This is a genomic window from Roseovarius sp. ZX-A-9 (assembly GCF_028369135.1).
GTDB lineage: Bacteria > Pseudomonadota > Alphaproteobacteria > Rhodobacterales > Rhodobacteraceae > Roseovarius.
In genome coordinates this window covers 171,931-228,426 of record NZ_JAPWHW010000002.1, presented here as the reverse complement: position 1 = coordinate 228,426, position 56,496 = coordinate 171,931, and the positions used below count along the sequence as shown (strand labels likewise).

The window sequence follows — 56,496 nt, the reverse complement described above, 5'->3', positions numbered from 1 at the left end:
AAACGCTGATCGAGCGTACAGGGGCAGACGCGGCAGAGGCGCTCTATCTGCAGTACCGGATCATCGCGTCAGAGCTGTATGCGCTGGGGATCGACAGCAACTGCGCGCCGCTGGTCGATGTGGCGGGGCCCGAGACACATGCGTTCTTGCGCGACCGCTGCTATGGGACCGACGCAGGCATCGTGTCCCTCCTGGGGCGTGCCGTGGCCGACGGGTTGCTGGATGGCGGCGTGCTGCCGGTGCTGAAACACATTCCCGGCCATGGTCGTGCGCAGGCCGACAGCCATCTGGCATTACCCGTCGTCTCGGCGTCCCGTGCGGAGCTGGACGCTTCGGATTTCGCGCCATTCAAGGCATTGCGTGACTTGCCGATGGGTATGACGGCGCATCTTGTATATGACGCCATCGACCCGCAGCCCGCGACGACGTCGCCGGTGATAATGCGCCTCATCCGCGATCAAATCGGTTATGACGGGCTGATCATGACCGACGATATCACCATGAAAGCATTGTCCGGCACCTTGCCCGAGATCACACGCGCATCGCTGGATGCAGGCTGTGACGTGGTGCTGTGCTGCAATGCATCGCTGCATGATCGCCGCACTGTGGCCGATGCCGCCGGTCGCCTGACAGAGAGCGGCCAACGCCGTGCAGAGGCTGCGCTGGCGGCGCGCAAAGCGCCCGATGAGGTTGACATTCCTGCTCTGGAGGCAACACTCGCCTCCATGATTGCAGGGCAGGCGCATGTCTGAGGACGATTTCGACGACCCAAACAAGCCGGAACGCATCGCAGATCGGGTGGCCGCCGAGGCGCTGATCATTGATGTGGACGGGTATGAGGGGCCGCTCGACCTGTTGCTGACGCTCAGCCGGACCCAGAAGGTTGATCTGCGAAAGATCAGTATCCTGCATCTGGCACGGCAATATCTGGCCTTCGTCGAAAAGGCGCGGCAGTTGCGGATCGAGCTTGCCGCCGACTACCTGGTGATGGCGGCCTGGCTGGCCTTTCTCAAATCGCGGTTGCTGTTGCCACCCGACCCCTCCGAAGAAGGCCCGTCGGGCGAGGAACTGGCGGCGCACCTGGCGTTTCAGCTGGAGCGATTGCAGGCGATGCGTGACGCCGCCGCGCGGCTGATGGCACGCGACCGGCTGGGGCGCGATTTCTTTGCCCGAGGCATCCCGGAAGGGATCGAGAAGACCCGCCGCATCACATACACCGCGTCGCTGCTGGACCTGATGCAAGCCTATGCGCGCCTGCGCACCAAGGACGAGTTTCGCCCCTATGCGATGGACCGGGATTCGATTTATTCACTGGAACAGGCGCTGGAACGGATGCGCGGGCTGATTGGATTTGCCGGTACCTGGACCGATATTTCGACCTATCTGCCGGATAACTTTGGCACCGATCCGGTGCGTCTGCGGTCAGCCACCGCATCGACATTTGCCGCCTCCCTGGAACTGGCCAAGGAAGGCCGGATAGAACTGCGGCAGGCCGAAGTGTTCGCGCCGATCCAAGTGCGCCGCAAGGATTAAAGACATGAGCGAAGACGCTGACGACACACCACAAAGCCTGTTCGAAGCCCCGCCTATCGGTGAACAGGAACGCATGATCGAGGCGATCCTGTTTGCCAGTGCAGAGCCCGTGACGATCCGCGATCTGAACGCGCGGTTGCCCCACGGCAGCGATGCCGCCGAAGCGCTGGTTCATTTGCGCAAGCGATACGAGGGGCGCGGTGTCACGCTGATGCGCGTGGGCGATGCCTGGGTGATGCGCACGGCGCCCGATCTGGGCTTCCTGATGCAGCGCGAGACGGTTGAGACACGCAAACTCAGCCGCGCCGCGATCGAGACACTGGCGATCATCGCCTATCACCAGCCTGTCACCCGCGCCGAGATCGAGGAAATCCGCGGCGTGTCGGTCAGCCGCGGCACTGTTGATCAGTTGCTGGACATGGAATGGATACGCTTTGGCCGCCGCAAGATGACGCCGGGGCGCCCGGTGACTTTCGTCGTCACACAGACATTCCTGAGCCATTTTGGCCTCGAGAGCGCCCGCGATCTGCCGGGCCTGAAGGAATTGCGCGCGGCTGGATTGCTGGACAACCGGTTGCCGCCGCCGTCGATGCCGGGGCGCGATACGGATGATGACGAGGGCGATGCGGGTATGGAGCCGGACGAAGATCAGCCTGAGCTATTCGAGGAATGACCGCAGGTGCCCTTAAAATACCTTGATTGTGTGCTACAGCTATCCTGAGGAAAACCGAGGAGGGCGCAATGAACGCCAATCAGATAATTTCCATGGTCATGCGCATGGTCATGCGCCGCCTAATGCGATCCGGCGTGAATGCCGGGATGGACGCCGTGGGCAAGCGGATGAACAAGGGCAAGGACGGCGCAGAACCGAGCGCGCAATCCCCTGGTCCGGCAACCGGTGAGGCGCAAAAGCGCATGAAACAGACCATGCGCATGACGCGCAAGATGGGCCGGATGTAGCGGCGCGTCAGCCGGTTTTGAAATGCTTTGACAGTTTGAGCCCCTGGCCCTGGTAGTTCGAGGCCAGCGCCGCACCATAGAGGCGTGCGGGCATTTGTGACATCTTCTCGTACACGAGACGCCCCACGATCTGGCCGTGCTCCAGTACGAACGGGGCCTCGTGGCAGCGCACCTCCAGAACCCCGCGCGATCCTATCCCGTCGCTGGAATGGCCAAAGCCGGGATCAAAGAACCCTGCATAATGCACCCGGAATTCACCGACCATTGCGAGATATGGTGCCATTTCGGCGGCGCAATTGGGCGGGATGGTGATGGCCTCGCGACTCACTAGGATGTAGAACGCGCCGGGATCAAGGATGATCCGCCCCTCGGACGTGTGGAGTTTCTCCCAGAAATCGTCCGGATCGTAGTGACCGAGTTTGTCGAGGTCGATCACGCCCGTATGGGGCTTGGCGCGATAACCGACCAGATCGCCGGCGCCGGGTTTCAGGTCGACCGAAAAGCCCAGCCCATCCGAGATCACCGGATCGCCCGAGACGATCGGCACGGTGTGGTGCAATGCGCGCAGTTCGTCATCGGTCAGGATGGTCCTGCCCACACGAAAGATGATCTGGTTCAGCATCTGCCCGGTGCGCACCACGACGGAGAATGAGCGCGGGCAAATCTCGACATAGAGCTGGCCTTGGTAACCGTCCGGCACGCGGTCGAATTCGACCCCGTGATCGGTGATCACCCGGGTCAACAAATCGAGCCGCCCGATTGAGGATTTGGCCGAGGCCGCGCCCGAGATACCCTTGGGCAGAGCCAGGCTCTCCATCAGCGGCACCACGTAAACGCAGCCCTTTTCCAGCACCGCGCCGCCGGTCAGGTCCATCTCGTGCATGCCGAAATCGGCCAGCCGCTCGGTCACGGTGGCGGATTTGCCGGTCAGGAAGGACGCGCGCACCCGGTAGGCCGTCGTGCCCAGCCGCAGGTCCAGCGAGGCGGGCTGAATCTGGCCGTCCGTGATGGGGGAGGTGGCTGTGATGGCGCCCGTATCCATGAGCACCTGCATTTGGCTGTCGCAGAGCACGCCAGCGGGAAAATCAGTCTTGGCAAGTTCGGTCATCGGACTCCCCTGAAACGACAAAACGCCCGCAGGTCAAACCCGCTGGGCGTCTTGATCTTGGTCGGGCTAGCAGGACTCGAACCTGCGACCTTCCGTCCCCCAGACGGACGCGCTACCAGACTGCGCCATAGCCCGACTTCGCGCGATACATACCGGTTTTCAGCGTGGGGACAAGAGGTAATTCCCAACTTTCGTGCTTATGAGTTCGCGCTGGACGACCGCGCCTCTTGCACCTTGCGCAGCCTGTCGGCCAGAGCGCTCAGTTCGGCGGTCGGGGCAGGGGTGGCACCACGCAGTGCAGCAAGCGCGCTGAGCGCGGAGGGCGGCCCGGGAAGCTCATCATCTGCCGGGTCCGGCGGGGTGACAATAGGTGTGGCACGCGGCGACTCGGGCACTTCAGCAGCTTCGGGCGCTGCTTCTGCAGGCGCGGCGGTCTCGGGCTCTGCCTCGGGTTCCGGTTCTTGGTCTGCGGTGTCCTCTGCCGGGCTGTCAGCGGGCTCGGACGCTGATTCGGACTGGGTGGTCTCCGGTACCGGCTCGCGGGCGAGGTCCGATGTCTGTTCTGGCTCTGGTTGCGCTTCCTCTATCGACGCCTCGGGTTCCGGCTCTGATTTGGGCTCGGAAATTGATTCGTCTGCCTTCTGCAGGGGAGGTGGCGGGGTTGAATCCTCGTCTGCGTCAGGCGCGTCTGCAAGGACCGCCTCGGTGCCTGACGTGTCTTCGGTTGCAGGTTTGTCCGCGCGCGCGCCGCGTTCTTCGAGGCTCTGCTTGAGAAAGCTCGGCATGTCGCTGGTGCCGCGCGTCGGGCTGGGCTGTTGCGGGGCGGGTTCTTCGATCTGGGGCGTGGGATCGTCCGCTTCGTCATGGTGATCGTGATCGTCCTCGGGCGCCGCCGATTGCGGTTCTACCGAATCCGTTTCATCGGCTTCATCGCTGTCCGCATCACTCGCCTCTTGCGGCTGGTCGTCCTCGCGCGGTGACGAGGCGATTTCGTCTGGTGCGGGCTCTTCCGCTTTATCCTCGCTACCCGCATCCTGGGTGTTCTCGGCAGGGGTGTCAGCAGCCGCAGCTTTCTGCGGCTTGCCCCTCTCAAAGTTGAGCACCTTGCCTTTGGGCTCTTCTTCGGGGGCAGTAACGTCAAGCGCGATTCCGCTGACCTCAAGCGTGTCGCTGGCGTCTGAATCAAGCGGTGGCGACAGGGCGGAAACTTCCTTAACCCCCTGTTCCCTAAGAACCTTCTGCACGCCTTTGATGGTCATGCCATCTTCGTGCAGCAGTTTGCGGATACCACCCAGAAGTTGCATGTCGGCCGGGCGGTAATAGCGTCGCCCACCGGCGCGCTTGACTGGCTTTACCTGGGTGAACTTGCTTTCCCAGAACCGCAAGACATGAGCAGGAATGCCCAGCCAGTCGGCAACTTCACTGATGGTACGAAAGGCATCGGCGGATTTCGCCATGTTCCTGCCTTAAGCCTTGTTTCCGGCGGCAACACGATCTTTCATCAGGTGTGAAGGCCGGAAAGTCAGAACGCGGCGCGGATTGATCGGGACTTCTTCGCCCGTCTTGGGATTGCGTCCGACACGCGCCGATTTTTCGCGCACCGAGAACGTCCCGAATGAGGAGATCTTGACCTGTTCGCCGCGCACGAGCGCGTCGGACATATGGTCAAGCACGCTCTCGACAAGTTGGGCAGAGTCATTGCGCGACAGACCCACTTCGCGAAAGATGGCTTCGCTCAGGTCCATGCGCGTCAGTGTTTTGTCACTCATACGGTCCCCCAGATTTGTTTTCATCACAATAGGGGCGAAGAATTTTGAAAGTCAATATAACAGCTTGCAGGCGGCAGCTTATGCTTGCCGTATGCCGCGATTGCAGCACTACCACCGTAGGGCGACTGCGCCCCAGGCCAGCCCTCCGCCGATGGCTTCGCTCAGGATCAGATCACCGCGTTTGATGCGGCCATCACCGACCCCCACGGACAGCGCCAGAGGGATCGAGGCCGCAGAGGTATTGCCGTGATCCTGCACCGTCAGGATGACACGATCCATCGGCACATTCATCTTCTTTGCGGTGCCCGCGATGATGCGGCTATTGGCCTGATGTGGCACGATCCAGTCCACGTCAGCTCCCGTCAGGCCGATCTTGGCGAGGGCCGCGTCGGCGGTCTGGGTCAGCTTTTCGACCGCCTGGCGAAACAGAAGATTGCCTTGCATCCGCAGCTTGCCCGATGTGCCGGTCGTGCTGACGCCGCCGTCCACATAAAGCATCTCGCGGTAGCGCCCGTCAGAATGCAGGTCGGTTGCCAGAATGCCGCGGTCGGCATTGGTACCGTCGCCGGTTGCGGCCTCCAGCACCAGCGCGCCCGCGCCATCGCCAAAGAGCACACAGGTGCTGCGGTCCTGCCAATCCATGATGCGGCTGAAGGTTTCGGCCCCGATCACCAGCAACCGCTCGGCCTGACCGGCAACGATCAGCGCATTGGCGGTCCCAAGGGCGTAGATGAACCCGGCACAGACCGCCTGCACGTCAAAGGCAAAGCCGTGCGTCATTCCGAGCTTACTCTGGACCATCGTGCCGACGGAAGGAAAGGTCAGGTCCGGGGTCGAGGTGGCGACGATGATTCCGTCGATATCACCCACATCCAGCTCGGCATGTTCGAGCGCTGCACGCGCGGCCTCGGTGGCGAGGTCCGAGGTGCTTTGGCCTTCGGCTGCAAAATGGCGCCGCTCTATCCCTGACCGGGTTCTGATCCATTCATCGGACGTGTCCAGAAAGGATTCGAATTCGGAGTTCGGCACAATCCGTTCGGGCAGATAATGCCCTATGCCCCGTGCCACGGCGCGTCTTGTCATGATTTCCCACCGTCCTCTTCGCTGTCGGTATCCTGCGTGGGCAGGGAGGCGGATGCAACCCGCGCGGCAAGTTTTTCGGAAAATCCGGTTTCGGCCAGCTGAAAGGCCAGCTTCAACGCCGCCGAAACGCCGGTGGCGTCCGCCGCACCGTGAGATTTCACGACTGTTCCGTTGAGCCCGAGGAACACGCCGCCATTGACGCGCCGCGGGTCAATCCGCTTTTTCAGGCGCTGAAGCGACGTATAGGCCAGCAGCGATGCCAGCCTTGAGAGCATCGAATACTGGAACGCCTCGCGCAGCAATTCGGCGATCAGGGTGGCGGTGCCTTCGCCGGTTTTCAGGGCGACATTGCCGGTAAAGCCGTCGGTGATGATCACATCGCAAGTGTCGCCGGGCAGGTCGCGCCCCTCGACGAAGCCGACGAAATCGAAATCTGCATAGGGGGCATTGGCCGAAATCAGGTCATGCGCCTCTTTCAGCTCGGAACGGCCCTTGTGCTCTTCGGTGCCGACATTCAGCAGGCCGATACGCGGCCGTGCCACGCCAAAGCCGTTGCGGGCGTAGGAGGTGCCCATCAACGCGTATTGCATGAGATCCTTGGCATCAGCGCGGATATCCGCGCCACCATCAAGCAGCACGTTAAACCCCTGGGGGTTGCGCGAGGGCCACATCACGGCGATGGCCGGGCGATAGATGCCGGGCAGGCGGCGCAGGCGCAGGACCGACATCATCATCAATGCGCCGGTATTGCCGCAAGACACGCAAACCGTTGCCTCGCCGGCGCGCACCGATTCGAGTGCGGACCACATCGAGGTGGTTTTGCCGTTGCGCATCACCTGACTCGGCTTGTCGTGCATCGACACCACGTCAGGCGCGTTGCGTATCTCGACGCAGTCGGCCAGATGTCTGCGCTTGGCGACAAGGCGTTCGAGCTCATCCTTGCGGCCATGCAGGATGAAACCGATATTGGGGTTCTTGCGCGCGGATTTGGCGATGCCGGCCACAACTGTGGCCGGGCCCATGTCGCCACCCATCGCATCAACCGATATGATGGTGCGTCCGGCCCCCGTCTTGTTTTGATCGGGATGCGCGGTCATCAAGGCGGTCCGTTCTCTGCAGGTCCCCGGCGGGGTCAGGCTGCGTCTTCGTCCAGATCGACCTCATCCGCCATTGCCACGATTTCGCGCTCGGCATAGTGGCCGCAAGCCGGGCACACATGGTGTGGGCGCTTCAGTTCGCCGCAGTTCGGGCATTCGTTCGGGTTCGCTGCGCTGAGCGAGTCGTGTGCGCGGCGATTGTTGCGGCGCGATTTCGATACTTTGTTCTGCTGGACAGCCATTGTGCGATCCTACTATCCTTTGGGCACTTACGTCCCGGTTTCTCGTGGTCACGCGGCTCTTAGTCTGTCCAGAGCCAGCGGTTCAACCCCAAATTCCGATGGAAGGGCGAAAATACAACTAAATCGTACAAGGGCAAGCGATATTTAGCATCTTTTGCCCAATCGGTCAGTCGTCTTTTTCCAGTTTCGATTTCAGAGCCGCCAAACCGGCGAAGGGTTTCAGGTCCGCGTCCCGCAGTGGCGTGGTGTCTGGCGCGGCGAATATGGCTTCGCCCATCTCGGCACCGTCGGCACGCGGGTAATCGGGCAGGGCCAGTGCCAGTGCCTCGGTCATGACCTGGTTCAGATCAACGGTTCCGGTCAGTGGCTCGATCGATTCGTCCTCGGTTATTTCGACCTCTTCGGCATCTCCGCTGTCCGGCATGTCGGCAATAAAGCGCCGCACCACCTTGCGGTCGATACGCGTCGTGATCGGCTCAAGCGTGACAACGCAGGACTGCACGACGGTTGCGCCCAGACTGGCATCAAGCCGCCAGTCGCGCTTGCCTTCGGGCGAGAGCTTGCCTGCAAAGCTGAGCTTGCGAATCGCCTGAACGTCCAGCGTTTCGGCCAGCGCGCTGCGTGTCGCGGCATCTGGCGCGAGGTCAAAGGATGCGGTCGCGCCTTGTGACAGGTCCGCGATGCGCAGGATATCTGGGGTTTCGGGGCGTTGTGCCATCTACTGCACCTCTATCCTTTCTTGAACCTCGCGGTCACCTTGTTGTAAGCCGGATAAAAGCCTGACCGGGCTGAAATCAAGAGGGCAATCATGACCGGGCTCAAATTAACGCTGCGCACCATCGTTGCCCTTCTGGGGTTGGCCTCTGTTGTGGCCTGTACCTCGATCTACCGCAACCATGGTTATGTGCCGCCCGAAGAAGACCTCAATCAGCTGGTCGTCGGGGTCGATTCGCGCTCCACGGTGGATGACGTGATCGGCGCGCCCTCTGCGGCGGGGGTTCTGGGCGAGGGTGATTATTACTACGTGCGCAGCCGGATGAAACATTTCGGCATGCTGCGCCCCGAGGTGGTCGAGCGGCAGGTGCTGGCGATCAGTTTTGACGAGAACGATACGATCGCGAATATCGAGACGTTCTCGCTGCGCGACGGCAATATCGTGCCGCTCACCCGGCGCGTGACCGATTCGTCGGTCACCGGCAAGGGTGTGCTGCGCCAGATCCTCGACAATTTCGGCAATATCGACCCGAGCCAGTTCTTCTAGGTTTTTCGCAAGGCGCCACGGCAGCGACACGGCTTTGTCACGGATTGTGCGTATGATCGTGCTTGGGTATTCTTTGCCCAGGCTTGGATAGGGAACGCCCATGCCGACATTGACCGATCGGCGCTACCGTGCGCGCATCAGCGCGTCGCATGACGATTTGAAAGCGGCCCAGAGGCTGCGCGCGCTGACCTTTGGCACCGGTGGTGCGGACGGTCTGGACCGCGATGCCTTCGATGAGATCTGCACCCATATCCTGATTGAAGAGTGCCGCAGCGGGCAGCTTGTCTGCTGTTTTCGGATGCTGCCGCTGAAAGGCGGGGCGGATATCGGCCAGAGCTATTCGGCACAGTTCTACGAGTTGTCTGCGCTGGCGCGGTTCGAGGGGCCGATGGTCGAGATCGGCCGATTCTGCGTTCATCCCGATTGGCGCGATCCCGACATCCTGCGCGCAGCCTGGGGAGCGATGACGCGGTACGTGGACGATCACGGGGTCGAGATGCTGTTCGGCTGTTCGTCTTTTCACGGCACCGACGCAGACAGCTATCTGGATGCCTTTGCGATGTTGAAAGAGCGACATCTCGCGCCGCGCCGCTGGTTGCCAAGGGTCAAGGCGCCAATGGTGTTCCGCTTTGCTCAGACCCTGCGCCTGCGCAAGCCCGATGCAAGGCTGGCGATGCTGCGGATGCCGCCGCTGTTGCGAACCTATCTGATGATGGGCGGGTGGGTGAGCGATCATGCGGTGGTGGATCCCGAGATGGGCACGCTGCATGTCTTTACCGGGGTCGAGATCCGCGCCATTCCGGCCACGCGCAAGCGCCTGTTGCGCGCGGTGGCGCAATAGGCATAAGGGCGCACCTTGACGGGCGGGCGGGCGCAGGATAGCCCGCGCTTATGGCAGCCAAGATACCCCTTTTGCAATTGAATGATATCGCCCTGACTTTTGGCGGTGGGCCGCTCTTTGCCGACCTGTCGCTGGTGGTGCAACCGGGCGACCGCGTGGCGCTGGTGGGGCGCAACGGCTCGGGCAAATCGACCTTGATGAAGGTGATGGCTGGGCTGGTGGAGGCCGATAGCGGCACCCGTGTCGTGCCGCCCGGTATCAGCGTGGGTTACATGGAGCAGGAGCCCGAGATGCTGGGCTTTGCCACCTTGGGGGATTATGCCGCCAGCACGCTGCAGCCCGAAGAGATGTACCGCGTCGATATGGCGGGTGAGGGGCTGAAATTCGATCCGGCGCGTGCGGTCGAGACCGCCTCTGGCGGCGAGCGGCGCCGCGCGGCATTGGCCAAGCTGATGGCCGAAGCGCCCGACCTGATGCTCTTGGACGAGCCGACCAACCATCTGGATATCGAGGCGATCGCCTGGCTGGAAACCACGTTGAAAGAGACGCGCGCAGGCTATGTTCTGATCAGCCACGACCGAGCGTTTCTGCGTGAACTTACGCGCGCAACACTCTGGATTGACAGGGGAATGGTGCGGCGCAACGAGCAGGGATTCAGCCAGTTCGAAGCCTGGCGCGACAAGCTGTGGGACGAAGAGGATCAGAGCCGCCACAAGCTGGATCGCAAGATCAAGTCAGAAGGTCGCTGGGCGGTCGAAGGCATCAGTGCGCGGCGCAAACGCAACCAGGGCCGCGTGCGCGCGCTACAGGAGCTGCGGGCCGAGCGTGCCGGGCAGATCCGCAGGCAGGGGGCCGCCGCGATGGCGCTGGAGGGCGGTCCTAAATCCGGCAAGCTGGTGATCGAGGCGCGCGGAATTTCCAAAGCCTATGGTGACACGCAAATCCTAACAAAGTTCGACCTGCGCGTGCAGCGCGGCGATCGGGTGGCCTTTGTCGGGCCCAACGGCGTTGGCAAGACGACGTTGCTGAAGATGCTGCTGGGGGAAGAGACGCCAGATAGCGGAGAAGTCCGGCTGGGCACCAATCTGGTCCCGGCGGTCTTCGACCAGAGCCGTGCCGCGCTCGATCCGGACATGACACTGTGGGACAGTCTGACAGGCGACCCGGACATGCGCGTTTCGGGCAAGGCAGATCAGATTTTGGTGCGCGGTAGCCCGCGGCATGTGATTGGATACCTTAAGGAATTCCTGTTCGACGAACAGCAGGCGCGGGCGCCTGTGCGGGCCTTGTCGGGCGGTGAAAAGGCGAGGCTTCTGCTGGCCAAACTGATGGCAAAGGAAAGCAACCTGCTGGTGCTGGACGAGCCGACCAACGATCTGGATATCGAGACGCTCGACCTTTTGCAGGAATTGCTGGACGATTATGACGGCACGCTGCTGCTGGTCAGTCACGACCGGGATTTTCTGGACCGGGTGGCAACCACCACGATCGCCATGGAAGGCGACGGGCAGGCGATTGTCTATGCCGGTGGGTGGAGCGATTATCGGGCGCAACGCGCCGCCGACAAGGGCGATGAGGTGGGGAAAACCCCTGCGAAATCAAGGCAGAAGCCTGCGCCGGAGAAACCGCGCGCCGCGCCGAAGCTCAGCTTTACCGAAAGCCACCGGCTCAAGACGCTGCCCGAAGAGATGGCCCGGCTGGAAGCAGAGATCGGCAAGCTGGAAGGGTTGCTGGCGGATGCGAAGCTGTTTACCCGCGAGCCGGTGAAATTCCGCAAGGCGACAGAGGCTCTGGTGGCCCGCCAGCAAGCGCTGGCTGCCGCCGAGGAAGAGTGGCTGGAACTGGCGGAAAAGGCCGAAAGCGAAGGATAAGTTTCGCGTCGGTATCACGTCGGTATCGTGTCGGTGCGCGATTGGCCTATGGGCGCGGCACTCCGGTGCTGCCACCGCCGGGTCACTGCATGCGCAGCGCACCATCGAGTCGGATCACTTCTCCGTTGAGATAGCCGCATTCGACGATGAAGGCCGCGAGCCGCGCGTATTCGGCCGGATCGCCGAGCCGCTTGGGGCAGGTCACGGCCTGCGCCAGACTGTCCTGCACATCCTGCGGCAGACCCTGCAGCATCGGGGTGAGGAAAATCCCCGGTGCAATGGCCATGACGCGGATGCCCTCGCGGGCCAGATCACGGGCCATCGGCAGGCTGAGGCCACTGATGCCAGCCTTGGACGCGGCATAGGCCGCCTGACCCTTTTGTCCGTCAAAGGCCGCGACAGAGGCGGTGTTGATGATCACGCCGCGCGCGCCGTCGGGCTCGGGCGGGTTTTGCGCGATCTCGGCGGCGGCAAGGCGCGCGACGTTGAAGCTGCCCACCAGATTGATGTCGATGACCCGCCGGAACCCGTCGAGCGAATGCGGGCCATCGCGGCCCAGCGTCTTTTCGGCGGGGGCGATGCCGGCGCAGTTGACGGCAGCGGTGATCCGCCCCATCGCGGCCTTGGCCGCTGCAATGGCGGCGGCGACAGACGCTTCGTCCGTCACGTCGGTTTCAGCGAAATGCGCGCCGATCTCGTCCGCCACGGCGGTGCCGCGCGCAATGTCACGGTCGAGGATCGTCACGGCGGCGCCGGCAGCGCGGAAATGCCGGGCTGTGGCCTCGCCAAGGCCCGAGGCCCCGCCGGTGATGATCGCGGCTGTATCCTGGATGCGCATGGCGGGCTCCTTTGTGACGGAATGAACTTCTGTTGAGGTAGCCCGCGCGCGCCGCGCTGTCAAAGGGCGCGGCGGATCAGGGGCGCGGTGGCGATCATGCCGATCACGGTGATCAGGATGCGCAGGATGTGGTGCAATGTCACGAAGGCCGGGTTGGCCTGAAGGCTGAGCGCCACCAGTGCCATTTCCGTGACCCCGCCGGGGGCGAAACTGATGAGCAGCACATCGAAACCTTCGCCAAGGATGGGTTTCATCGCCAGCGCCATCCCGGCGGCCAGCGCCAGCATTCCCGCCACCGAGGCGCATGCCAGGATCATTCCGCGCAGGATCAGTGCGCGGCTGAGGCCGGTAAAGCGCAACCCGAGCGCCACGCCGATCACGATCTGGGCGAGGTTGACCAGCCATTGCGGCACGTCGAGATGGCCCAGACCGCTGAGCGACAGGGCGGCGGCGACGGCCAGCGGCCCGATGATCTGGCCTGCGGGCAGGCGCAGCCTTTCCCCGAGCCAGAGCCCGAAGGCGCCCGCTGCCGCCAGCCACGGCAGCGCCTGCCACGGCACCGGCCCCTGCGCCAGACTGACACCTGCGGAACTGCCCACCGGCGCGCCCAGATAGAGCGACAGGCCGACCGGCAAGAGCGTGACCACGAGAATCACGCGCAGGAACTGCTGAAGCATGAGGCGCGGCATGTCGGCGCCTGCGGCCTCGCCCAAGGCGATGCTCTCATACAGGCCGCCGGGCGTGCCCGCGTAGAAGGCGGTGGCGCGGTCATATCCGCCAAAGCGGCGAAATATCAGGTAGTTGTATGCCAAGGCTGAGGCGACAAAACCGATCAGCGCCAGAAAGCTGATCCCGAGCCTGCCGGGATTGTCAAAGAGCGCAGGCGTGACCTGTGCGCCGATCATCAGCCCGATCACCGCGATGAAGGTGCGGCGCAACCGTGGTGGAAACCGGTAGCCTTGCGGCAGGCGGTGCGGCAGCAGCGTGGCGACCAGCGCCGTGGCCAGCAACGGGCCGAGCAGGAACGGCAAGGGCATCGCGATCAGGCGCGATGCGAAACCGGCCAGCGCGGCACCGAGGATTAGTAACGACGTGGTCAGCAGGTGCGGCATGTGCGAGTTGAACCATCCGCCCGCTGGTTTGGCAATGGGGGGCGGCCTTTCGGCATCTGCAACCCGATTGCAACTTTGCGCAGGACAAAGGGGAGGGGCGCCAGCCAAGGCAGGCGGGTTTCGTATGGCGATTTGGGGATTTTACGGTTGGAGCGGGTAACGGGAATTGAACCCGTAACTAAAGCTTGGGAAGCTGCCGTGATACCTTTTCACCATACCCGCACTCCGGCAGTTTGGATAGGCCGTCGGGGCCTTCAGGTCAACCCGAAATCGCCAATTGAGGCCGGATTGATCATCGCTTGGGGGGAGGGAGGGGATGTGAGAATAGGTGGTTCTCGGTCGCTGTTTTGAAAGGTCCAAAAGTTGAACTCGGGCAAAAGCAGAAACGGCCCCGGCGCGTATTGCGCGGGGCCGTTTGAAAGGGTGCTGACGGTGGGGCGTCAGATATCCAGCGTGTTGGTGCGTTCCCACTCGCTGAAGTGGCTGGTGTAGTCGTCCCACTCGCGGTTTTTCACCTTCAGGAAGGCTTCGGTAAACTCGGTGCCCATTGAGGTCGCCAGAGTCTCGTCGGCTTCGTAGAGGCGCAGGCCGTCCAGCATGTTCTTGGGCAGTCGGGGCGCGTCCTTCACCGTATGGCCTTCGACATACATATCGATTTCCAGCGCCTCGCCGGGATCGGCCTTGCTGCGGATGCCGTCGAGACCCGCGGCCATGATGACAGATGGCATCAGGTAGGGGTTGGCCGCGCCATCGGGCAGGCGCAGTTCCATGCGGCCGCCGCCGGGAACCCGAACCAGGTGGGTGCGGTTGTCGCCGGCCCAGGTGACTCGGCTGGGGGCCCAGGACGAACCGGAGGCGGTGCTGGGCGCGCCGATACGCTTGTAGCTGTTGACCGACGGGCAGCAGATCACGGTCATGCCGCTGCCATGCTTGAGGATACCGCCGAGGAAATGCTTGCCGACCTCGGACAGACCGTAGCGGCCCGTGGGCGTGTCATCGGAGCCTGCAAAGAGGTTGGTCTTGGCGTCCTTGCCGGTGCTGTCCCAAGCCGAGATATGGGCGTGCAGACCGTTGCCGGTGAGCGTTGGCAGGGGTTTGGGCATGAAACTGGCGCGCATGCCGTGCTTTTCCGCGACGTATTTCGTCATGAATTTGAAAAAGCTGAGCTGGTCGGCCATCGTCAGGACATCGTCGAAGTCCCAGTTCATTTCCCACTGGCCATTGGCGTCTTCGTGGTCGTTCTGGTACGAGCCCCAGCCCAGGTCGTGCATGTAGTCGCTGATTTCGCGGATGATATGGTAGTTCCGCATCATCGACTGCTGGTCGTAGCAAGGCTTCGTCCGGGTATCGAGATCGTCCGCCACGCCTTTGCCATCGGGGGTGAGCAGCGAAAATTCGGGCTCTACGCCGATCTTGAAATGCAGACCCATTTCGGCCGCTTCGGCGATCTGCTTGCGCAGAACGTTGCGCGGGGCCTGTGCGGAATAGGCATTCTTCATCACCGGGTTGCCGGGAACCCATGCGATTTCGGGCTGCCACGGAATCTGAACCGCGGCATCGGCATCGGGCATCACCAGCATGTCGGGGTGGGCCGGGGTGTAATCCATGCCGCCGGCGAATCCGGCAAAACCGGCGCCGCCTTCCTGCATGCGCCCGATCGCCCGGATCGGCACGAGTTTTGTGCGTTGGGTGCCCAGCAGGTCCGTGAAGTTGAGCATGAAGTATTTGATACCTCGCTCTTTCCCCCAGGACTGAAGGTCAATTGCCGATTCTTGAACGAGCTGATCTTTTGCCATGATCGAAGGTCTCTCCCTATCTCTAAACTGTACTTGGCAGATGGTGTCCGTGGTTCCCCCACCATCTATATGAAAAACGCGGCGCCTTGAAAGGCACCGCGTGGGTTGTCGTCAGAAGCTGCCTTTTCCGGGGTACCAGTTGGTTCCGGCCAGCGGTACCTGGGCCATTGCCGCCGCTTCCATGGTGAGGGCAACCATATCCTCGGGTTCGAGGTTGTGGACATGGTTCTTGCCGCAGGCACGCGCGATGGTCTGCGCCTCGAGCGTCATCACCTTGAGGTAGTTTTTCAGACGGCGGCCACCTTCGATGGGGTCGAAACGCGCCATCAATTCGGGATCCTGAGTGGTAATGCCAGCCGGATCGCGACCTTCGTGCCAGTCGTCATAGGCGCCTGCGGTGGTGCCGAGCTTGTTGTATTCGGCCTCCCACTTGGGATCGTTGTCCCCCAGCGCGATCATCGCCGCGGTCCCGATCGAGACCGCATCGGCCCCCAGCGCCAGCGCCTTGGCCACGTCGGCGCCCGAGCGGATGCCACCGGAAACGATCAGTTGCACTTCGCGGTGCATGCCCATGTCCTGCAGCGCCTGCACGGCGGGCCGGATGCAAGCCAGCGTGGGCTGGCCGACATGTTCGATGAACACGTCCTGCGTTGCGGCGGTGCCGCCCTGCATGCCGTCGAGGACGACGACATCGGCCCCGGCCTTGACCGCCAGCGTGGTGTCGAAATAGGGACGGGCGCCGGCGATCTTGACATAGATCGGCACTTTCCAGTCGGTGATTTCGCGCAGTTCGAGGATCTTGATTTCCAGATCATCGGGGCCGGTCCAGTCGGGGTGCCGGCAAGCGGAACGCTGGTCGATGCCCTTGGGCAGATTGCGCATTTCTGCGACCCGGTCCGAGATCTTCTGACCCAGCAACATGCCGCCGCCGCCGGGCTTGGCGCCCTGGCCGACGACAACCTCGATTGCGTCCGCCTTGCGCAGATCATCGGGGTTCATGCCGTAGCGCGATGGCAGGTATTGATAGACCAGCTTGGAGGAGTGGCCGCGCTCTTCGGGGGTCATGCCGCCGTCACCGGTGGTGGTCGATGTACCGGCTGCGTTCGCGCCGCGCCCCAGTGCCTCTTTGGCGGGGCCGGAGAGGGCGCCGAAGCTCATCCCTGCGATGGTGATCGGGATGTCCAGTTCGATGGGATTCTTGGCAAAGCGTGTGCCAAGCGTGACCTTGGTTTCGCATTTCTCGCGATACCCTTCGAGCGGGTAGCGCGAGATAGATGCGCCCATGAACAGCAGGTCGTCGAAATTCGGCACGCGGCGTTTGGCGCCGCCGCCACGGATGTCGTAGATGCCGGTTGCCGCTGCGCGACGGATGTCGCTGTTGATGTCCTGCGAAAAGGTCGCGGACTGGCGCGGGGTGGTGTGCGGGATGCCTTGGCGCGTCTGATCATTCATGGCCATATCCTTAATATGCTGACGCGTTATCGACGTCGAAATTGTAAAGGTTGCGGGCAGAGCCGTAGCGGGTGAATTCCTCGGGCTTGGCGTCGGCGCCTGCGCGTTCGAGCAGGTCCTTGAGGATTTCGATATGCTCGGGGCGCATTTCCTTCTTCTCGCAGTCGGCGCCGAGGCTCTTGACCTCGCCACGCACGAACAGGCGGGCTTCGTAGCAGCTGTCGCCCAGGGCATCGCCTGCGTCGCCCAGCACCACCAGGTTGCCCGATTGTGCCATGAAGGCCGACATGTGGCCGATATTGCCATGCACGACGATATCAATGCCCTTCATCGAGATGCCGCAGCGCGACGAGGCGTTGCCCTTGATCACCAGCAAGCCGCCATGGCCGGTGGCACCGGCATATTGGCTGGCGTCGCCTTCGACGATGATGGTGCCGGACATCATGTTTTCACCGACGCCGGGGCCGGCGGAGCCATGCACATTGATGGTCGCCTGCTTGTTCATGCCGCCGCAGTAATAGCCGGTCGAGCCTTTGACGGTGACTTCGATCGGGGCGTCGAGACCCACGGCGATGGCATGGCTGCCCTTGGCGTTGATCACTTCCCAGGAGGTCTGGTTGGTGTCAGTGGCCTGCGCGTGCAAGGTTTCGTTCAGCGCGCGCAATCCCTGCGCTTCTAGGTCAAATGTCTGCATCTTAATGGCTCCAGAAATAGACGGTTGCGGGCTCAGGTTCCCAGACACGGGCGTCTTCGATGCCCGGCAGGTTGACGAGGGCGCGGTATTCGCTGCCGAAGGCGACATACTGATCGGTTTCGGCCATCACGGCAGGTTTGCAGGCGATCGGGTCGCGGACGACTCCGAAGCCGTCCTTGGTGCCGACGACGAAAGTGAAGAAGCCGTCGAGATCCTCCAGCGAGCTTTCGAGGGCTTCGCCCAGCGTGCTGCCGTTCTGCATTTTCCAGCTCAGATAGGCGGCGCCGACTTCGGTGTCGTTCTCGGTTTCGATGTTCATGCCCATGCGGCGAAGCTTGCGGCGCAGGCTGTTGTGGTTGGACAGCGATCCGTTGTGCACGAGGCACTGGTCGGCCCCGGTGGAGAACGGGTGCGCGCCCATCGTCGTGACGGCTGATTCTGTCGCCATACGGGTGTGGCCGATGCCGTGTGTGCCGCTCATCTTTTCGATGCCGAAGCGATGTGCCACATCTTTGGGCAGGCCGACTTCCTTGTAGATCTCGATGCTCTCACCGGCGCTCATCACGCGGACGTCGGGGCGCAGTTCGCGCAGGGCCTGGCGGGCCTGCGTCAGCTTGTCTGCGGGCAGTTCGATCACGGCGTGCGTGTCGAGGCGGCGCAGTTTTACAGGGGCGTCGATGGCCGAGCCAAGATCGGTCTCAAGGGCGGCGAAATCGGTATCGGCATCGGCCGACTGCACGGTCAGCTTTGCCGTTTTATCCGAGCCTTCGCCGTAAATCGCGATGCCCGCGCTGTCGGGGCCGCGGTCGGTCATGGTGATCAGCATGTCTGTCAGCATGTCGCCCAAGCGGGGTTCGAGTGATTTGTCCTTCAGAAAGAGCCCAACAATTCCACACATGGCGGTGATCCTTTTTGAGAGTGGTTGGTGCGACATTATCACTCAATTCGGCATCCATCAACCAAGAAGAATAAAATATTCCCAAGAGTAACTATTGGCGTTCCGGAGGCTGGTCGCCAAGGTCACCACGGGCGCGCGCCGCGAAAGCGATTCGGGACAAGTCTGACCCGTGCGCCTCTCTTGAGGCGTTCTCGACATCGAGTTCATGCATGGGTTTTGCACCCCGAGCTGCCTCGGGGGTGAGCCGCAATGCTCCATTGCCGCCCCGACGCGATGCGGGGTGGCTGCGCGGTGCCCCGAAAGGGGGGTTACGCCGTTTGCGGGTAGGCGATGATCGACAGGTATCGGGCGGGCAATTTGACCAGCGTTTCCGGCCCGTGCGGCGCATCCGCGTCGAAGAACAGCGTATCGCCGGGCTTCAGCGCATAGACATCGTTGCCGTGACGGTAGTCCACTTCTCCTTCCAGCATGTAGATCGTTTCGATCCCGTCATGCTGAAAGGTGGGGAAGACATCCGAAGTTTCGGAAAGGGTGATCAGGTAGGGCTCCACGACCACGCCGCTGGCGTTCGAGCCGATATGACCGAGAAGGTTGTACTGATGGCCGGCCCGTGTGCCCCTGCGTTCGATCTCGACACCCTTGCCGGCTTTGGTCAGCGTCGCGCCGCGATGCTCTTCGAAGCCGCGAAAGAACGATGTCAGTGGCACGCTGAGCGCATGTGACAGCGCCTGCAACGTGGTGAGTGATGGTGAGGTATTGCCGTTCTCGATCTTGGACAGCATGCCGATCGACAGGCCGGTTGCGTCGGCCAGTTCGTTGACGGTCATGTTCTGTTGTTTGCGAAAACTCCGGACTTCCTTGCCGATGGCAACTTCGAGCACCTTTTCACGCGCGTCGCGCAGGCGGTGCGGATCCTGAGCAAGGGGTTTGCGGTCTGCTACCATTTTCTCGCCTTCAAGTTTCATGGTCTCACCCGCTCGCAGTTTCATCCGATCAGCAACGCGCACACCATGAGTGTACTTCACTACTATGAATAGACATTAATATTAAGAAAAGGACAACGTGATGCTCTGTCGCGGGCTTTTGAAAGGCTGTTCTGCGTGATCAGGGGCGATCAGACCGGTCGCCAGCAGCACGTTTTGCCGCGCATGAACATGAGAGCTGCTTTCGCAGCGCTTCGTTGATGTGCTGGGTCATCGCCTTGAGCGCGAGTTCAGGCGTCGCGCGCGCAATACAGCCTGTGCAGGGTTTCCAGCACGGCGGCGACCTCCGGTGCCTTGACGCTGTAATAGATCGTCTGACCGTCGCGGCGCCCTTCGACCAGCCCGGCCTCTTTCAGCTTTTTGAGCTGCTGGGACATGGTTGGCTGCGACAGGCCGCAGGCCTGCGCCAGATCACCCACTGCGCGTTCGCCGTCGAGCAGGCGGCACAGGATCTGCAACCGCGCCTCTGACGCCAGCATCGTCATCAGCGCTGCCGCCCCGGCGATGTCGCCGTCCAGAAAGTCGTCCGAATGTTTCATATTCCGCCTATTGAATATTACGTAATTCGAATATATCGTTCTGTACAGATTGATCAAGGCCAGCCCGTCGGGAATGGCGGGCGCATAGTGGAGATGGAACATGGAAACTGAATTCACCCCCTGGGCCTCATTGGGAGGCGGCATGTTGATTGGCGCTTCGGCGGTGCTGCTGATGGCAACCAACGGGCGCATTGCGGGCATCAGCGGGCTGACGTCTCGGATCTTTGCCCGCGCGACCGGAAGCGAGGCGCGCGGCGTCTCGGCGCTTTTCGTGCTGGGATTGCTGCTCGCCGCGCCGCTCTGGCTGCTGGTGTCAGGCTCCTGGCCGACCCAATGGGTTCCATCGAGTCCCGTCTTGATGGCGCTGGCCGGGCTTCTGGTCGGCTTCGGCGCGACCTATGGCAATGGCTGCACTTCGGGGCACGGGGTATGCGGCATCAGCCGTGGTTCAGGCCGGTCGATCGTCGCCACAGCGACCTTCATGGCGACTGGCTTTGTTACTGTCCTTGTAATCCGTCACCTGATCGGAGCCTGACATGAAACAGTTTTTCGCGCTTCTTTCCGGTCTGATTTTCGGCCTTGGCCTGATCGTTTCGGGCATGGCCGATCCGGCCAAGGTGCTTAACTTTCTCGACCTCTTCGGCACCTGGGACCCAAGCCTGGCCTTCGTCATGGGGGGCGCCATCGCGGTGACCGCGCCGGGCTTCGCGTGGCTCACCCGCACACGACAGCAAACGTTCTTCGAGGGCGAGTTCCACATGCCGACGAAAACCGACCTCGACCCCAAGCTGCTGACCGGCTCGGCCATCTTCGGTATTGGCTGGGGCTTGGGCGGCTTCTGCCCCGGCCCGGCATTGACCGCGCTGCCGATGGCGGCGACCGGCACGCTGATCTTTGTGCCTTTCATGCTGGTTGGCATGTGGGTCGCGCGCCACACACCTGACCTGAGACCAACACCAAAAGAAGGAGCTGCCTCATGAGCGATCCCCTGAATACACCAGTCGTGCGTCACTCCCCTTCGACCGGCAAAGGAAGCCCCGATGTCTGGGGCATCTATGAGCCCGACACCGGATCGATCCAGTATATCTGCGCCGATCCAGCAACGAAGAAAGCCGCATTGATCGACGTGGTGTGGAACTTCAACCCGAAGAACTACCGCTTCTCGACCGACAGCATGGATCAGGTGCTGGACATCGTGAAGGAAGAAGGCTTGAGCGTGGAATGGGTGCTCGACACGCACCCCCATGCGGATCACGTCATGGCCTCGGCGCATCTGAAGGAGCGCACGGGAGCCCCCAACGCCATCGGCGCGCTGGTGCCAAAGATCGCGGGGATCTGGGCCGATCTCTACAACCTGCCCGACGCCTTTGACCCCCACCGCGATTTCGACCATCTTTTCGAGGAGGGCGAGACCTTCAAGATCGGCGATCTGGATGCGCGCGTAATGCTCTCGCCCGGTCACACGCTGGGATCGATCACTTACGTCTGCGGCGATGCGGCCTTTGTGCATGATACGCTGATGCAGCCCGATGCCGGCACCTCGCGCTCGGATTTTCCGGGCGGCAAAACGTCAGAGCTTTGGGACTCGATCCAGGAGATCCTCGCACTGCCCGGCAACACAAGGCTTTACATCGGGCATGATTACGGCACGAAAGAGCGCAAGGAGCCGAAATGGGAAGCGACTGTGGACGAGCACAAAGCCAACAACATCCACGTCAAGGACGGCACCACGTGCGAGGACTATATCGAACGCCGCCGAAAACGCGACGCGACGCTGGCGCTGCCCGATCGCATCCTCGCCGCCTTGCAGATCAACCTGCGGGGCGGGCGCCTGCCCAAGGCAGAGAATGACGGCAACCACTACCTGAAGCTGCCGGTGAACCGCTTCGACTGAGCCAGACCAGGTGACCCTTCGGGGGCACCTTTCCCCATGACGGATAGCTGACATGAGTTTGCCTTCGCTTGCGCGATACCTGCCGATTCTGGACTGGGGACGCCGCTATGACCGGGGCCAGTTTTACGGTGACATGATCGCGGCTGTGATCGTCACGGTCATGCTGATCCCGCAGTCGCTGGCCTATGCGCTGCTCGCGGGCATGCCGCCCGAGGCGGGGATCTACGCCTCGATTGCGCCCATCGTGCTTTACGCGATCTTCGGCACAAGCCGCGCATTGGCAGTGGGGCCGGTCGCGGTGGTTTCGCTGATGACTGCGGCGGCGGTGGGCAACATCGCCGAGAGCGGCACCGCGGGCTACATGACGGCGGCGCTGACGCTGGCGTTCCTGTCTGGCGCGATGCTGGTGGCGCTGGGGCTGTTCCGGCTGGGATTTCTGGCGAATTTCCTGTCACACCCGGTGATTGCCGGGTTTATCACCGCTTCCGGCATCCTGATCGCGGCCAGCCAGCTTCGGCACATCCTGGGTATCGAGGGCAAGGGCCACACGCTGATCGAGATCCTTCAGGCGCTATGGAACAATGTGGGCGAGACCAATGTCATTACCCTGATCCTTGGCGTCATCGCGACGGCCTTCCTCTTCTGGGTGCGCGGCGGCCTGAAACCGCTGCTTCGGCGTGCCGGTCTTGGTCCGCGCATGGCCGACATCGCGGCAAAGACCGGTCCGGTTCTGGCGATCGCCGGCACCACGCTGGCGGTCTGGGCCTTTGATCTGGAGAGCCGGGGCGTGGCCATCGTGGGCGAGGTGCCACAGGGCCTGCCGCCGCTTACCTTGCCGTCCTTTGCGCCCGAGCTGCTGTCGGATCTCTTCATCCCGGCGCTCTTGATCGCGATCATCGGCTTTGTCGAAAGCATCTCTGTTGCCCAGACACTGGCAGCCAAGAAACGCCAGCGCATCGACCCGGATCAGGAGCTGATCGGGCTGGGCAGCGCCAATCTCGGGGCGGCCTTTACCGGGGGCTTTCCGGTCACCGGTGGCTTTTCGCGCTCGGTTGTGAACTTCGACGCGGGTGCCGAGACGCCGGCGGCGGGCGCCTTTACCGCTGTGGGGCTCGCGCTGGCCGCGATGTTTCTGACGCCGCTGATCTATTTCGTGCCCAAGGCGACGCTTGCCGCGACGATCATCGTCGCGGTGCTGAGCCTCGTGGATTTCTCGATCCTCAAACGCGCATGGACTTTCAGCCGTGCCGATTTTGTCGCCGTCAGCGTGACGATCCTGCTGACGCTGTTTTTCGGGGTCGAGGCGGGGGTGAGCGCGGGCGTCATCACTTCGATCCTTGTGCATCTCTACAAGACCTCGCGGCCCCATATGGCCGTGGTGGGCCGGGTGCCGGGCACGGAGCATTTCCGCAACGTGCTGCGCCACGAGGTCGAGACCCAGCCGCATGTGCTGTCGCTGCGCGTAGATGAAAGCCTCTATTTCGCCAATGCGCGCTATCTGGAGGATCAGCTTTTGCGCCATGCCGCCGAGAAGCCTGAATTGACGGATGTCGTGCTGATGTTCTCGGCGGTGAACGAGATTGACCTCTCGGCACTGGAATCCCTTGAGGCCATCAACACGCGGCTGCGGGACGCTGAAATCCGCCTGCATCTGAGCGAGGTGAAAGGCCCGGTGATGGACCGTCTCAAGCGAAGCCATTTCCTAGATGAATTGACCGGAGAAGTGTTCCTCAGCCAACACGAGGCAATCCGTCGGCTTGAACGAACGAGTAAGCTGTGAATGGGCGTTCGGTTTTGACCCCGGAGAGGGATGATCGCTGTCCAGAATTTGGTTTTGGACTGGCGAAGAATGAGCTCCAAGCCTGCGGGGCAGGTCGCTCCGGCAGGCGCTGCTTCGCAAGACGTTGCGTCGAGATCTGTTCGTTGAGTCTGTCGGACGACTATCACTGCCATTCGCCGCGCGTTGGTTTGATATGTGTCAAGGCAAACGAGCGAAATGGATGGAAAGAAGACTTTATGTGCGACGCAGTACCTGCTGACGCGCCTCCATCACATGCCATCTGCGGACCAGTTGGAAACAGGTGTCTGAAAACCTGTCGATGCCCGATCCCGGACGCGAAAACGAGAAGGAAATACCGTGCGCAACATCAAGTTGGCCTTCTGGGGCGGTCTGGCTTTGCTGACCTTGATATGGATCGCTGTCGACCCGGGCGTTTTTCGCGCGGTGGGCCTTTGGGAATGGCGCGGATTCATGCAGCAGTATACCGGCATCATCGCCATGGGGTGCATGAGCGTTGCAATGATGCTGGCGTTGCGGCCCCGTTGGCCCGAGCGGTGGCTGCGCGGGCTGGACAAATCCTATCGGCTGCACAAATGGCTGGGGATCGGCGCGTTGGTGGTGTCCGTTACGCACTGGCTCTGGATAAAGGCGCCGAAATGGGCGGTGGGATGGGGGATGATCGCCCGTCCTGAACGCGGTGCCAAAGCGCCCGCCGAAAACCCGATTGAAGCTATTTTCCTTGATTATAGGCACGCCGCCGAGGCCGTTGGTGAATGGGCATTCTACGCGGCTGTCGCGTTGATCGTGATCGCGCTGTTGTCGCTCATTCCTTACCATTGGTTTCGCAAGTCACACCGTCTGTTTCCATTGGCCTATCTGGCGCTGGTGTTCCACACGATCATCCTGACCAAATTCGACTATTGGTTGACGCCACTCGGCGGAGTGCTGGCGTTTCTTTTGGCCGGAGGGACGTGGGCAGCCTTGGTGTCGCTTGCGGGGCGCATCGGTGCGTCAAGACGTGTGCAAGGCACCATCGCCAAGCTACACCAGTATCCCGGCGTGCGCGCCTTGGAGGCTGAAATCGATATGGCACCCGGCTGGCCCGGCCACAAACCCGGCCAGTTCGCCTTTGCCAAGTCGGACAAGTCCGAGGGCGCGCATCCCTATACCATAGCCTCTGCCTGGACGCCCGAGGAGCCGCGCATCACCTTCATCACCAAGGCCCTTGGCGATCACACCTCGCGCCTGGCCGATCGGTTGCGCGAAGGCCAAAGCGTACAGATCGAAGGCCCCTATGGCTGTTTCACCTTCGAGGACGACTGCCCAAGGCAGATCTGGATCGGCGGCGGCATCGGCATCACGCCCTTCATTGCCAAGATGCAGCACCTTGCCCAGACAGAAGAGGCGCGCAACGCAAAGACCATTGATCTGTTTCACTCGACAGCGGAGGTGGATGAGGACGCCCTCGCAAGGCTGACCCAGACGGCGGACGACGCCAATGTGCGGCTCCATCTCGTGATTGATTCAAGAGATGGACACTTGACCGGAGAACGCGTCCGCGAAGTGGTGCCGGATTGGCAGGAGGCAAGCATCTGGTTCTGCGGCCCGGCAGGTTTCGGCACGGCGCTCAGAGAGGATTTCGCAGCACAGGGCTGGCCCGTCAAAGAGCGATTCCATCAAGAGCTGTTCCAGATGCGTTGACAATTCGACGGTTCAATCTGCTCGGTACGTTTGCATAACGAGCAGCGCGCCACAGGTGCATCCGCCTTCGCAGAAGCCGGGGTCATGTGTCATTGGCTATCTCTCTTAGTGTTGAGCTCTCTGCCCGCCCTTGTGGACGGACAGGCAGGTTGAAACCTGCTGCGGATCCCGAAGGGCGAGATACCAGATGTCCCATGCCAGCGCCTGATCGACGATGCTCCGGACCGTGCTGTCAGCGGCATCGGTCGTGACATTGATGTCAATGCGGGTATCCAGCGGCGCGGCATTCCCCGAACCGAGGCCGAACAGCGCGGCATCGTCGAAATCCATTTCGACCGAGACATCGACGGCTTCGAAATGGACAGAATCCCGGGCGGCGAGCATCTTGACGGCCATCGCGACGCAGGCAGCAATGGCGGCACGGCCATGGAAACCCGGCGAAAGACCGGCGCATTCGCCACCCATCGCCTTGCCCATGTCGAGCATCATTTCGAAACGGCCCTGCGTGACATGGCAGGCCAGGCCCTCTCCGATGTGACCGATGGTTTTTACCGTGCTGCGTGCCTTGCTCGGGTCCGATTTCATGCGCGCGATCACCGCATTCTGTGCGTCACGGATATGCGCGTCGCGATCCGTGATCTGTAGGGGAGCGGTCAAATGTTGGGTCATGTTGTTCTTCTTTCGGTTCAGGCCGCTTGGCAGCCGGTGGACTGGATGAGGTGATCGGCAAGGGCGGCGGCATCGGCGCCGACACCGTCAATCAGCGATGACTTGCGGCTGCGCAGGAAGGGGAGCCCCAGGATGTAGAGGCCCGGCGCGACGCGGCCGTCGCGATGGGAAATCCGTCCCTTGTGGTCGAACACGGGCAGGTGAAGCCAGCTGAAATCCGGCCGGAACCCGGTGGCCCAGATGACGGTCGAAATCTGCCCTTTCGCGAGGTCAAGCCGGAGCGTCGGGCAGGGGGGGGGCTTGGTTGCGGGGAACCGCTCGGGTGATGCAAGGCCGTCGATGCCGGCCTTGTCGGCCCAGGTGTCGAACGCCGCCAATGCCCGGTTCATTTTCAAATCGGACAGCATCGCCGCATTGGCCAAGCCGCCGGAGAACAGGGCCTCACCGGCACGAATATCGGCAAGGCGACCAACCACGTCGACGCCCGCCCGTTGGAGCGCATTGAGATCCAGGAATTGCGCCGTGCCATCGCCGACGAGTTGCAGCGATGGCACGGCGCGGGCGCGGGCAAGATCGTCGATCTCGGCGGTCGTGGTTGCGAGCAGCCCGGACTGCTCCATCCACCATTGGATGTCACGCCCGCGATAATGCCGTGGCATGCGGATGTGCTGACCTGCCGCGAGGGTTACCGGGTGGACGGCAGCCCGGATTTCGGACGCAAGCTGGACACCCGTAGCGGAAGCGCCGACCACAAGAACACCGCCAGCGCGCAGTTGGGACGGGTTGCGATAGTCCAACGGGCTCAGCTGGGTGATATGTTCGGGAAGCGCTGCGGCACAGGCGGGTACATGCGCGCCGTTGCAGGCGCCGCTTGCCAAAACCAGATTGCGGCAGGACCAGATGCCCTTGTCCGTCGCCACCCGGTATCCGTCACCCATGCGGGAGACGGAGGTGACATTGGTCTGTGTTTCCACCGGGGCAGCGATCGCTTTGGCGTATCCGTCAAGGAAGCCGACGACACCGGCCATGTCCATAAAACCGTCCGGGTTGGATCCGGTATAGGCGTAGCCGGGCAATCGGCTTTGCCAGTTCGGGGTCAGAAGTCGCAGGCTGTCCCAGCGTTCCGTCGCCCAGGAATTGGCGACCTTGCCGCGCTCGAGAAGCACATGCGGCACCGCGCGTTGTTGCAGGCAATAGCTCATGGCCAGACCGGCCTGTCCGGCGCCGATGACGATCGTGTGGATGCTTCTCATGGGGTGGTTCCTCTTCTGGACTTCCAGCGTTTCCGGAAAGTTTGCGGCTACTGCTTCTTGCGGGGAGCCGCGGGATAGCGTTCCGCCGGGGATTTGGGGTGTGGCCTGTAGTGGCCGAGGTCGAAGCGGGTGAGGCCGCGCAGATACTTGGGAGCGATATACATTGGTGTTCCTTTCGGTTGAGAGTTGGCTGGCAATCGGCCGGACCGCGGGCCCGGCCGATTGCGCGGTTCGTGTTACGCGACGGTGACGGCGACGTTCGTCGGGTTGGTCAGGATGTCGAACAGGGCAGAGCGTTTCTGCGACTGGGCTACCAGCGCGCGGATGTCTTCGTCGCTTGCGTCGGCGTCAATCTCGAAGTTCACGCGAATGGCCGAAAAGCCATTGCGGATTTCGGGATCCATACCGAGGATGCCCTGGACATCGATATCGCCTTCGACATTGGCGCGCACCGAACGCAACTGGATGCCGCGATGCTGGGCGACAGCCGCCACGCCGCCAGTCAGGCAACTGGCCAGGGCCGACAGCACGATTTCGGTCGGGGTCGGGGCGCGGTCTGCCGCGGCGAAGACTTCCGGGTGATCGGATTCGATCGAGAAGGTCCGCTTGCGTTCATGCTCCTGGCCGAGACCGAAATAGCCGTTGATGGTGTTGCGGTTGAAGGTGCCTTCGATCCAGTCGCAGGTGCTCTTGAAGGTGAACTGCGCTGCGACAGGGGTTTCGGCAAACGCGCCGCGCGCGCCGATGAGGGCTTCGGTGTTGACGCCGTTGTTGGCGGGGGTCGTGGTGGTGTTCAAGATGTTCATGGTGTCTTCCTTTGGATTTGAGATTGGGTTGAGGTTGGTCGTGTCGTTGCAAAGATGCAGTTTGATCGCCGCCAATCGGCGGACGCTTTCAGCGAGAGCGTGCCGGGGTCGGGCTCAGAGCGGGTAGGCCCTGTCGTCGACGTGCACGATGCCGACATCCCGCAGAATATGCGGCGCGAGATGTTGGGTTGCCGTGAAGTCGCGCCGAGCGTCGCGGGCTGCGCGGCGGGCTTGGCGGATGTCGTGGAATTTTCTGATCATGTCTGTCTCCATCGTTGTTTGTTTCGCGATGAAGACACTTTCGCCAATCTGCGTTTCGGTTTGATTTCGTCCCGGCCGCAGATGTGCTTCAGTTGTTTGCGCTTGTGTGGGCGCACTGAAACGCATGAAACAAATGGTGCCGGGTCCTGAAACACGACTGAAACCCAAGGCGCTCGCTACACAGTTTATTCGGTTTGGAGATGGTTTTCTCTGTATCGGGGGGGGGATTTCAGGTGGCGTCATGGTGGCGGTCTTTGCCGGGAGAAGTCGCCCGGAAAACCACCTTTCGCAGCGCCCAACCTTCGCGCGTCGCGCGCTGTGCCCAACGTGGCTGAGCGGAAGGAAGCAACTGTAAAGCTTGCCTGACGGAAGAACCTTGTCGCATAATCTCTGTACGGCAAAAGAATATGTGCACTGGAAATGCCGCCAAACGGGACGTTTCAACGATGGAAAAAACTCTCTTTGAAAAATACGGCGGCTTTTCGTTCGTCAGCCGGATTGTAATGGATCTCTATGATCGCCTGCTTGACGATGACGATGTCGGCCCATTTTTCGACGATGTGGAAATGTCGCGGATCGTCGATCACCAGACCAAGTTCGTCTCGTCCCTGATGGGCGGTCCCGCAACCTATACCGACGATCAGATTGCCCGGATGCATGAGCGTCTGGATATCGGCTCCGCGCATTTCGACCAGTTGAAGGTTCTGCTGACCCAGACGCTGACTGACCACGGCCTTGCCCCGGAGGATGTCGCCACGATCGTCGGCGCGTTCGAAGTGCGGCGTGGACTGGTTGTGGACCAATGATCGAGGCAATCAACGAACAGCTCCTTCGTGCAATAGGAGTGGGTGTCGCGCTGCTCGATCTCGATACGCTCAGAGTGCGGTTCCACAATGATACGTTCAAGGAATGGTTCGGCGAGATCGAGATCGGTCTGCCACTTCAGGATCTTTTTGCGGATCTCGACAACGTCGCTCTGAAGGAGGCGTTGGAAAATCCCGGTCGGTACACCACCGAGACGTCCTTTCGAGTCCGACGCCGCACGATGACTGTCGCGATGAACTTTAACCGGGCGCTCGACCGGGGGGGGGAGAGCATCGCGGTGCTGGTGTGTCAGAACATCAGCCGGATCAAGGAACTTGAATCGATGATCGACTCCTACTCGATGATGGTCGAGCGCAACACGCGCGAGATCAAACGCGAGAAGGAGCAGGTCGAGAAGCTGCTTTTGAACATGATGCCCCGGTCCGTCTATGAGGAGTACAAGACTTTCGGCATTGTCACGCCACGGCTCTATGACCCGGTCTCGGCGATCTGCCTCGATTTCAGCCGCTTCGCCGAGATGGCAGGGGAACACGATCCTGGCGTGATCGTTTCCGAGCTGAACGACATCTACACCGCTTTCGACCGGATTGGAGAGCAATTCGGATGCGTTCGAATCCGGGCGGTTGGTGATCTATACATTGCCATTGCGGGGATGCCTGACCCAGCCGAGGATCACGCCCAAGCGGCGGCCAGCGCAGCGGTACGCTTTTTGCGCTATCTCGACCAGCGAAACCAAAGTCATCCCATCAAATGGGCCTGTCGCGTCGGCATCTCTTCGGGGTCGGTGATCGGGTCGGTCGTCGGGGTGCAGAAATACATCTACGACGTCTTTGGCCCGGCCGTGATCCACGCCAGCACCCTGCGCTACTGGGCGAAGCCCATGAAGATCGTGGTCGACCAGCGCGTCGCCGCCCAGATCGACAGCGGGTTCGAGACCACTTCCGTGGGTGAAACGGAGCTGAATCCCGGTACGCCTGAAGAGGTGTTCGCGATCGAGCTGGCAACGCTTCAGGATCGGGAGCAACGCTAGGATGGCCGTCGGCAGAGCAATGGGCGATGCCGACCAGGCCGTAGTCATGAGCGAAGTTCTCGACGCGCTGCCCGAGGGGATCGCGATTTTCGACGACGACGCCTTACTGACCTATTGCAACACTGTTTTCCGAAGCAGGGAAGTCACCGATATCGCCCATCTCCTCGTGCCTGGTCTGGCTTGGGACATGATGTTGCGGGCACTTGAAACGCGGGGGGTGATCTCGGCCGAGACCGCCGGGCAACTTCGGCATATGGAAGCCCAACTCGGAACCGGCATCGATGTTCCGGCGCTGGAATTCCGGATGCCCGAGGGGCGCATCCTGCGGGCCAATTTGCGACAGACTTCCACCAATGGCTTTTTCCTGTTTGTCCGGGATGTCTCGGCGAGCCGCAAGCTGGTGGAAAACTCTCAGGACGCGGATGAACTGCTGGCCAAGGTGCTGGAAGCCTGCCCGGCGAATGTCGTGATGTCGCGCGTCGGCGACGGCAGCATCCTGTACCGCTCTCCTGCTGCGACCGAATTGCTGGGCACCACGCGACATGCGCATGCCCATTTCGCCTCGCGCACCGAGCGGGGGGATTTCATCACCGCGCTGCTGCCTGACGGGCGCGTGGATGACATGCCGATTGCCGGGCTCCGCCCTGACGGTACGCGGTTTCCCTGTCTCATCTCCGCCCGGCTGATCGAATACCGAGGCGAGGAGGTGATGGTTTCCTCCACTGTTGACATATCAAAGGAAGTGGCGCTGCGCCGAACCCTGGCAGATCAGCGCGAGCAGATTTTTCAGGCCGAGAAAATGTCGGCGCTCGGTGAACTTCTGGCTGGTGTGGCACACGAGTTGAACAATCCGCTGTCCGTCGTGGTCGGACATGCTTTGATGCTCAGGGAAGAGGATATCGACCCGGAAACCCGGCGCCGCGTCGAAAAGATATCGGATGCTGCGGAGCGTTGCACCCGGATCGTGAAATCCTTCCTCGCCATGGCGCGCCAGCAGCCCGTGCGGCTGGTCCCGATTGACCTGCGCGAAATGCTTGAGACCGCTGTCGATGCCTTGGAGAATGGAACCGAAGGGTTGTCGACGCCTGTCGAGATCAGCTGCGATACGACGCTGCCCGCGATACGGGGTGATATCCACCAGTTGGGACAGGTCGTCATCAACCTCGTTACCAATGCAGATCAGGCAATCCGGGAAAGCGGCAAAGGTGACCACATCCGCCTGTCGCTGACCCACGACGCTACAGGGGGCACGGTGGAGCTTGTTGTCGCGGATAACGGCCCCGGGGTTCCGAACGAGATCCAGCGGCGTATCTTCGATCCGCTCTTTACCACCAAGGCCGCCGGCTCGGGCACCGGGCTCGGGCTTGCGCTCGCGCACCGCGTCGTGGAAGCCCATTCCGGACACTTGCGGATCGATCCGGACCGGGGCACAGGCGCCACTTTCCGGATCACCTTGCCGGTTACGGTTGCCGACACGCAGCCTGACGCGCGCGAGCAGGATGCAATCATCAATCAGGCCCTCGAACAGCGCATCCTCGTCGTGGATGACGAACAGGAAGTGGCCAGTCTGATCCGCGAGATCCTGGCAAGGGATGGCTTCAGGGTCGATGCGGTTCCCAGTGCCGAGGCGGCGCTGGAACGCTTGCAGAGCTGCGACTATGCGTTGATCCTGACGGATCTGAACATGCCGGGCCTTGGCGGGCGCGGTTTCTACGAACATCTCCTGCGCGAACAGCCAGCCAATGCCCGTCGGACCGCCTTTGTCACCGGCGACACCATGAGCGCGCAGGCGCGCGGATTTCTTGACGGGGTCGGGCGGCCGTTCATCGAAAAGCCGATTGCGCCAAAAGACCTTCGCAGGTTGACCCGCGAAATACTCAGCACGGAGGCTCTGCCATGAGCGATCACGTCATCGTTTGCGACGACGAAACCGAAGTGCGCGAGATGCTGGGCGAATATCTGGCAAAACGTGGATTCGAGGTTCGGATGGCTGGCAATGCGGTTGAACTCCGCGCCCTGATCGAATCCGACAAGCCGGATCTCGTGCTTCTCGACATCAACATGCCGGGCGAGGATGGGCTGTCTGTCCTGCGCTCGCTTCAGGGGCCGGATCGGCCGTTTGTCATCATGCTGACTGCCGCCGACGATGTGGTGGACCGGGTCGTTGGGCTGGAAATGGGGGCCGACGATTATCTAGGAAAGCCGGTCGATCTGCGCGAACTTGCCTCGCGGATCAAGGCCGTTCTGCGGCGACGGGAGGTCGTCGCGGCACCGGAACCTCCGCGCGAACGCTATCCTTTCGGAAAAACCTGGCTGGACCTCGACGCCGCGAAGCTGCTGGACGAGTACGGCGTCGAGGTGCCGCTGACCTCGATGGAGTTCAACCTCCTGAAGCTCTTTGCCCGCAACAAGGGACGGGTGCTCAATCGCGATCAGATACTTGAGGGCGCGCATGACCGGTCATGGGATCCCTTCGACCGCTCTATCGACATCCGGATCTCGCGGATCCGCAAGAAGATCGAGACCAATCCGCAGAACCCCGAGGTGATCCGCACCGTGCGCGGTGTCGGCTATATCTACGATCCCGGCTGAAACAATCGAAACACCGCGCCCAAACCGATGAAATCGGACTGAAACGAGGGTAGCAGACATTGGTGGCATCAATTTTAAAGGATGCCACCAATGAATCTCCCAACCGATACCGTCGCCCTGATCCGGGAAAGCTGGGCCGTTCTCGCCCGCGATCCGGACGCGCTTGCCGCCGGATTCTACAATGAATTCTTCCGTGTCGCGCCACAATTCCGACCAATGTTCGCAGGCACTGACCTGCCGGCGCAGCGCAAGAAACTGGTCGCGGCTCTGGCCCTTGTCGTGCGTCATGCAGACAACCTCAGACCTGTGATCGAACCGCTTCGGGAAATGGGCAGCCGTCATTCCGACTATGGCGTCACCGATGACGATTATGCCGTTGTCGGCGCCGCGCTGCTGACCACGATGGAACGCCAGCTGGGCCCGATCTTCAGTGTTGCCATGCGCGACGCTTGGGCCGCGGCCTATGGCGCGGTCGCCACGACGATGCAGGCCGGCGCCGCAACCCATCGCAACGTCGCGTGATCCTGCAAACTCACACACGCGCGCGCCCAGATCCCGCCTGAGGCGCCTGCGATCCCCATCAGTACCTACCGTCAAAGGAATTAAACCATGAACGCTATCCATAATTCGATCCTGTCCACCATTGGCAATACACCTGTCATCCGGCTGAGCGCCCTCGCACCCAAAGGGGTCGAGATTTTCGTGAAGGCCGAGAGTTTCAACCCCGGCGGCTCGGTCAAGGACAGGTTGGCGCTCGGGATCATCGAGCAAGCCGAGCGTGATGGCTCTCTCGCGCCCGGCCAGACCGTGGTCGAGGCGACCTCGGGCAACACCGGCATTGGTCTTGCCATGGTCTGCGCCGCCAAGGGTTACCCGCTGGTCGTGACGATGGCTGAAAACTTCTCGGTCGAACGTCGCAAGCTGCTGCGGATGCTGGGCGCGAAGGTCGTGCTGACCCCCGCGTCGGAAAAAGGCTCCGGTATGCTCGCCAAGGCAGCGGAGCTTGCCGAGACGCATGGCTGGTTCCTTGCCCGTCAGTTCGAAAACGAAGCTGGTCCCGACATCCACTCCGCCACGACGGCCGAAGAAATCCTCGACAGTTTCAAAGACACGCCGCTGGACGTTTTCGTGACCGGCTTCGGTTCGGGCGGCACGCTCAAGGGCGTTGCCCGAGTGCTGAAGGCAAGAAGCCCCTCCACCAAAGTGATTGCCACCGAACCGGACAATTCACCGTTGCTCGGGTCCAGAATCGCGCAGGGCTATTTGCCGGACGGTTCGCCGGCCGGAAGCCACCCCGCCTTTCGCCCGCATCCCATGCAGGGTTGGTCGCCGGATTTCATCCCAAAACTCGTAGGTGACGTCATAGCGTCGGAGCATATCGACGCGATCCAGCCGGTCAGCGGTTACGACGCGATCCAATGTGCCCGGGATCTGGCGCGCAAGGAAGGGCTGCTGGTCGGTATCACTGCTGGCGCGACGCTGGCTGCCGCCATTGCCATCGCGCAGACCGCCCCGAAAGGCTCGCGGATCCTGGCCATGCTGCCGGACACGGGCGAGCGTTATCTCACAACCCCGCTTTTCGACGGGATCGAGGAGCATATGGACGAGGAGGAGAAGGCGATCGCCGCTTCGACTGCACGTTTCCGCTTCGATTCCACAGCCCCGGCTCAGGCGCCCGCGACGCTCCCTGTCCCGGCCAGCGCGGCGGCGATCGCCCATGTCGATACGATTCTGGCAGATCCCGCACAGCCGGTTGTGCTTTTTGCGCTGGAATGGTGTGAGTTCAGCTGGTCGATCCACCGTCTCTTTGCGAAGGCGGGGATATCTTACCGGACGGTGAACCTCGATGGGCCGGAGTACCGGGATGAAGCGTGGGCCGCCCATGTGCGGCGCGCTGTAGGAGAACGATCCGGCGCACCGACGATCCCGCAAATCTATATTGCCAATCGGCACATTGGGGGCGCCACAGAAACCTTCGATGCTTGCATTGACGGCTCATTGGCCGTGCTGCTGTCAGAGGTTGGCCAGACGGTGGAGACCGACAGGCTCGGAAATGCCTATGACTTCCTGCCGAAATGGCTTCACCCACGCGGCCACGCCGCCGCCCCGCAAAACCCTGCCAGTCAGGCCGCTTGAGCGCGTGAGAGGATAGTCCTATGCCCGTAACTGAACCACGCTACCGTTGGGTAATCGCCGCGATTGCAGCCGTGATGCTTGCAATCTCAATGGGACAGCTCGTCAACGGGATGTCCGCCTTCGTCCTGCCGCTGGAGGCCGAGTTCGGCTGGACCCGCGGCGAGATCGCACTGATCAATACTTTCGGGCTGATCGGCCTCGGTATTGGCGGTATTCTCATGGGCCGCGTCGCGGACCGGGTGGGAATCCGAAGCGTCGTGATCGCCGGATCTCTGGTGACCGGAACGGCCGTGCTTGCCGCGTCGCAGGCCAGCGACCTGTGGCAGTTCTATGCATTGTTTTTCCTCGCAGGAGCTTTTGGCGGTGGGGCCCTTTTCGCGCCGCTCATGGCGCTTGTCAGCGGCTGGTTCAAATCCGGGGCAGGGCTTGCCATTGGGCTCGTCGCTGCGGGGCAGGCGGCGGGGCAGGGTGGTATCCCACTGGCATCGACACTGCTGATCGAAGCGATGGGGTGGCGCGGGGCCTTCGCGACGCTGGGGATCGTCTCCTTGGCCACGCTGGTGCCGCTTGCTCTTCTGGTCCGGCAGCCGCCGGTCGCGCCTGCGCTGGGCCCGCGGCTGGCTGAGGCCGAGCGCACGCTTGGGGCTGTGCCAGCCGTTCTGGTCATGGGGGCGGCGGTGCTGATGTGCTGTTCGTTGATGTCCGTCCCGCTGATGCATCTGGTGCCCTTCGCGCAGGGTTGCGGAATCCCCGCAGCCGAGGCGAGCGGGATCGTCGTCGTGATGATGCTGGCGGCCATCGCCGGTCGGGTCGCTTTCGGGCAACTTGCCGACTGGATCGGTGCGATCCCGGCCTATCTGGCGGCCTCCGCCTGGCAAACGGTATTGGTGTTCCTGTTCACCCGGATGCACACGCTCGACCAGCTGATGGCCTTCGCGCCGGTCTACGGCTTTGGCTATGCCGGTGTGATGACCGGAGTGCTGGTGACGATCCGTCGGGTTACGCCCGCTGCCTCGCGTGCGACATGCACCGGCTTCATCATGGCCTTCGGCTGGGCTGGTCACGGTCTCGGAGGGGTGGTTGGAGGATATTTCTATGACATTACGGGAAGCTATGACCTGACATTTGCTGCCGCTGCCCTGACTGGCGTGGTCAACCTTGCGATCATAGGGGCCCTGGGGCTCTACCTGTCGCGGCACAAGGTGGCTGTACAATCCACGGGACCGCTCGCCGCGTCGACCTGACCGGAATGCACATCGCGCCGCACAGCTTGCGCGTGATGTTCCCTGGTCGCAAATGCCCGCATGTCTTTGCGGGCATTCGCACTCTCGGGTTTCGCGACTACGTTGTGATAGCGCTGAAACGCGTTTCCGGCAGGTTGCCCTCATGTCCAGTGATATCAAATCACCGCCTCGCCGCGCGGCAGGACGTGTTCTGATGGATCGCATTGTTCCACGACCCGAAACATCAGCGCATGGTTGACGGAATGCGGGCGCCTGTTGGCCTGGAAACAAGACGACAGAACTGAACGAGGCAGGGGGGATACCAAGGGCTATGCTCAAACCCAGCGCAGGCGGTCATTCATTCCAACAAGATTGATGCCCGGGTATTGGCTTTCAATTATCTTTCTCACAGAGGCCACGTTTGCCGGGGTATTCATCCCTGCAAATTCATCAGCGTGGATGCCGCCCGCAATGAAATAGGCATCAAGCCCATTTTTCGCGGCTCCCTTGATATCCGTTGGCATGCCGTCACCGACAGCCAGCAATCGGCATTTCGGGACTTTTCGATTGGCGAGGGCGTCCACCCTGTTCCGCGCTTCCTGATATATTGCGGCTTGAGGTTTGCCCGAGAAAATCACCGTGCCGCCCAACTGTGAGTAGCGTTGGGCAATCGAACCGGCGCAAATGACCATTCGGTCTGCGTCCCTGACAACCAGATCAGGGTTCGCGCAAATCATCTGGACCGCGTTATCCCGCATTTCGACCAGAAGGTCTTGATACACGTCCACCGTTTCTATGGCGTCATCCAGTGGCCCGGTCAGCAGGCACAGTCTTGCGTCCGATAGTCCCACGATCGGGTTCGTAGCGCCCTCCAGAATCGAACGGTCGCGGGCCGGGCCAAAGTGGAAGAGCGCAGCGTCGGGGTCACGCTGGATCAGGTTCCGCGTGACGTCCCCGGATGTAACGATGCAGTCGAATGCGTCCCGCGGAACTCCCAGACGCTCCAGTTGCGGATAGACATCTTTCGCAAGACGCGGGGCGTTGGTGATCAAAACGACATGGCGGCCAGTTGCGCGGAATCTGCACAAGGCATCGACGGCGTCATCGAAGGCCGCGGCGCCATTGTGGATTACGCCCCAGACATCACAGAGCAAACCGTCATATTGGCTGGCAAGTATGCTTAGCGGCGTGAGACCGGTTGACGCATTCGAAGGCTGTGGGGTGATTGTCATGAAGCTGACGTGGCGACCCGCAACCCAAGTGTCAAGTTTGGATGGGGGCCGGAGCCTGCAATCGAATTGCCAATTTCGTGCCTGAAGGGAGGCTGGCCTATCCATCTGAAACCTTCGGTACCCCGGCCCAGCGGGCAGAACGGCAGTATGGAGAAGTGCGCAGACGCATACATCTCTTGTATTTTGGTGGATTGGTCATTAGGTATACCCAATCAGGCGCACCACTCTGGGGTGCCAATTATTCTGAAAACAATCGCAGAATTTCAATCCCACTGAAACGACTGCTGATTATTACCGGTCAAAGTCAGGCGCCGCTAAATGTGCCGCCGCGAGCTGACCGTCTCTTGCGACCTCTGAAATTGCTCGCCCTTTTCTGCACTGCCATTCGAGCGCTCTTTTCCAGCGCATGATAGCCCCCCGTCTGCAACCTTTGTTGAGACAACGTTATATTTGGTTTCTTCCTGCAGACGTTCAATTTCTGGTCCGCGTGCTGTCGGCCACCTTTTGTGGCTGCGTTTACGAATTCGATTTGTGCCCTCTCGATGTCCATGCGCGATCCGCAAGCATGGGCCATTCATGGGCGTGCCGACGTCCCTACCAATTGGTCGGGGCGTTCAGGAAGGTTGACGTCTTTTGGATAAATATCTGCTTTTCACACCCGGCCCCGTAAATGTGGCCGAGACCCTGCGCCATGCGATCTGCCGCGAAGATATCTGCCATCGCGAACCCGATTTCGATGACCTTCTCGCCAGTATCGAACAAAAGCTCCTGTCGCTCTTTCAGATTGCCAACCGCAGCCGCTATCGCGCAGTGGTGATCACCGGTTCAGGCACCGCTGCCAATGAGGCGATATTGTCATCTGTCGTCGGCAAGGGCGAGATCCTGATCCTGTCGAATGGTGAATTTGGCGAGCGTTTGCACAAGACCTCGCAAATCCACAACAATAAGACCCATCTGATCGAAGTGCCTTGGGGCACGCCGTTCGATCTGGCGCAGATCGACGCCTATCTGGCGGCCCACAAGATCGACGTGGTTGCCATGGTCCATCACGAAACCTGTTCGGGCATGCTGAACCCGCTGGGTCCGGTCGGCGCGATGGCCAAGGCGCGCGGCGCGCTGTTCGTCGTGGATGGCGTCAGCTCGGTCGGGGCGGAAGTGGTCGATATGGAGGGCTGCAACATCGCCTTCTGTTCCAGCTCCAGTTCCAAGGCGATCGGGTCTTATCCCGGTCTGTCCTTCGTCATCGGGCGGAAGAAGCACTTCAAGAAGCTCAAGGCTCACGCGGCCAACACCACCTATCTGAACCTCGCCACGTTCTACGAGTTTCTCAAAACCCGCAGCCAGACGCCGAACACCCCCGCCGTGCCGCTGTTCTATGCATTGGAGCAGGCTCTGGCCAACATCCTACGCGAAGGCGTGACCAAACGCTTTGCGCGGATACAGGCCCGCGCAGACATGCTGCGTGTCGGCATGCGCAGGCTGAATCTGGAATTTCTGGTCGATGAGGCGGACATGTGTTCGATCCTCACGACGGTTCGGGTGCCGCCCAGCCTTTCGGTGCGCGACATCCGCGACGGGCTGCGCGAGAAATCCATCATCATCTACGAGGGCAAGGGCTGCTTTGCGGGCCGGGTGTTTCAGGTCGGCAATATCGGCGAATTGTCCGACTACGACATACGGTTTTTCCTTGAGGCGCTGAAGGATGTTCTGCTGACATTGCAGGCCAAAGCCGCCGACCTCGTCGCAACGGTTAGGCCGAAGGGAGCAACCCTCGTGAGGTTGCCCGCACCAACTCTGGCGCTGACAAAGGTGGTGTCATGACCGGCAAGCTGGCACGGCTCTGGGCCACCAAGACGAAGGACGATGAATGGTGGTCGTCCTTCGTTACCGCGCCGCTGGCGATCTTCGCCAATTACGGCGTTGTCGACCGGCCCTGGATTACACCGAACCGGATCACGGCGGCGTCGTTCCTGGTCGCCGTGGTGGCGAGCGTCGGGATTTTGATCGGCGGCACCGCATGGTTCATCGCGGCGGCGATCCTGATCCATGTCAGCCATGTTCTTGACTGCATGGACGGCCAGATGGCGCGCTACCGGAAGGTATCGTCGCTGGTGGGCAGCTATTATGACCGTCTGACGGATCAGGTGCAGGTCACGCTCTGGTTCGGGGCGGCGGGATATGCGGCATATGCGCAATCGCTGAGCGTCGTTCCCGTCTTCCTTGCGCTGATCGGTATCGCCTTCTACGGCCTGCGCAGCTACGTGAAATACATCGCCATCCAGATCCAGACGGCGCGCGATCCGAGCTATCCGGAGATCATGGCCCGGCTGAGCCAGACCAGCCCGCAGGCGGGCCTGGGATATGGGCTGCGCGCCAATGTCCTCTGGTTTCTGAAGGAACAGCCAAAGGCCCTCATCGCTGATGAAGGTGTCTTCATCTTCATGCTGTCCGTCGCGCTCGTGCTCGATCAACTCACGCCGATGCTCTTGGTCTTTGCAATCAGTCAGGTCTTCTGGGGCCTCTACTGGTCAGTCAAGCAGGGCATGAACATCACTGCCGAAAGGCAGCTTCCAATTCAGAAATAGCGCGTCGGTAACGGCGCAATCATGAGGAAATAAAAGCTATGTCATATGAAACCACACGCGCGCCCACTGCGGTCATTCTGACGGCAGGGATCGGATCACGTCTGGCCCCTTTTACGGATGATTGCGCCAAAACCCTGCTATCCGTGGGCGGCTCTCTCATTCTTGAACGGATGATCCGTAATTGCCTCAGCTGCGGGATTTCGCAATTCGTCCTGGTGCTGGGCCACCGGGCCGATCAGATCAAGCAATTTGTCGACAAGACGTTTCGCGGCATTCGTGTCACCTATGTGACCAACGACCGTTATCGCGAAACCAATACCGGCTATTCCCTGATGCTGGCCTCAACGGCCATCGGGGTGGGGGAGTTCATAAAGTTCGATGCCGATGTGGTGTTTGACGTCAAAATTCTGCGCGATCTCATCGACAAGGCTGTGCCGAATGTCCTGTGCATCGACCGCAACATCGCGCTGGAGGATGAAGAGGTTAAGGTTGTAACGGACGATGCAATGCAGGTGCTTGAGATCGGCAAAGCCGTCGATCCAAAGGCGGCGATGGGGGAATCCATAGGTATCGAAAAGATCAGTGCCAAGACCGCGCCGGCCCTGTTCGCCGAGCTTGCCCAGATGATGGAAGGACCGGGACATCTTCAGGACTACTACGAGGCTGCTTACGAAAGGCTGCTGGCAAAAGGCACCGTCTTTCATGCGCTTGATATCACCGGACTGAATTGGACGGAGATTGATACGCCGTCGGATTTGGACTCGGCCAACGCCATGTTCGAATCCCCGGTCAAGACCGTATCACGCGGGCAGCAGCGCGCGCTCAATGAGGGCGCGACGCCCAGGCAGGCCACCAGCGTCTGAATAACGATATTCCAAGCCATCGGCTGCCTTTCCAAGGGCACCGGTGGATCACAGCAGCCAAGCCCCACCATTTCGGCACGGGATCGCTGCGCTTCGCAAAGGACAGATCATGGCCCGGGGTAACAACAGCAATCGCGGCAACAAGGAAACAAAGAAACCGAAGCAGGAGAAGCCCAAAATTTCAGCCACGGCTAATTCTCTGGCGGGAAAACCTGCGCTGTCAATCGGTGGCAAAAAGGTAAAGTAGCGTCGTCGCGAAGGCCGCCAAAACACCGGATGCCTTGGCAGGCATGTCCGGAACGGACGCTTTGGCGGCCTTTCATGTCACAGGATACTGCGCTGCATCTTCGGTCTGGTTTAGGCCCCAACTATGGAATGCTGCGAGGGTCCCAATATCAGACTTCAGGTGAAAGAACTTGGGTCTACGGCATCAGGAAAATGGGGAGCGTTTTGCGGAACCAGTTATCGAACCTCCACCAAATTCTGCCCGAAACGCCGTTGCCGTGAAAAGCCTGTCAAAGGCGTCCCATACCGATGAACAACTGTCGGTCCTGATCCTTGATTGCGCGACGGCCATGCATGACGCGGGTATTGTCGATGACGGCGACGTCGCCGTCTTGCCAGTTGATCTCGACCGTGCAGGTCTCTGCGATATCACGCAGTTCTTCGATTTCATCGGCGGAAACGATATCGCCATCGTCCAGCGTATAGACCGGGGGTTCGTAATTGTGCGACGGCCCCAGAATGGCGTTGGCAAAGGCTTGCCCCCCAGACAAGGAAGATGCGCGGATCGGCAATACCTTGATGCGGTATTCCAGTGATCCGTCGTCATTCAGCGTGAAATCCTGATCCGGGATTGACGCTTTGAATTGCAGGATATGTTCTTGCGTCACCTCTTCGGGTTCGCTGATGGCGGGGTGCTCGTTTGCAAGGTAGCGTTTCCACAAGGCTTCGGGCAGCGTTCGGGTGACCATCATGCGCTGGGACCAACGCGTGCGCTGCACTGGGGACATCGCATCAACTACGCGACGCCCATCGCAAATTGTGGTTTGCGACCCCTCAAAGGCAGCCTTGCTGCTGTAAAATGCGACGATGTCCGGGCAGACGGGGGTGTTTCCGTTTTCGATATGCAGGCCGATGGGCCCCAATCCTGCATCCACTTTCTGGGTGTTCTTGTCGGTATTTTCGCGAGCGGGATCGAATGTGATCGCTTTGCATAACCGGGATGTGATGGTGCTGAAGGCAGGTATATCCATCGCAAAACCGCGCAGCAGGGTCCAGCCGTCGCTGTCGAGATGGTCTTTGATCTGGTCAAGAATGGCGGGCGTGACGCATGCTGCGTCCGCTTGAGCGGCACGGATAACATTATAGCTCATGGGAATTGTCCTGTAGATTTCAGATTTCAGAAGGGGTTAGCTGCTTGAGCGCCGCGAGCGTTTTGGGATCGCGCGCCTGAGCGCCGACCGATTTGTCGACCAGCGACGGAAACAGGCGTTGCACTTTGACGAAGATGCGCTCTTTGCCCTTGGGGAAACTCTCGCGCTTGCCTTTCAGGATCGCAGCCCAGGCTTGCGACGCGACCATTTCGGCCGGGTCCAGCGTCATATCCATCGGTTCCACCAGCGCGTCGAACGCGCCTTTGGCGTTGGTGCGGGTGGCGCGCGGTGCGATATAGGTCACGCCAACGCCTGCGCCTGACAGCTCGCGTCTCAGGGCATCCGAGAACCCGCGCAGGCCAAATTTTGTGGCCGAGTATCCCGCAAAGTAGGGATAGGCGATATCGCCAAAGACCGAACCGATGTTGACGATGCGCCCTCTGGTGCGGCGCAAGGCCGGCAGCAGGTCGCGGGTCAGGGCCATGGGGGCCACAAGGTTGGTCGTGGTCATCCGCTCAAGATCAGCGTCGGTCATGTCAGCGATGTGACCAACGCTCAACACGCCTGCGTTGTTGATCAGTATGTCGAGAGTGGGCCCGACTGCATCCATGATTGCGGCGCGTCCCTCCGGCGTGGTCACATCCGCCACGACACATCTCACATCAGCGCCGATGCAGCCTTCTTTGGTCTGTTCAAGCGTCGTCGCGGTGCGGCCCGCGAGGATCAGCGTGAAACCTTTTCTGGCTGCCTCCAGGGCAAGTGCCCTGCCAATGCCGCTGCCTGCGCCGGTGATCAGAACGGTGTTAGAACGCGTCATGATGCGATCCTCTCTGCAGGACGTGACAGCGCCACGGCTCGGCGCGAATTGATGATATTTGCGACAACAGAACGGTTGGGGGTGCCGACGGGGAAGAGCAGCCCCGGTTCGGAAGGGTCGGTGATGATGACCTCGCCTGGGCACGCATAGGGCGGCAGATCCGCAAGGTAATGTTCAATCTGCGCCAGATCGATTGGTACAGCCGCAACGACGATCAGAACCAGCGCACCGTCGCTTTCGCGCAGCCCAAGACCGGAGCTGACGACACGCGGATCGGCGTTAACGCGCTGTTCGACCCATTCGGGCGAGACGTTGCGGCCTGCACCCGTGACCAGGAGCGCGTCCTTGCGCCCGTCAATGACCAACCGGTCGCCCTCGAAATGGCCCAGATCACCCGTGCGCCACACATCTGGTGCTGCGGGGCCATTCAGATAGCCAGACATGATCGTGGGGCCAGAGACGACGATTTCACCGTGCTCCAGGGTCACGCTCAGCCCGTCGAGCACTGGCCCAACAGTTCCGGGATGCGTGTCTCCGGGCGTGTTCATCGCCACAACGGCGCAGCATTCTGACAACCCGTAGCCTTCGTGGATGGGAATGCCCGCAGCCAGTGCCTTGTGGATCAAGGCGGGCGCACTCGACGCACCTCCCACGGCAACAAAACGCAAGCTGTCAGGCGCGCGGCGATCACCCAGTGCCTCCAGCCAGCGGCCCAGTATGGCGGGGGCCAGCAGGCTTGTTGTGGGGCAGGTATCCTCGAAGGCAGCGACCAAGGGGGCAATCGGCGTGCCAAAGAGCGTTTTGGTTGCCTCGAACCGGAATACTGTTCTGGCCCCGGCCACGATGGGCAGGAATATCCCGCATATCTGTTCCAAGAGTTGCGCCAAAGGCAAGATGGACAAATGTATGTCGGCCGGACCCGCTGCGATCACGCGAGAGAGGGCCGTGATGGAGGCGTCCAACTGCCGGTCGCTAAGCACAACGCCTTTGGGGGTGCCGGAAGAACCTGAGGTATAAATGATCCTTTCTGCCCCGCCTGCATAGGGCCGTAGATCCAGAGGATCTGAACGGTTCATCTGCGTGCTGATCTGGGTCAGATGCGGCAGAGCGGCGAAAAGCTCCGGGGAGTTGGTGACAACAGCGCTGACCTTGGCATCCATCAACACATGCGCATTCTGGGCGGTGCTGAAGAAGAACGGCAACGGGACCTGCCGCTTGGCGCTGACCGTCAGCGCCAGATCGGCCACGACATAGTCGATACCGCCCGCCAAGCCGATAGCGACAACACCGTCTATGGCATCCAGATCACGGGCCAGATGCTCCACTCGGGTCGTCAGTTCCTGCCAGGTGATCTGGCCCGCGTCGTCTTCGAAGGCGATGTCATGCGGACGGGTCTGCGCATGTTGGTACAGTGCGTCAAAAACCTGTTTCACTATGAGGCCTCCGCCGCGACTGGCACAGCACGGGGCGACAAGAACACAGGATTTGTCAGCACGTCATTGAAGGCGCAGACGCGCGGGTCCGTATCGTAGTAGTGCCCCCAATCCTGCGGGTTTGGCACCATCGAGATCTTGGCAGGGGCCAGTTCGACAAATCCAAGGCCGGTGCGGCGCAAGAGACGTCGCAGCGGGGCCGTCGCTGTGAAGACACCGCAGGTCATGCCATTTTCGCGCCCCCAAGCGATCATCCTGTCCAGCATCGGCAGGACGGGGAATGGTGTGGTGGACGCAAGCGAGACGACTTCCATGATGTTGTCAGTGGGCACGTCAAGGTTTGCGGCGTTCTGCAGCGCAGGTGAAAAACCCGAGCCCAAGTAAATATCCGAGAAAAACCCGTCCTGCGCGGTGCGAATGCCCGCCGCGCACAGGATTTTGCCATCAAGACGCTTTGCGACCACCAAAAGCGGGGCGAACGCGTTCACTTCTGCGCCATACGCGTCACGGTAGACACGTTTGATATGCTCTTGAGCCGCGACTCGACCGGGACACTCCCCGGTCAGAAATTCGATTTGCATAGACTACCTCAATGTTCCGTATTGAGACGGTCATCGCGGGTCTGACTTACAAGAGACTTACAGGTGGGGAAAAATCGCCCTACGGTCGTGGGTTATTGAAAATGAATGAAAATACGCTGCCGCCCCCCGTGCGGTTTTCGATGGCGACCGTCGCGTTGTGACAGTCCGCCACGGACTTTACGATGGCGAGTCCGATACCCGATCCGTTGCTGTTTGAACTGCTGTGTGCGCCCCGGTTGAAACGTTCGAACAGGGCAGATTTCAGCGCCTCGGGCACACCCGGCCCACGGTCAAGGACTCGCCAGCCGGGGGGATCGGACAAGACTTCGATCTCGACCTCGCTGTGTTCAGCGGTGCAATGCAGCGCATTCCTGATGAGGTTGCCAAGCGCGATGCTCAACAGTCCGGTATTGCCGCTAACCTCTGACCGTTCGGCACCGGTGACCGACAAAGTGCGGTTGTTGCGCACGGCACCCTGGGCAAGCCCCGTTGCGGTATCCACTGCCACAGCGTGCAGATCCACTGTTTCAAAACCAGAGATCGAGGCCGCATCGGCACGCGCCAGATCAATTAACTGGCTGAAAATGCGATCCAGCTTGTCTGCGTCTTGCGACAATGTCTGGGCAAGTTCCGCGTCTTCTATCCGGTCAATGCTGGATCTGAGAACCGCAATAGGCGTGCGTATTTCGTGAGCCACATTTGACGAAAAATCCCGCTGGGCCTTGTAGCCTTGTTCCAGACGGGCAAAAGCCTCGTTTACGTCTGTGATCAAGGGCACGAACTCTGCTGGCAGCTTACCTGCATCAAGCCTGCGATTGGCTGCCAGAGGTCCTATCTCTCGCGCTTGTTCGGACAGGGTACGCAGGGGGGCCAAGGAACGGCGCGTGGCAAAAAGTGCAGCCGAAATGATCATCAGAACGGCAAGGATGGCCCACCAGATTTCCTCTTCTATCTCGTGCAGAAGTTTGGAAAAGCGTGTTTCATTGTTCCGTTTGGGGAAGGTCGAGACCAGAACATAAAAATTCTGGTCCATGATCGTCGCGCGCATCCCAAGGCCAATGCGTTCACCCAGCAAAGTGACGGAACGCGCAGCGCCAACCTGCAGTTTTGCAAGCTGCCGCCAGATCTCATCAGAGGCCTCGCCACCTGCGACAAGGCGGCCTTCATCCGTAAATACGGTATAGCGAAAGTTGCCGTTGACCCCGCGAAACCGAAGCGCATCGGGGTTGAGGCCAAAACTCGGAAGACTTGGATCGATCTGTGCGATCACTTCCTTGGCCTCGCCGATCATCGCCTCTTCGAGGGTATCTTCAAGGTGTTCGTTGAACTCACTGATAAGCACGACGACGGCAACCACGATACACAGGCTGAGGGCTGTGATGATGTTCAGCAGTAGTCGTCGCTTTAGGGATCGGCGCGGCCCGAAAAGAACCGTCGAAACGCTCACGTCTCGCCGTCCTTCTTGCAGTCGTGAAGAACATACCCGATGCCGCGCAGGTTGTGGATTTCGATGGTAGCCCCTTGGTCCGCAAGTTTTTTGCGCACACGGTGGGTCAACACTTCGATGGCATTCGGGGTGGCGGCCTCATCGAAACTATACAGTGCGTTTTCAATGGCATCTTTTGTTATGACACGTTCTGAACGACGCAGGAATATCTCCAACAAGGCAAGCTCGCGTTTGGAGAAGGCACTGGCGACTCCTCCAATCGTCAGTGTGCGATCTGTTGTTTCAAAGGTCACGTTGCCAAATGTCAGTGTCACTCCCAACGCCCCACCGGGGCGGCGCAACACAGCGTTGATCCGCGCGATCAGTTCGGTGACCGCGAACGGCTTTATCAGATAGTCGTCCGATCCGGTGTTCAGCCCCTTGATCCGGTCCTCCAACGCGTCCCGAGCCGTGCAGATGATCACCGGTGTCTGCGGATTGCTCTGTTTGATCTGTGGCAGTAAATCCAGACCATCGCGGTCCGGCAGGCCGAGGTCCAGAATGAATACATCGTAGTCAAAGCTCTTGGCCGCATGCAAGGCGTCGCCAGCGGTAGCGACCACGTCCACCACAAATCCTGCTTTACGCAAACTGGCGCTCGTATTGAGCGCCAGCTTCTCATTGTCTTCGATGTATAAAAGCCGCATTCGGAAAATCGTCCTATTTTCGAATGTACATGACCGTGGACCCATCATCTGCCCTGAACGCCACCTGCGCAAGATTGCCGTTGGCATCATACCAAAGGTCGCGCGCCAGATCACCGGACACCTGGTAATGATGCGCCGGCACTGAGCCGCGTTTGGTGTTTACCGTTTCAGTCCCAAGATCGGCGACGCGGACATTCATGATCGTGCCGTCGACGGTGTTCATCAGCTTGCCACTGCGCACGATATCGTCGTTCCACAAACTGGCGGGCAGGACGCCCTTGTTCTTGGTTTTCAACTCATGTGGTGTGCCATCATCATTTGTAACCGAGCTGAGTTGCTGCAACTTGCCACCTTTCCAGGTCTCTACACTTGCGTGCTTGAAGCTGTAGACGGTGGTGCGGATCAAGGGGACTTTCACCTCGACGTTGGTTGCCACCGTCACGGTAAACGCGCCGCTTGGGCCGGAAAAATTGTAGCTGTGATCGCCGATGTCCTTGCCGTTGCGCATGACATCAAAGGCCAGCCTTCCATCTGAAAGAATAGACAGGGCGTTGACAGGAGCCGCCAATGCGACGGCAATCCCGAGAAAAATACCAAAAAGACGCATGTAAAACTCCATTGTTGCGCTGCGATTTCGGGTTCAATGAAGGGCGAGACTTACAAGACACTTACAAGTCGAAAGCAACTACGCCGCTCGGCTCTGAAGCACTGAGCCGTGGAAGTGTGAAACATGTGACGGGGATATTCCGGCCCACGGGAAAACAGCTTACTGGCTGATGTAGCAGCAAACTGTCAGCCGTCAGGGTTACGCTTTGCGGTGTTGTATCAGGTTTTTCAGCCAATCGGGGTCCATCTCTGGGACCGAAGATAGCAATAGTTCGGTATATTTATGGTGCGGTGGCGCGAGTATTTCTTCGCGCGGGCCTTGTTCCACAACCCTGCCTTTGTGCATCACCACGATTTCGTTTGATATGGCTTTGACCGTTGCAAGGTCGTGAGTGATAAACAAGTAGGACACGGCCAATTCGTCTTGTAGATCCTGCAAAAGCTGTAAAATGCCTTCAGCGACCAACGGGTCCAGAGCTGAAGTGATTTCATCGCAAACTATCAAATCTGGCTGTGCCGCCAGTGCCCGCGCGATGCACACGCGTTGCTTTTCGCCGCCCGATAACTCCGATGGATAGCGATCAAGATAGCTGTCATCCAGTTCGATCTTACCGAGCAGTTCCGACACCAGGTTTCGTTGTTCCTCTCCGGTAATATCGAAATAAAATTCCAACGGGCGGCCAATAACATCTGCGATCATCATGCGCGGGTTCAGGGCGACATCTGGCATTTGGTAGATCATCTGAATGCGTCGTAAGAGATCTTTGGGGCGATCTTTGAAAGAGGGTGCGAGAGGGGTGCCTTGAAAGCTGATGGTCCCAGTGTCTTGTGGCAACAACCCAGTGATCACACGGGCCGCAGTCGACTTTCCTGACCCGGACTCGCCGACCAAGGCCACGGTTTTGCCTCTGGTCACAGTGATGCTGACATCATCCAGAATTTTGACCCCGCTGCCATAGCTGGCAGAAACATTTTGCATCACCAATACTTCTGCGTCCCTGTCATCAGGGTGATTTTTTTCGTCGTGCTTGTGGTGAACCGTTACCAATGCGCGGGTGTATTCTTGGGTCGGGGCTTCGATGATCTGACGTGTATCGCCGGTTTCCACCTCTTGGCCATTGCGCAGTACCATGATGCGGTCGGCGATTTGAGACACAACGGCCAAATCATGTGTGATATACAGAGCTGCCGTGTCAAAGTTGCGAATGGCATCTTTTATGGCGACCAGAACCTCGATCTGGGTTGTTACGTCCAGCGCGGTGGTGGGTTCGTCAAAAATGATCAGGTCGGGATTGCAGGCCATCGCCATTGCAACCATCGCACGTTGCAGCTGGCCGCCGGATACCTGGTGGGGGTAACGATTGCCGAATTCCTGAGGGTCGGGCAAACCCAGAACCTTGAACAGGTTTTGGGCTGCTTTTTCCGCTTCTTTGTAATCCATCACGCCGTGGAACACAGGTGTTTCGGTGAATTGTTGCATCAACGTATGCGCAGGATTGAACGCGGCAGCAGCGCTCTGGGCAACGTAGGCAATGCGCACGCCACGCATCTTGCGCAGGGTTTCCTCGGCGGCGGTGGCCATATCAATGCCGTCAAACATAATCGAACCGCTGACGATACGGCAGCCGGGCCGCATGTGACCCATTGCTGAGATGCCCAGTGTGGATTTCCCCGCACCGGATTCCCCGATCAGGCCCAGAACCTCGCCTTTTTGCAGCGACAGGGAAACGCCACGCAAAATAGGGCTCCAGCGATCCTCCTGGTATCCTTCGGCGACCAGATCTTTGATGACCAACAATGGTTCAGACATTCTATTTCCTTGTGGCTGTCGGCTATCGCGTGTCGCGGATACCGGATGCTTTGTGCAGGAACCAATCCACAACCAAATTCACCCCAACCGTCAGGAAAGCGATTGCGGCTGCAGGAATAAGGGGAATGATGATGCCAAAGGTGATCCCTTGGGCGTTTTCGCGCACCATGCTGCCCCAGTCGGCAAAGGGCGGCTGAATCCCAAGACCCAAAAAGCTAAGCGCGGCGATGAACAAAAAGACAAAACAGAACCGCAGACCGAATTCAGCGATCAGCGGGGATAGTGTGTTTGGCAGGATTTCACGGCGCATCACCCACCAAAGCCCTTCGCCGCGCAGTTTTGCGACCTCGACATATTCCATGATTTCCACGTCCATGGCGACGGCGCGTGCGATCCGAAACACACGGGTGGAATCCAGCAAGGCAATTACGATGATCAGAATATGAATTTCAGTGCCCAGGACCGACAGGATCATCAGAGCGAATATCAACGTCGGGATCGCCATGATGATATCAAAGGATCGGCTGATAAGTTGATCGACCCAGCCCCGAAGGGTGGCGCAAAGAAACCCGAGTGTGACACCAACGGCAAATGCAAGCGTCGTGGTAAGCAGAGCAATCCCAATCGTGTTGCGCGCGCCATAGAGTACGCGCGTCAACAGATCACGCCCGATATGATCGGTGCCCAGGATGACAGGGGGGGTGTGGGATGGTGACTGCGCGTCCCAAAATCCGTTTTCCCACGGAGCGCCAACAATTTCTGTTTCACCGTAAGGCGCGATGGCTGGCGCGAACACGGCGGCGAAACAATTCAAAAGGACAATGAGCATGCCGATCTTCGCGGCGCTTGGCGCTGTACGCAACAGTTTCCACGTCGATCCCATCAATTGATCCTCACTTTGGATTTCTGAGTTTTGGGTTGGTGATGATGGACAGGATATCCGCCAGCAAATTCAGCAACACATAGGTCGCGGCAAAGATCAGAACGCTGGCTTGAACCACGGGCAGATCACGGTTGGAGACTGAATCCACCAGCAGTTGGCCCAGGCCCGGATAGACAAAGACCACTTCGATCACCACGGCTCCAACGACCATAAAGGCAAGGTTCAGCACGATCACATTGATCACAGGCGACAGTGCGTTTGGCAAAGCGTGATGAACAATGATGCGCCAACGGGTCAAGCCCTTCAGTACGGCCATTTCGATGTAGGGACTTGCGATCACGTTCAAAATCGCGGCCCGTGTCATGCGCATCATATGCGCGACTGAAATCAGGGTCAGCGTAAGCGCGGGCAGGGCGACGGCGTAGAGTTTGTTCCAGAAGCCCATATCGTCGGATATGCGGGAAAAGCTGGGGAAGAACTGAAACTCGACGGAAAGCCCGAGGATCAGGATATAGGCGATGAAAAATTCGGGGAAAGAGATCGCGGTAAGGGTCGAGATGGAAATCAGTTTGTCCGCCCATCGGTCCCGATAGAGCACCGACAAGATACCCAGCAGCAGTGCAATGGGAACCGCCATTGTTGCCGACACGGCCGCAAGGAAAAACGTATTCCCCAAACGCGCGCCCAAGAGTTCGGATATGGGGCGGCCACTGGCCAAGGATTCGCCTAAATCGCCGACCACAATACCGCTCAGCCATGTGAAGTAGCGCACGTGTGCGGGTAAATCCAACCCCAGCTTATGGCGCAGTGCCGCGGTGTTTTCTTCGGTGGCGGCCTGACCCAAAATTGTCTGGGCCAAATCGCCCGGCAATGCCTCCAGCCCCAGGAAGACGATAAGCGAAATGATGAAAAGCGTCACAACGCCGAAGGCGAGGCGCTTGAAGACCATTTGGGGCAGTCCATCCATGTTTCTTGCGCCTTCTTCTTAGTTCGCTTGATCGTGAGAGCTAACAACACCCTTTGGAATTTCCCAAGAGATGGCGCTTTCCCGTCTGCTATCCGAGTTTGTTGGAAACATGCAGTGCGGGTTGCTTGTGTGACCATGGCAGGGCCTGCTCCATGAAGCCAGCCAAGGAGAAGAGGCTCGCTTCGTCGCCAAATTTTGCGGCAAATTGCACGCCGATTGGCAAGCCTCCAGAACTTTGGTGCAGCGGCAATGAAATCGCGGGTTGGCCTGTGACGTTGAACAAGGGCATGAAAACGCCCAGTTTGGAAACCTGTTCATTCCAAGTATGGGGATCAACGGGACCTGCTGGGTTGCAATCCAACGCGCCGATTTTGGGTGCCGGACCAAGGCAACTTGGCATGACCAACACATCATAGGCCTCAAAGAACGCGCCTGCTTGACGGTTGATGGTGTTGAAGACTTCCAGGGCGTCCAGAATATCTGAGGCCGACAGCTTTTTGCCCGCTTGATAAAACGCCCATGTGGCAGATTGCAGGTTGTCAGGCCCCGGAGTTCGGCCCAGTGCCGCCCCAAGTGCATCAGAGCTATGTGCGACGCTAGCGCAAGATACGGTCAAAGCGGCGGCCATGAGCGCCACATAATCAATTTCGGGACGGGCTTCTTCGATGTTGTGGCCTGCGTCTTCTAGAACGCTCAAGGCTTTGTGGACGCCTGCTTGTACTTCCGGATCGCATTCACGGACCCACGGGTCTGTTGTGTAAGCGATGCGCATGGTTTTTGGCGGGCGCGCCAGCAGGTCGAGATAGGATGTTTCGGAGGGCGGGATGATATAGGGATCGCCTACGGCTGACCCTTTCACCGCGTCCAGAGCTGCGGCGCAGTCCCGCACTGTGCGGGTGACGGCAAAGGTCGCTGCCAGGCCGTTCAGGGCTTCCGCTTGGGCGGGCCCTGCGGAGATGCGCCCGCGTGTTGGTTTGAGGCCGACCAGACCGCTGTGGGATGCGGGACTGCGGATTGATCCGCCGCCGTCACTTGCCGTGGCAATTGGCACGGCCCCCGATGCAACCATTGCACATGATCCGCCGCTAGAGCCGCCAGGTGTGTGATCAAGATTCCAAGGGCTGCGGGTGATGCCGGTCACAGCGTTTTCGGTAACACCTGCAAGAGCAAATTCCGGTGTGGCTGTTCTGCCAAGATTGTTGAAACCTGCTTGGCGAAATCGCGAAAAGACAAAACTGTCTTGCGTACACATATTGCCAAGGGCCAGCTTGCTGCCCATTTCGCACAATGTGCCCTTTTCTTCGGCGCCGATGTCTTTGTTCAACATCGGAACACCGGAAAACGGACCAGAGGCAGGGTGTGCGTCTGTGCGGTCTGGAAAGGTTTCGATCGTGGCGTTGAGATCGGCGTTTACATAGTTGATGGCCTCTAGTGCCAGTGTCGCCAGTTCTTTGGAGCTGACGTCTTTCCTGGCGACCAGTTCGGCCAAACCCATAGCATCATAACGCGCGTATTCAGTCAGATGCATAGCGTCTCTCCTTCATGACCATGTGACAGGAGGCGTGTGACTGATGAGCAGAAACTGCGCCGAAGGGATAACATGGTGCTATCAAATTTTGTGGGTCCGCGAGGGGTGCGGGTGTTGTGATTCTTGATGTTCTACTGGGCGGAACATATGTCCCGTTAAGCGGACCGTGCAATATGGGTATCGCCAATCCAGCCGTCTTGTCAAACACGAATATTCAAACCCGCAGGATCAAAACCCTGAAGATGAAATCCATGTGAGGATATCTGGGGGAGGACGGCAGAAATGCTGTTCCCCAAAAGACGGGGCGGGAATTGGGGGGGGGGGGGGCGCGCGCAGATTCAGCGGGTGCCAGAACCTGCCGGCGCCCGAACACGACCCATGTCAGCGGTAGGAGGTTAAGCCGTATACCCCATTTTCCGGGAAACATTCAGCGCTGCTTGGATCAAAATATCAGTCCAGCTCAGCAGAACGTCTTGCTCGATGCGAAACACGGGTGCCCAAATATTGATCGCCGCAATCACGCGGCCTTCAAAATTGAAAATAGGGGCCGCAATGCCGCGCACCATGTCATGCTTTTCCCGATCACTGCAGGAAAAGCCCTGCAGTTTGATCTGGGCCAGCTCTTCTTTAAAGGCTGCGGGGGCGGTGATTGTATGTTCGGTAAACCGTGTCAGAGTGGCCGAGCTTAAGAGGGCCTCAAGTTTAGGCGCGGGAAGATGCGCCAGCATGACTTTGCCGACCGCCGTACAATGGGCAGGTTCCCGATCGCCAATTTGGCTGGCGATAATGTTCAGTTGCTGGTTGCATTCCGTTGCCCTGACATAGACCACCTCCATCCCGTCACGAACGGCTAGTGAAACTTGTTCATTCACTTTGGCGTGCAGCATGTTCATGTCGTCCTGAGCAACGCCAGCAACCTCAACGTTGTTCCATGTCTTTGAAGCCCAGGTCATGATCTTCAGTCCCAGACGGTAGCGCTGGTTCTTTTCGTCAAAGACGACAAGTCCTTCGCGGGAAAGGGACCCCAAAAGGCGATGGCTGGTGCTTTTGGGCAGACCTGCGGCCTTTACAAGATCGACAAATCGCATGGGCTCGGTAGCGCGGCTTAGGGCGTCAATCAGTGCTACAGATTTGTTCAATACGTCTCTTTGTGGCGTGCCGGTCATCATAACTCCGCGGTCTTAATTCTGAAATAACATTGCTGCCGGGCGCCGGAAATACAAGGAAAGCCTTGGGAATGCGCCAAAATCTCGCCGCTGCGCCAATTGCAAAAAATCAAAATTCGAAGGGGCGCAACTTGGCTCCAGCGGGTCCAGTTGGGGGGAGTACCGCGCAATGCCCAGCCCGTCCACTGAGAAATTCGTTGACTCAAAAGACCCGCCTTCGTATAAATTTCTCAAGTTTCATTGGGCGGTACATAAGTTCCATCAGGCGGAACGGCAATGTGCGACCCACACTTTTAACTGCGGGGGTATCGAATGAGGTCTGGTAGAAGAATGCACGAGACCGCATTCGGGCTTTCCCGTTTGACACGGAAAAAGCGTGCCAAAGGGTCTTTGGGTTCGTTAACGGCGAACTGAACAGGGCCGACCATAATATCCGCAGCACATCTGCGGTCAGCACTTTGCGTCCCCATCTCGTCCAGAGTGTAGAACCCATCCAGCATGTCCTTGCCGGCGTTTCTGGAACAACAGGAGAGTAAGAATGAAGAATAACGATAAAAGCTTAATCCTTCCCGGGCAGAGTGAGATGTCGCGACGCGACTTCGTATCCAGGGCGCTTGCAATGGGGGTGGCACTTCCTGCTGCGATGTCGCTGACGGGTAATTCGGCGATGGCTGCAACCCCCAAGCAGGGCGGGGTGATGCGTATCGGTTTGGGTTTGGGGTCCACGACAAACACATTGGACCCAGCCACCTTTGAAGACACCTATATGCAGGTTGTCGGGTTTGGCCTGCGCAACTGTCTGACCGAAATCGGCAACGACGACGAACTGATCCCCGAATTGGCTGAAAGCTGGGAAGGTTCCCCGGATTCCAAGGAGTGGACGTTCGTATTGCGCAAGGGGATCGAATTCCACAGCGGCAAAACGATGGATGCAGAAGATGTGATCGGCTCGATCCAGCATCACCTCGGTGAAAACTCCACTTCGCTCGTGAACAGCATCCTGTCCCCGATCCAGGAGATCAAGGCGGACGGCACGCATACGGTTGTCATCACGCTGTCGGACGGGAATGCAGATTTTCCATTCCTGCTGAGTGATTATCACATTGCCATTATGCCTGTGCGCGATGGTGTCGTGGATTGGCAGTCTGGTGACGGTACCGGGGCATACAAGCTCAAAAGCTTCGAGCCCGGGATCAGCACGTCAATGGTGCGCAATCCAAACTATTGGAAAGAAGGCCACGGTCATTTCGACGAAGTCGAAGTCTTGTCGATCATCGACACGAACGCGCGGACCAGTGCGCTGGTGTCAGGGCAGATCGATGCGATGGACCGTGTGGACCTGAAAACCGCGCATCTTTTGGGAAAACGGCCGGGTATCAATCTGAAAGAAACCCAAGGCACGCTTCACTATGTGTATTCCATGTTTTGCGATACAGCGCCGTTTGACAATCCCGATGTCCGTCTTGCACTGAAATACGGGATCGATCGTCAGGACCTGCTGGACAAACTTTTGTTCGGTCATGGCTATGTCGGCAATGATCACCCAATCGGACGGTCGAACAAATACTTCGCAAAAGACTTGCCGCAACGCCCCTATGATCCGGATCGTGCACAATTCCACCTGAAAAAGGCGGGGCTGACGGAACTGACTGTCCCTCTGAGCGCGGCAGATTCTGCATTTTCCGGCGCGATTGATGGCGCGCTGCTGTACAAGGAGCACGCCTCAAAAGCTGGCATCAACATTGATGTGACGCGCGAACCCAATGACGGTTACTGGGCAAATGTCTGGAACAAGAAACCCTTCGTTGCGTCTTACTGGAGCGGGCGCGTGACCGAAGATTGGGTGTTCTCCTCGATCTACGCCAAGGGTGTTTCTTTGAACGAAACACATTGGGCCAACGACCGCTTTAACGATCTGCTGGGCCAAGCCCGTTCGGAGCAGGACACAAGCAAGCGCGGCGAAATGTACTATGAAATGCAGCAGCTGTGCAGCGATGACGGCGGTGTTCTTGCACCTGTATTCTCGAACTATGTGTTCGCCACCAATGACAAGGTTGCACACAATCGGATGTCCGCAGCTTGGGATATGGATGGCATCAAATGCCTGGAGCGGTGGTGGCTCGCGTAACGCGACCAACGTGCCTCTAAAATAGCAAACGGATCGGGCGTTACCTGCGTAGCGCCCGATTGCTTCCGCCCCCCATCTTCAACTCAGGACACGCTTTAATGCCGCTGCATTTTACACAAGAAGAGTTCGCATCTCGTCATG

Annotated in this window: 56 protein-coding genes, 2 tRNA genes and 1 pseudogene (2 of these 59 cut by a window edge); 25 read left to right on the top strand and 34 right to left on the bottom strand. The window is 60.0% G+C overall.

The genetic code is table 11. From position 1 onward, the window contains the following. The 4 genes from nagZ to O3306_RS03520 all read left to right on the top strand — a co-directional run. On the top strand, nt 1–752 hold the 3' portion of the coding sequence (gene nagZ / locus O3306_RS03535) for a beta-N-acetylhexosaminidase (RefSeq protein ID WP_272003394.1). Its footprint begins 277 nt before the window's first position; the window shows 752 of its 1,029 coding nt (coding positions 278–1,029); the start codon falls outside the window, past its left edge; it ends in the stop codon at nt 750–752. Then, nucleotides 745–1,533, top strand: coding sequence for a segregation and condensation protein A (locus tag O3306_RS03530; RefSeq protein WP_272003391.1), 789 nt, complete (start codon nt 745–747; stop codon nt 1,531–1,533). Before nagZ ends, O3306_RS03530 begins: the two co-directional genes overlap by 8 nt. Nucleotides 1,534–1,537: 4 nt before the next feature. After that, the gene (scpB, locus tag O3306_RS03525) at nt 1,538–2,206 is read left to right on the top strand and encodes an SMC-Scp complex subunit ScpB (RefSeq protein ID WP_272003389.1); all 669 of its coding nucleotides are present in this window, start codon (nt 1,538–1,540) and stop codon (nt 2,204–2,206) included. 68 nt (nt 2,207–2,274) lie between these two features. Next, nucleotides 2,275–2,493, top strand: coding sequence for a hypothetical protein (locus tag O3306_RS03520; protein WP_272003386.1), 219 nt, complete (start codon nt 2,275–2,277; stop codon nt 2,491–2,493). 7 nt (nt 2,494–2,500) lie between these two features. On the opposite strand, the gene O3306_RS03515 is transcribed toward O3306_RS03520, so the two are convergent. From O3306_RS03515 to O3306_RS03480, 8 genes are all read right to left on the bottom strand, one after another. After that, nucleotides 2,501–3,601: a 2'-deoxycytidine 5'-triphosphate deaminase gene (locus tag O3306_RS03515; protein ID WP_272003383.1), complete on the bottom strand. Its 1,101-nt coding sequence runs from the start codon at nt 3,599–3,601 to the stop codon at nt 2,501–2,503. 58 nt (nt 3,602–3,659) lie between these two features. Next, nucleotides 3,660–3,736 (bottom strand) — tRNA-Pro (locus O3306_RS03510). 62 nt (nt 3,737–3,798) lie between these two features. After that, a complete protein-coding gene (locus O3306_RS03505; RefSeq protein WP_272003381.1) occupies nt 3,799–5,058 on the bottom strand; it encodes a MerR family transcriptional regulator in 1,260 nt (419 codons plus the stop codon). Nucleotides 5,059–5,067: 9 nt separating this feature from the next. Next, nucleotides 5,068–5,370 (bottom strand): integration host factor subunit alpha, encoded by a 303-nt coding sequence (gene ihfA / locus O3306_RS03500; protein WP_165192499.1) that lies wholly within the window; start codon nt 5,368–5,370, stop codon nt 5,068–5,070. A 108-nt stretch (nt 5,371–5,478) separates the two neighbouring features. Continuing rightward, a complete protein-coding gene (locus tag O3306_RS03495) occupies nt 5,479–6,453 on the bottom strand; it encodes a beta-ketoacyl-ACP synthase III (RefSeq protein WP_272003376.1) in 975 nt (324 codons plus the stop codon). Continuing rightward, nucleotides 6,450–7,550, bottom strand: a complete 1,101-nt coding sequence (gene plsX / locus O3306_RS03490) for a phosphate acyltransferase PlsX (RefSeq protein WP_272003373.1) — start codon at nt 7,548–7,550, stop codon at nt 6,450–6,452. The genes O3306_RS03495 and plsX overlap by 4 nt, the downstream gene beginning before the upstream one ends. A 35-nt stretch (nt 7,551–7,585) precedes the next feature. After that, nucleotides 7,586–7,792, bottom strand: coding sequence for a 50S ribosomal protein L32 (gene rpmF, locus O3306_RS03485; protein WP_272003370.1), 207 nt, complete (start codon nt 7,790–7,792; stop codon nt 7,586–7,588). Between the two features lie 166 nt (nt 7,793–7,958). After that, a complete protein-coding gene (locus O3306_RS03480; protein WP_272003367.1) occupies nt 7,959–8,510 on the bottom strand; it encodes a YceD family protein in 552 nt (183 codons plus the stop codon). Nucleotides 8,511–8,600: 90 nt separating this feature from the next. Here O3306_RS03480 and O3306_RS03475 point away from each other — a divergent pair, with 90 nt between their 5' ends. The 3 genes from O3306_RS03475 (at nt 8,601) to O3306_RS03465 (ending at nt 11,765) form a co-directional block, all read left to right on the top strand. After that, nucleotides 8,601–9,053 (top strand): outer membrane protein assembly factor BamE, encoded by a 453-nt coding sequence (locus tag O3306_RS03475; protein ID WP_272003365.1) that lies wholly within the window; start codon nt 8,601–8,603, stop codon nt 9,051–9,053. A 100-nt stretch (nt 9,054–9,153) separates the two neighbouring features. Then, nucleotides 9,154–9,894, top strand: coding sequence for a GNAT family N-acetyltransferase (locus tag O3306_RS03470; RefSeq protein ID WP_272003362.1), 741 nt, complete (start codon nt 9,154–9,156; stop codon nt 9,892–9,894). A gap of 50 nt (nt 9,895–9,944) precedes the next feature. After that, nucleotides 9,945–11,765 carry an ABC-F family ATP-binding cassette domain-containing protein gene (locus O3306_RS03465; RefSeq protein WP_272003360.1) on the top strand — a complete coding sequence of 607 codons (1,821 nt, stop codon included), beginning with the start codon at nt 9,945–9,947 and terminating at the stop codon, nt 11,763–11,765. Nucleotides 11,766–11,847: 82 nt separating this feature from the next. Here the strand turns inward: O3306_RS03465 and O3306_RS03460 are convergent, their stop codons facing one another. The 9 genes from O3306_RS03460 to O3306_RS03420 all read right to left on the bottom strand — a co-directional run bounded on the left by O3306_RS03460 (nt 11,848) and on the right by O3306_RS03420 (nt 20,077). Next, nucleotides 11,848–12,603 (bottom strand): SDR family NAD(P)-dependent oxidoreductase, encoded by a 756-nt coding sequence (locus O3306_RS03460; protein ID WP_272003359.1) that lies wholly within the window; start codon nt 12,601–12,603, stop codon nt 11,848–11,850. 59 nt (nt 12,604–12,662) lie between these two features. After that, a complete protein-coding gene (locus tag O3306_RS03455; protein ID WP_272003356.1) occupies nt 12,663–13,715 on the bottom strand; it encodes an AbrB family transcriptional regulator in 1,053 nt (350 codons plus the stop codon). A 148-nt stretch (nt 13,716–13,863) separates the two neighbouring features. Then, nucleotides 13,864–13,937 (bottom strand) — tRNA-Gly (locus O3306_RS03450). Between the two features lie 218 nt (nt 13,938–14,155). Next, entirely contained in the window at nt 14,156–15,511 is a 1,356-nt protein-coding gene (gene glnT, locus O3306_RS03445) for a type III glutamate--ammonia ligase (protein WP_272003352.1), read from the bottom strand. Nucleotides 15,512–15,622: 111 nt separating this feature from the next. Beyond that, a complete protein-coding gene (locus O3306_RS03440) occupies nt 15,623–16,963 on the bottom strand; it encodes an FMN-binding glutamate synthase family protein (RefSeq protein WP_272003349.1) in 1,341 nt (446 codons plus the stop codon). A 10-nt stretch (nt 16,964–16,973) separates the two neighbouring features. Next, on the bottom strand, nt 16,974–17,657 hold the full coding sequence (locus O3306_RS03435; RefSeq protein WP_272003346.1) for a GXGXG domain-containing protein: 684 nt from the start codon (nt 17,655–17,657) through the stop codon (nt 16,974–16,976). A 1-nt stretch (nt 17,658) separates the two neighbouring features. After that, nucleotides 17,659–18,555, bottom strand: coding sequence for a class II glutamine amidotransferase (locus O3306_RS03430; protein ID WP_272003344.1), 897 nt, complete (start codon nt 18,553–18,555; stop codon nt 17,659–17,661). A gap of 308 nt (nt 18,556–18,863) precedes the next feature. Continuing rightward, nucleotides 18,864–19,520: a helix-turn-helix domain-containing protein gene (locus tag O3306_RS03425; protein ID WP_272003341.1), complete on the bottom strand. Its 657-nt coding sequence runs from the start codon at nt 19,518–19,520 to the stop codon at nt 18,864–18,866. A gap of 248 nt (nt 19,521–19,768) precedes the next feature. Further along, on the bottom strand, nt 19,769–20,077 hold the full coding sequence (locus tag O3306_RS03420) for an ArsR/SmtB family transcription factor (protein WP_272003338.1): 309 nt from the start codon (nt 20,075–20,077) through the stop codon (nt 19,769–19,771). 100 nt (nt 20,078–20,177) lie between these two features. On the opposite strand from O3306_RS03420, the gene O3306_RS03415 reads away from it, so the two are divergent. From O3306_RS03415 to O3306_RS03395, 5 genes are all read left to right on the top strand, one after another. Further along, entirely contained in the window at nt 20,178–20,612 is a 435-nt protein-coding gene (locus O3306_RS03415; protein ID WP_272003335.1) for a YeeE/YedE family protein, read from the top strand. Nucleotide 20,613: 1 nt separating this feature from the next. Next, nucleotides 20,614–21,057, top strand: a complete 444-nt coding sequence (locus O3306_RS03410) for a YeeE/YedE family protein (protein WP_272003333.1) — start codon at nt 20,614–20,616, stop codon at nt 21,055–21,057. Continuing rightward, nucleotides 21,054–21,971 carry an MBL fold metallo-hydrolase gene (locus O3306_RS03405; RefSeq protein WP_272003330.1) on the top strand — a complete coding sequence of 306 codons (918 nt, stop codon included), beginning with the start codon at nt 21,054–21,056 and terminating at the stop codon, nt 21,969–21,971. Before O3306_RS03410 ends, O3306_RS03405 begins: the two co-directional genes overlap by 4 nt. Before the next feature lie 52 nt (nt 21,972–22,023). Next, nucleotides 22,024–23,751, top strand: a complete 1,728-nt coding sequence (locus O3306_RS03400; protein ID WP_272003327.1) for a SulP family inorganic anion transporter — start codon at nt 22,024–22,026, stop codon at nt 23,749–23,751. Nucleotides 23,752–24,108: 357 nt separating this feature from the next. Next, nucleotides 24,109–25,452 (top strand): ferredoxin reductase family protein, encoded by a 1,344-nt coding sequence (locus O3306_RS03395; protein WP_272003324.1) that lies wholly within the window; start codon nt 24,109–24,111, stop codon nt 25,450–25,452. Between the two features lie 105 nt (nt 25,453–25,557). Here O3306_RS03395 and O3306_RS03390 read toward each other — a convergent pair whose 3' ends face one another. From O3306_RS03390 to O3306_RS03375, 4 genes are all read right to left on the bottom strand, one after another. Then, complete coding sequence (locus O3306_RS03390) at nt 25,558–26,121, bottom strand: OsmC family protein (protein WP_272003322.1); 564 nt, start codon at nt 26,119–26,121, stop codon at nt 25,558–25,560. A 17-nt stretch (nt 26,122–26,138) separates the two neighbouring features. Further along, nucleotides 26,139–27,374 carry an NAD(P)-binding domain-containing protein gene (locus tag O3306_RS03385; RefSeq protein WP_272003320.1) on the bottom strand — a complete coding sequence of 412 codons (1,236 nt, stop codon included), beginning with the start codon at nt 27,372–27,374 and terminating at the stop codon, nt 26,139–26,141. A gap of 236 nt (nt 27,375–27,610) precedes the next feature. Next, nucleotides 27,611–28,255 carry an OsmC family protein gene (locus O3306_RS03380; protein WP_272003319.1) on the bottom strand — a complete coding sequence of 215 codons (645 nt, stop codon included), beginning with the start codon at nt 28,253–28,255 and terminating at the stop codon, nt 27,611–27,613. Nucleotides 28,256–28,294: 39 nt separating this feature from the next. Next, entirely contained in the window at nt 28,295–28,567 is a 273-nt protein-coding gene (locus tag O3306_RS03375; protein WP_272003317.1) for a hypothetical protein, read from the bottom strand. 320 nt (nt 28,568–28,887) lie between these two features. Between O3306_RS03375 and O3306_RS03370 the strand changes: the two genes are divergently transcribed. The 8 genes and pseudogenes from O3306_RS03370 (at nt 28,888) to O3306_RS03335 (ending at nt 36,268) form a co-directional block, all read left to right on the top strand. Beyond that, nucleotides 28,888–29,247: a group I truncated hemoglobin gene (locus O3306_RS03370; RefSeq protein ID WP_272003315.1), complete on the top strand. Its 360-nt coding sequence runs from the start codon at nt 28,888–28,890 to the stop codon at nt 29,245–29,247. Beyond that, entirely contained in the window at nt 29,244–30,296 is a 1,053-nt protein-coding gene (locus O3306_RS03365) for an adenylate/guanylate cyclase domain-containing protein (protein ID WP_272003312.1), read from the top strand. The genes O3306_RS03370 and O3306_RS03365 overlap by 4 nt, the downstream gene beginning before the upstream one ends. A 1-nt stretch (nt 30,297) precedes the next feature. Next, a complete protein-coding gene (locus O3306_RS03360; RefSeq protein ID WP_272003311.1) occupies nt 30,298–32,196 on the top strand; it encodes a hybrid sensor histidine kinase/response regulator in 1,899 nt (632 codons plus the stop codon). Then, on the top strand, nt 32,193–32,888 hold the full coding sequence (locus tag O3306_RS03355; protein ID WP_272003308.1) for a response regulator: 696 nt from the start codon (nt 32,193–32,195) through the stop codon (nt 32,886–32,888). The genes O3306_RS03360 and O3306_RS03355 overlap by 4 nt, the downstream gene beginning before the upstream one ends. A gap of 90 nt (nt 32,889–32,978) precedes the next feature. After that, complete coding sequence (locus O3306_RS03350) at nt 32,979–33,410, top strand: globin domain-containing protein (protein WP_272003305.1); 432 nt, start codon at nt 32,979–32,981, stop codon at nt 33,408–33,410. Between the two features lie 87 nt (nt 33,411–33,497). Beyond that, a pseudogene (gene cysK / locus O3306_RS03345) lies at nt 33,498–34,535 on the top strand (cysteine synthase A); the annotation flags it as partial. 108 nt (nt 34,536–34,643) lie between these two features. Then, nucleotides 34,644–35,024, top strand: a complete 381-nt coding sequence (locus O3306_RS03340) for a glutaredoxin (RefSeq protein ID WP_272003491.1) — start codon at nt 34,644–34,646, stop codon at nt 35,022–35,024. A 20-nt stretch (nt 35,025–35,044) separates the two neighbouring features. After that, entirely contained in the window at nt 35,045–36,268 is a 1,224-nt protein-coding gene (locus O3306_RS03335) for an MFS transporter (protein WP_272003303.1), read from the top strand. Between the two features lie 314 nt (nt 36,269–36,582). On the opposite strand, the gene O3306_RS03330 is transcribed toward O3306_RS03335, so the two are convergent. Then, the gene (locus O3306_RS03330) at nt 36,583–37,479 is read right to left on the bottom strand and encodes a TIGR01459 family HAD-type hydrolase (protein ID WP_272003301.1); all 897 of its coding nucleotides are present in this window, start codon (nt 37,477–37,479) and stop codon (nt 36,583–36,585) included. A 633-nt stretch (nt 37,480–38,112) separates the two neighbouring features. On the opposite strand from O3306_RS03330, the gene O3306_RS03325 reads away from it, so the two are divergent. The 3 genes from O3306_RS03325 to O3306_RS03315 are packed head-to-tail and all read left to right on the top strand — an operon-like array spanning nt 38,113 to nt 40,927. Then, a complete protein-coding gene (locus O3306_RS03325) occupies nt 38,113–39,300 on the top strand; it encodes a pyridoxal-phosphate-dependent aminotransferase family protein (RefSeq protein ID WP_272003298.1) in 1,188 nt (395 codons plus the stop codon). After that, on the top strand, nt 39,297–40,064 hold the full coding sequence (locus tag O3306_RS03320) for a CDP-alcohol phosphatidyltransferase family protein (RefSeq protein WP_272003294.1): 768 nt from the start codon (nt 39,297–39,299) through the stop codon (nt 40,062–40,064). Before O3306_RS03325 ends, O3306_RS03320 begins: the two co-directional genes overlap by 4 nt. A 38-nt stretch (nt 40,065–40,102) precedes the next feature. After that, nucleotides 40,103–40,927, top strand: a complete 825-nt coding sequence (locus O3306_RS03315) for a phosphocholine cytidylyltransferase family protein (protein WP_272003291.1) — start codon at nt 40,103–40,105, stop codon at nt 40,925–40,927. Nucleotides 40,928–41,442: 515 nt separating this feature from the next. Here the strand turns inward: O3306_RS03315 and O3306_RS03310 are convergent. The 12 genes from O3306_RS03310 to O3306_RS03255 all read right to left on the bottom strand — a co-directional run bounded on the left by O3306_RS03310 (nt 41,443) and on the right by O3306_RS03255 (nt 54,227). Beyond that, on the bottom strand, nt 41,443–42,303 hold the full coding sequence (locus tag O3306_RS03310; RefSeq protein WP_272003289.1) for a TauD/TfdA family dioxygenase: 861 nt from the start codon (nt 42,301–42,303) through the stop codon (nt 41,443–41,445). Between the two features lie 19 nt (nt 42,304–42,322). Then, nucleotides 42,323–43,120: an SDR family NAD(P)-dependent oxidoreductase gene (locus O3306_RS03305; protein WP_272003286.1), complete on the bottom strand. Its 798-nt coding sequence runs from the start codon at nt 43,118–43,120 to the stop codon at nt 42,323–42,325. Continuing rightward, nucleotides 43,117–44,553 (bottom strand): AMP-binding protein, encoded by a 1,437-nt coding sequence (locus tag O3306_RS03300; protein ID WP_272003283.1) that lies wholly within the window; start codon nt 44,551–44,553, stop codon nt 43,117–43,119. Before O3306_RS03300 ends, O3306_RS03305 begins: the two co-directional genes overlap by 4 nt. Next, nucleotides 44,553–45,134: a thermostable hemolysin gene (locus O3306_RS03295; protein WP_272003280.1), complete on the bottom strand. Its 582-nt coding sequence runs from the start codon at nt 45,132–45,134 to the stop codon at nt 44,553–44,555. Before O3306_RS03295 ends, O3306_RS03300 begins: the two co-directional genes overlap by 1 nt. A gap of 79 nt (nt 45,135–45,213) precedes the next feature. Next, nucleotides 45,214–46,581, bottom strand: coding sequence for a sensor histidine kinase (locus O3306_RS03290; protein ID WP_272003277.1), 1,368 nt, complete (start codon nt 46,579–46,581; stop codon nt 45,214–45,216). Continuing rightward, nucleotides 46,578–47,267 carry a response regulator transcription factor gene (locus O3306_RS03285; RefSeq protein WP_272003275.1) on the bottom strand — a complete coding sequence of 230 codons (690 nt, stop codon included), beginning with the start codon at nt 47,265–47,267 and terminating at the stop codon, nt 46,578–46,580. The genes O3306_RS03290 and O3306_RS03285 overlap by 4 nt, the downstream gene beginning before the upstream one ends. A 13-nt stretch (nt 47,268–47,280) precedes the next feature. After that, nucleotides 47,281–47,886, bottom strand: coding sequence for a DUF6134 family protein (locus tag O3306_RS03280; RefSeq protein ID WP_272003272.1), 606 nt, complete (start codon nt 47,884–47,886; stop codon nt 47,281–47,283). Between the two features lie 186 nt (nt 47,887–48,072). Then, entirely contained in the window at nt 48,073–49,683 is a 1,611-nt protein-coding gene (locus O3306_RS03275; RefSeq protein WP_272003270.1) for an ABC transporter ATP-binding protein, read from the bottom strand. 22 nt (nt 49,684–49,705) lie between these two features. Beyond that, nucleotides 49,706–50,566 (bottom strand): ABC transporter permease, encoded by an 861-nt coding sequence (locus O3306_RS03270; RefSeq protein ID WP_272003268.1) that lies wholly within the window; start codon nt 50,564–50,566, stop codon nt 49,706–49,708. A 10-nt stretch (nt 50,567–50,576) separates the two neighbouring features. Next, the gene (locus O3306_RS03265; protein WP_272003266.1) at nt 50,577–51,533 is read right to left on the bottom strand and encodes an ABC transporter permease; all 957 of its coding nucleotides are present in this window, start codon (nt 51,531–51,533) and stop codon (nt 50,577–50,579) included. A gap of 88 nt (nt 51,534–51,621) precedes the next feature. Further along, nucleotides 51,622–53,061: an amidase gene (locus O3306_RS03260; protein WP_272003263.1), complete on the bottom strand. Its 1,440-nt coding sequence runs from the start codon at nt 53,059–53,061 to the stop codon at nt 51,622–51,624. A 395-nt stretch (nt 53,062–53,456) separates the two neighbouring features. Further along, complete coding sequence (locus O3306_RS03255; RefSeq protein WP_272003260.1) at nt 53,457–54,227, bottom strand: IclR family transcriptional regulator; 771 nt, start codon at nt 54,225–54,227, stop codon at nt 53,457–53,459. Between the two features lie 538 nt (nt 54,228–54,765). Here O3306_RS03255 and O3306_RS03250 point away from each other — a divergent pair. Both O3306_RS03250 and O3306_RS03245 read left to right on the top strand, forming a co-directional pair. Beyond that, nucleotides 54,766–56,355 carry an ABC transporter substrate-binding protein gene (locus O3306_RS03250; RefSeq protein WP_272003257.1) on the top strand — a complete coding sequence of 530 codons (1,590 nt, stop codon included), beginning with the start codon at nt 54,766–54,768 and terminating at the stop codon, nt 56,353–56,355. A 98-nt stretch (nt 56,356–56,453) separates the two neighbouring features. Next, on the top strand, nt 56,454–56,496 hold the 5' portion of the coding sequence (locus O3306_RS03245; RefSeq protein WP_272003255.1) for a M24 family metallopeptidase. 1,109 nt of this gene lie beyond the right edge of the window; only the first 43 of its 1,152 coding nucleotides appear in the window; it begins with the start codon at nt 56,454–56,456; the stop codon falls past the right edge of the window.

Bases quoted from the DNA above. Each gene is read 5' to 3' on its own strand.
- O3306_RS03530 (WP_272003391.1), top strand. From the start codon at position 745: ATGTCTGAGGACGATTTCGACGACCCAAACAAGCCGGAACGCATCGCA.
- scpB (WP_272003389.1), top strand. From the start codon at position 1,538: ATGAGCGAAGACGCTGACGACACACCACAAAGCCTGTTCGAAGCCCCG.
- O3306_RS03520 (WP_272003386.1), top strand. From the start codon at position 2,275: ATGAACGCCAATCAGATAATTTCCATGGTCATGCGCATGGTCATGCGC.
- O3306_RS03515 (WP_272003383.1), bottom strand. From the start codon at position 3,601: ATGACCGAACTTGCCAAGACTGATTTTCCCGCTGGCGTGCTCTGCGAC.
- O3306_RS03505 (WP_272003381.1), bottom strand. From the start codon at position 5,058: ATGGCGAAATCCGCCGATGCCTTTCGTACCATCAGTGAAGTTGCCGAC.
- ihfA (WP_165192499.1), bottom strand. From the start codon at position 5,370: ATGAGTGACAAAACACTGACGCGCATGGACCTGAGCGAAGCCATCTTT.
- O3306_RS03495 (WP_272003376.1), bottom strand. From the start codon at position 6,453: ATGACAAGACGCGCCGTGGCACGGGGCATAGGGCATTATCTGCCCGAA.
- plsX (WP_272003373.1), bottom strand. From the start codon at position 7,550: ATGACCGCGCATCCCGATCAAAACAAGACGGGGGCCGGACGCACCATC.
- rpmF (WP_272003370.1), bottom strand. From the start codon at position 7,792: ATGGCTGTCCAGCAGAACAAAGTATCGAAATCGCGCCGCAACAATCGC.
- O3306_RS03480 (WP_272003367.1), bottom strand. From the start codon at position 8,510: ATGGCACAACGCCCCGAAACCCCAGATATCCTGCGCATCGCGGACCTG.
- O3306_RS03475 (WP_272003365.1), top strand. From the start codon at position 8,601: ATGACCGGGCTCAAATTAACGCTGCGCACCATCGTTGCCCTTCTGGGG.
- O3306_RS03470 (WP_272003362.1), top strand. From the start codon at position 9,154: ATGCCGACATTGACCGATCGGCGCTACCGTGCGCGCATCAGCGCGTCG.
- O3306_RS03465 (WP_272003360.1), top strand. From the start codon at position 9,945: ATGGCAGCCAAGATACCCCTTTTGCAATTGAATGATATCGCCCTGACT.
- O3306_RS03460 (WP_272003359.1), bottom strand. From the start codon at position 12,603: ATGCGCATCCAGGATACAGCCGCGATCATCACCGGCGGGGCCTCGGGC.
- O3306_RS03455 (WP_272003356.1), bottom strand. From the start codon at position 13,715: ATGCCGCACCTGCTGACCACGTCGTTACTAATCCTCGGTGCCGCGCTG.
- glnT (WP_272003352.1), bottom strand. From the start codon at position 15,511: ATGGCAAAAGATCAGCTCGTTCAAGAATCGGCAATTGACCTTCAGTCC.
- O3306_RS03440 (WP_272003349.1), bottom strand. From the start codon at position 16,963: ATGAATGATCAGACGCGCCAAGGCATCCCGCACACCACCCCGCGCCAG.
- O3306_RS03435 (WP_272003346.1), bottom strand. From the start codon at position 17,657: ATGCAGACATTTGACCTAGAAGCGCAGGGATTGCGCGCGCTGAACGAA.
- O3306_RS03430 (WP_272003344.1), bottom strand. From the start codon at position 18,555: ATGTGTGGAATTGTTGGGCTCTTTCTGAAGGACAAATCACTCGAACCC.
- O3306_RS03425 (WP_272003341.1), bottom strand. From the start codon at position 19,520: ATGAAACTTGAAGGCGAGAAAATGGTAGCAGACCGCAAACCCCTTGCT.
- O3306_RS03420 (WP_272003338.1), bottom strand. From the start codon at position 20,077: ATGAAACATTCGGACGACTTTCTGGACGGCGACATCGCCGGGGCGGCA.
- O3306_RS03415 (WP_272003335.1), top strand. From the start codon at position 20,178: ATGGAAACTGAATTCACCCCCTGGGCCTCATTGGGAGGCGGCATGTTG.
- O3306_RS03410 (WP_272003333.1), top strand. From the start codon at position 20,614: ATGAAACAGTTTTTCGCGCTTCTTTCCGGTCTGATTTTCGGCCTTGGC.
- O3306_RS03405 (WP_272003330.1), top strand. From the start codon at position 21,054: ATGAGCGATCCCCTGAATACACCAGTCGTGCGTCACTCCCCTTCGACC.
- O3306_RS03400 (WP_272003327.1), top strand. From the start codon at position 22,024: ATGAGTTTGCCTTCGCTTGCGCGATACCTGCCGATTCTGGACTGGGGA.
- O3306_RS03390 (WP_272003322.1), bottom strand. From the start codon at position 26,121: ATGACCCAACATTTGACCGCTCCCCTACAGATCACGGATCGCGACGCG.
- O3306_RS03385 (WP_272003320.1), bottom strand. From the start codon at position 27,374: ATGAGAAGCATCCACACGATCGTCATCGGCGCCGGACAGGCCGGTCTG.
- O3306_RS03375 (WP_272003317.1), bottom strand. From the start codon at position 28,567: ATGCGTTTCAGTGCGCCCACACAAGCGCAAACAACTGAAGCACATCTG.
- O3306_RS03370 (WP_272003315.1), top strand. From the start codon at position 28,888: ATGGAAAAAACTCTCTTTGAAAAATACGGCGGCTTTTCGTTCGTCAGC.
- O3306_RS03365 (WP_272003312.1), top strand. From the start codon at position 29,244: ATGATCGAGGCAATCAACGAACAGCTCCTTCGTGCAATAGGAGTGGGT.
- O3306_RS03360 (WP_272003311.1), top strand. From the start codon at position 30,298: ATGGCCGTCGGCAGAGCAATGGGCGATGCCGACCAGGCCGTAGTCATG.
- O3306_RS03355 (WP_272003308.1), top strand. From the start codon at position 32,193: ATGAGCGATCACGTCATCGTTTGCGACGACGAAACCGAAGTGCGCGAG.
- O3306_RS03350 (WP_272003305.1), top strand. From the start codon at position 32,979: ATGAATCTCCCAACCGATACCGTCGCCCTGATCCGGGAAAGCTGGGCC.
- O3306_RS03335 (WP_272003303.1), top strand. From the start codon at position 35,045: ATGCCCGTAACTGAACCACGCTACCGTTGGGTAATCGCCGCGATTGCA.
- O3306_RS03330 (WP_272003301.1), bottom strand. From the start codon at position 37,479: ATGACAATCACCCCACAGCCTTCGAATGCGTCAACCGGTCTCACGCCG.
- O3306_RS03320 (WP_272003294.1), top strand. From the start codon at position 39,297: ATGACCGGCAAGCTGGCACGGCTCTGGGCCACCAAGACGAAGGACGAT.
- O3306_RS03315 (WP_272003291.1), top strand. From the start codon at position 40,103: ATGTCATATGAAACCACACGCGCGCCCACTGCGGTCATTCTGACGGCA.
- O3306_RS03310 (WP_272003289.1), bottom strand. From the start codon at position 42,303: ATGAGCTATAATGTTATCCGTGCCGCTCAAGCGGACGCAGCATGCGTC.
- O3306_RS03305 (WP_272003286.1), bottom strand. From the start codon at position 43,120: ATGACGCGTTCTAACACCGTTCTGATCACCGGCGCAGGCAGCGGCATT.
- O3306_RS03295 (WP_272003280.1), bottom strand. From the start codon at position 45,134: ATGCAAATCGAATTTCTGACCGGGGAGTGTCCCGGTCGAGTCGCGGCT.
- O3306_RS03285 (WP_272003275.1), bottom strand. From the start codon at position 47,267: ATGCGGCTTTTATACATCGAAGACAATGAGAAGCTGGCGCTCAATACG.
- O3306_RS03280 (WP_272003272.1), bottom strand. From the start codon at position 47,886: ATGGAGTTTTACATGCGTCTTTTTGGTATTTTTCTCGGGATTGCCGTC.
- O3306_RS03275 (WP_272003270.1), bottom strand. From the start codon at position 49,683: ATGTCTGAACCATTGTTGGTCATCAAAGATCTGGTCGCCGAAGGATAC.
- O3306_RS03270 (WP_272003268.1), bottom strand. From the start codon at position 50,566: ATGGGATCGACGTGGAAACTGTTGCGTACAGCGCCAAGCGCCGCGAAG.
- O3306_RS03265 (WP_272003266.1), bottom strand. From the start codon at position 51,533: ATGGATGGACTGCCCCAAATGGTCTTCAAGCGCCTCGCCTTCGGCGTT.
- O3306_RS03260 (WP_272003263.1), bottom strand. From the start codon at position 53,061: ATGCATCTGACTGAATACGCGCGTTATGATGCTATGGGTTTGGCCGAA.
- O3306_RS03255 (WP_272003260.1), bottom strand. From the start codon at position 54,227: ATGACCGGCACGCCACAAAGAGACGTATTGAACAAATCTGTAGCACTG.
- O3306_RS03250 (WP_272003257.1), top strand. From the start codon at position 54,766: ATGAAGAATAACGATAAAAGCTTAATCCTTCCCGGGCAGAGTGAGATG.